The 55876-nt window shown below is 62.2% G+C and carries 56 protein-coding genes (1 of these 56 cut by a window edge); 27 read left to right on the plus strand and 29 right to left on the minus strand.

The genetic code is table 11. The features are described 5' to 3' along the window. Both VHO05_RS05535 and VHO05_RS05540 read right to left on the minus strand, forming a co-directional pair. Positions 1-1101: replication initiator protein A (locus tag VHO05_RS05535; RefSeq protein WP_329645605.1), on the minus strand; the 1101-nt coding region annotated here is incomplete at its 3' end. Beyond that, a complete protein-coding gene (locus tag VHO05_RS05540; protein ID WP_018426335.1) occupies positions 1102-1371 on the minus strand; it encodes a helix-turn-helix transcriptional regulator in 270 nt (89 codons plus the stop codon). It lies immediately after the preceding gene. 463 nt (positions 1372-1834) lie between these two features. Here VHO05_RS05540 and VHO05_RS05545 point away from each other — a divergent pair, with 463 nt between their 5' ends. The 3 genes from VHO05_RS05545 (at position 1835) to VHO05_RS05555 (ending at position 4269) form a co-directional block, all read left to right on the plus strand. Next, positions 1835-2122, plus strand: a complete 288-nt coding sequence (locus VHO05_RS05545; RefSeq protein ID WP_029074272.1) for a DNA -binding domain-containing protein — start codon at positions 1835-1837, stop codon at positions 2120-2122. Between the two features lie 105 nt (positions 2123-2227). Then, positions 2228-3040 carry an APH(3')-I family aminoglycoside O-phosphotransferase gene (locus tag VHO05_RS05550; RefSeq protein ID WP_033450617.1) on the plus strand — a complete coding sequence of 271 codons (813 nt, stop codon included), beginning with the start codon at positions 2228-2230 and terminating at the stop codon, positions 3038-3040. A 296-nt stretch (positions 3041-3336) separates the two neighbouring features. After that, positions 3337-4269 (plus strand): IS5 family transposase, encoded by a 933-nt coding sequence (locus VHO05_RS05555; RefSeq protein WP_329645606.1) that lies wholly within the window; start codon positions 3337-3339, stop codon positions 4267-4269. Between the two features lie 124 nt (positions 4270-4393). On the opposite strand, the gene VHO05_RS05560 is transcribed toward VHO05_RS05555, so the two are convergent. The 4 genes from VHO05_RS05560 to VHO05_RS05575 form a co-directional block, all read right to left on the minus strand. Further along, positions 4394-4915 (minus strand): DUF2285 domain-containing protein, encoded by a 522-nt coding sequence (locus VHO05_RS05560; protein ID WP_329645607.1) that lies wholly within the window; start codon positions 4913-4915, stop codon positions 4394-4396. 46 nt (positions 4916-4961) lie between these two features. Then, positions 4962-5177, minus strand: coding sequence for a transcriptional regulator domain-containing protein (locus VHO05_RS05565; RefSeq protein ID WP_080758809.1), 216 nt, complete (start codon positions 5175-5177; stop codon positions 4962-4964). Positions 5178-5377: 200 nt separating this feature from the next. Beyond that, positions 5378-5908, minus strand: coding sequence for an antirestriction protein ArdA (locus VHO05_RS05570; RefSeq protein ID WP_329645608.1), 531 nt, complete (start codon positions 5906-5908; stop codon positions 5378-5380). A 543-nt stretch (positions 5909-6451) separates the two neighbouring features. Continuing rightward, a complete protein-coding gene (locus VHO05_RS05575) occupies positions 6452-7171 on the minus strand; it encodes a GntR family transcriptional regulator (RefSeq protein ID WP_329645609.1) in 720 nt (239 codons plus the stop codon). Between the two features lie 614 nt (positions 7172-7785). Here VHO05_RS05575 and VHO05_RS05580 point away from each other — a divergent pair. The 3 genes from VHO05_RS05580 (at position 7786) to VHO05_RS05590 (ending at position 9542) form a co-directional block, all read left to right on the plus strand. Continuing rightward, positions 7786-8037 (plus strand): GlsB/YeaQ/YmgE family stress response membrane protein, encoded by a 252-nt coding sequence (locus VHO05_RS05580; protein ID WP_329645610.1) that lies wholly within the window; start codon positions 7786-7788, stop codon positions 8035-8037. A gap of 311 nt (positions 8038-8348) precedes the next feature. Continuing rightward, positions 8349-9011 carry a methyl-accepting chemotaxis protein gene (locus VHO05_RS05585; protein ID WP_329645611.1) on the plus strand — a complete coding sequence of 221 codons (663 nt, stop codon included), beginning with the start codon at positions 8349-8351 and terminating at the stop codon, positions 9009-9011. Positions 9012-9053: 42 nt separating this feature from the next. Continuing rightward, entirely contained in the window at positions 9054-9542 is a 489-nt protein-coding gene (locus VHO05_RS05590; protein WP_329645612.1) for a VOC family protein, read from the plus strand. Between the two features lie 93 nt (positions 9543-9635). Here the strand turns inward: VHO05_RS05590 and rpmB are convergent, their stop codons facing one another. Continuing rightward, a complete protein-coding gene (gene rpmB, locus VHO05_RS05595; RefSeq protein WP_329645613.1) occupies positions 9636-9929 on the minus strand; it encodes a 50S ribosomal protein L28 in 294 nt (97 codons plus the stop codon). Positions 9930-10306: 377 nt separating this feature from the next. Here rpmB and VHO05_RS05600 point away from each other — a divergent pair, with 377 nt between their 5' ends. From VHO05_RS05600 to VHO05_RS05620, 5 genes are all read left to right on the plus strand, one after another. Then, complete coding sequence (locus VHO05_RS05600; RefSeq protein WP_329645614.1) at positions 10307-11167, plus strand: DUF3108 domain-containing protein; 861 nt, start codon at positions 10307-10309, stop codon at positions 11165-11167. A 213-nt stretch (positions 11168-11380) separates the two neighbouring features. After that, positions 11381-14533 (plus strand): helicase-related protein, encoded by a 3153-nt coding sequence (locus VHO05_RS05605; protein WP_329645615.1) that lies wholly within the window; start codon positions 11381-11383, stop codon positions 14531-14533. Next, positions 14530-14937 (plus strand): RNA-binding S4 domain-containing protein, encoded by a 408-nt coding sequence (locus tag VHO05_RS05610; RefSeq protein WP_329645616.1) that lies wholly within the window; start codon positions 14530-14532, stop codon positions 14935-14937. The genes VHO05_RS05605 and VHO05_RS05610 overlap by 4 nt, the downstream gene beginning before the upstream one ends. A gap of 105 nt (positions 14938-15042) precedes the next feature. After that, positions 15043-15381, plus strand: coding sequence for a ferredoxin FdxA (fdxA, locus tag VHO05_RS05615; RefSeq protein ID WP_329645617.1), 339 nt, complete (start codon positions 15043-15045; stop codon positions 15379-15381). A 485-nt stretch (positions 15382-15866) separates the two neighbouring features. Further along, positions 15867-16952 carry a CarD family transcriptional regulator gene (locus tag VHO05_RS05620; protein WP_329645618.1) on the plus strand — a complete coding sequence of 362 codons (1086 nt, stop codon included), beginning with the start codon at positions 15867-15869 and terminating at the stop codon, positions 16950-16952. A 43-nt stretch (positions 16953-16995) separates the two neighbouring features. Here the strand turns inward: VHO05_RS05620 and VHO05_RS05625 are convergent, their stop codons facing one another. Both VHO05_RS05625 and VHO05_RS05630 read right to left on the minus strand, forming a co-directional pair. Next, positions 16996-17820: a thermonuclease family protein gene (locus VHO05_RS05625; RefSeq protein ID WP_329645619.1), complete on the minus strand. Its 825-nt coding sequence runs from the start codon at positions 17818-17820 to the stop codon at positions 16996-16998. A gap of 61 nt (positions 17821-17881) precedes the next feature. Then, entirely contained in the window at positions 17882-19414 is a 1533-nt protein-coding gene (locus VHO05_RS05630) for a hypothetical protein (protein ID WP_329645620.1), read from the minus strand. A 190-nt stretch (positions 19415-19604) separates the two neighbouring features. On the opposite strand from VHO05_RS05630, the gene VHO05_RS05635 reads away from it, so the two are divergent. After that, entirely contained in the window at positions 19605-20048 is a 444-nt protein-coding gene (locus VHO05_RS05635; RefSeq protein ID WP_329645621.1) for a hypothetical protein, read from the plus strand. A gap of 120 nt (positions 20049-20168) precedes the next feature. On the opposite strand, the gene ppk2 is transcribed toward VHO05_RS05635, so the two are convergent. After that, positions 20169-21068 (minus strand): polyphosphate kinase 2, encoded by a 900-nt coding sequence (gene ppk2 / locus VHO05_RS05640; protein ID WP_329645622.1) that lies wholly within the window; start codon positions 21066-21068, stop codon positions 20169-20171. A gap of 189 nt (positions 21069-21257) precedes the next feature. Here ppk2 and VHO05_RS05645 point away from each other — a divergent pair, with 189 nt between their 5' ends. Beyond that, entirely contained in the window at positions 21258-22616 is a 1359-nt protein-coding gene (locus VHO05_RS05645; RefSeq protein WP_329645623.1) for an ATP-binding protein, read from the plus strand. On the opposite strand, the gene VHO05_RS05650 is transcribed toward VHO05_RS05645, so the two are convergent. The 7 genes from VHO05_RS05650 to VHO05_RS05680 all read right to left on the minus strand — a co-directional run bounded on the left by VHO05_RS05650 (position 22613) and on the right by VHO05_RS05680 (position 29764). Beyond that, entirely contained in the window at positions 22613-23212 is a 600-nt protein-coding gene (locus tag VHO05_RS05650; RefSeq protein WP_329645624.1) for a hypothetical protein, read from the minus strand. The two genes, VHO05_RS05645 and VHO05_RS05650, sit on opposite strands and share 4 nt — an antisense overlap. A 175-nt stretch (positions 23213-23387) precedes the next feature. After that, positions 23388-25238 (minus strand): succinate dehydrogenase flavoprotein subunit, encoded by a 1851-nt coding sequence (sdhA, locus tag VHO05_RS05655; RefSeq protein WP_329645625.1) that lies wholly within the window; start codon positions 25236-25238, stop codon positions 23388-23390. An 8-nt stretch (positions 25239-25246) separates the two neighbouring features. Beyond that, entirely contained in the window at positions 25247-25627 is a 381-nt protein-coding gene (sdhD, locus tag VHO05_RS05660; protein WP_329645626.1) for a succinate dehydrogenase, hydrophobic membrane anchor protein, read from the minus strand. Further along, positions 25624-26049, minus strand: a complete 426-nt coding sequence (gene sdhC / locus VHO05_RS05665; protein ID WP_329645627.1) for a succinate dehydrogenase, cytochrome b556 subunit — start codon at positions 26047-26049, stop codon at positions 25624-25626. The genes sdhD and sdhC overlap by 4 nt, the downstream gene beginning before the upstream one ends. 142 nt (positions 26050-26191) lie before the next feature. Further along, positions 26192-27172, minus strand: a complete 981-nt coding sequence (locus VHO05_RS05670) for an NAD(P)/FAD-dependent oxidoreductase (protein WP_329645628.1) — start codon at positions 27170-27172, stop codon at positions 26192-26194. A gap of 194 nt (positions 27173-27366) precedes the next feature. Next, positions 27367-28419: a MaoC family dehydratase gene (locus tag VHO05_RS05675; protein WP_329645629.1), complete on the minus strand. Its 1053-nt coding sequence runs from the start codon at positions 28417-28419 to the stop codon at positions 27367-27369. After that, a complete protein-coding gene (locus VHO05_RS05680; RefSeq protein WP_329645630.1) occupies positions 28388-29764 on the minus strand; it encodes an MFS transporter in 1377 nt (458 codons plus the stop codon). Before VHO05_RS05680 ends, VHO05_RS05675 begins: the two co-directional genes overlap by 32 nt. 110 nt (positions 29765-29874) lie before the next feature. On the opposite strand from VHO05_RS05680, the gene VHO05_RS05685 reads away from it, so the two are divergent. Next, positions 29875-30342 (plus strand): helix-turn-helix domain-containing protein, encoded by a 468-nt coding sequence (locus tag VHO05_RS05685; protein ID WP_329645631.1) that lies wholly within the window; start codon positions 29875-29877, stop codon positions 30340-30342. Positions 30343-30387: 45 nt separating this feature from the next. On the opposite strand, the gene VHO05_RS05690 is transcribed toward VHO05_RS05685, so the two are convergent. Continuing rightward, positions 30388-31278 (minus strand): CoA ester lyase, encoded by an 891-nt coding sequence (locus tag VHO05_RS05690; protein ID WP_329645632.1) that lies wholly within the window; start codon positions 31276-31278, stop codon positions 30388-30390. A 128-nt stretch (positions 31279-31406) separates the two neighbouring features. Here VHO05_RS05690 and VHO05_RS05695 point away from each other — a divergent pair, with 128 nt between their 5' ends. Both VHO05_RS05695 and nhaA read left to right on the plus strand, forming a co-directional pair. After that, positions 31407-32237: a pyridoxal kinase gene (locus VHO05_RS05695; protein WP_329645633.1), complete on the plus strand. Its 831-nt coding sequence runs from the start codon at positions 31407-31409 to the stop codon at positions 32235-32237. A gap of 63 nt (positions 32238-32300) precedes the next feature. Beyond that, complete coding sequence (gene nhaA / locus VHO05_RS05700; protein WP_329645634.1) at positions 32301-33512, plus strand: Na+/H+ antiporter NhaA; 1212 nt, start codon at positions 32301-32303, stop codon at positions 33510-33512. A gap of 73 nt (positions 33513-33585) precedes the next feature. On the opposite strand, the gene VHO05_RS05705 is transcribed toward nhaA, so the two are convergent. Continuing rightward, on the minus strand, positions 33586-35118 hold the full coding sequence (locus VHO05_RS05705) for a SulP family inorganic anion transporter (RefSeq protein WP_329645635.1): 1533 nt from the start codon (positions 35116-35118) through the stop codon (positions 33586-33588). A 299-nt stretch (positions 35119-35417) separates the two neighbouring features. Between VHO05_RS05705 and VHO05_RS05710 the strand changes: the two genes are divergently transcribed. Both VHO05_RS05710 and VHO05_RS05715 read left to right on the plus strand, forming a co-directional pair. Then, positions 35418-36056: a carbonic anhydrase gene (locus VHO05_RS05710; protein WP_329645636.1), complete on the plus strand. Its 639-nt coding sequence runs from the start codon at positions 35418-35420 to the stop codon at positions 36054-36056. Between the two features lie 163 nt (positions 36057-36219). Further along, positions 36220-36432, plus strand: a complete 213-nt coding sequence (locus VHO05_RS05715) for a hypothetical protein (protein ID WP_329645637.1) — start codon at positions 36220-36222, stop codon at positions 36430-36432. A gap of 9 nt (positions 36433-36441) precedes the next feature. Here the strand turns inward: VHO05_RS05715 and VHO05_RS05720 are convergent, their stop codons facing one another. The 5 genes from VHO05_RS05720 to ccmA form a co-directional block, all read right to left on the minus strand. Continuing rightward, entirely contained in the window at positions 36442-37029 is a 588-nt protein-coding gene (locus VHO05_RS05720; RefSeq protein WP_329645638.1) for a DsbE family thiol:disulfide interchange protein, read from the minus strand. Between the two features lie 6 nt (positions 37030-37035). Then, positions 37036-37209 (minus strand): heme exporter protein CcmD, encoded by a 174-nt coding sequence (gene ccmD, locus VHO05_RS05725; protein WP_329645639.1) that lies wholly within the window; start codon positions 37207-37209, stop codon positions 37036-37038. 5 nt (positions 37210-37214) lie between these two features. Beyond that, positions 37215-37967 carry a heme ABC transporter permease gene (locus VHO05_RS05730; RefSeq protein ID WP_329645854.1) on the minus strand — a complete coding sequence of 251 codons (753 nt, stop codon included), beginning with the start codon at positions 37965-37967 and terminating at the stop codon, positions 37215-37217. A 114-nt stretch (positions 37968-38081) separates the two neighbouring features. Further along, a complete protein-coding gene (ccmB, locus tag VHO05_RS05735; RefSeq protein ID WP_329645640.1) occupies positions 38082-38750 on the minus strand; it encodes a heme exporter protein CcmB in 669 nt (222 codons plus the stop codon). Then, positions 38747-39418, minus strand: a complete 672-nt coding sequence (gene ccmA, locus VHO05_RS05740; RefSeq protein WP_329645855.1) for a heme ABC exporter ATP-binding protein CcmA — start codon at positions 39416-39418, stop codon at positions 38747-38749. Before ccmA ends, ccmB begins: the two co-directional genes overlap by 4 nt. A gap of 226 nt (positions 39419-39644) precedes the next feature. Between ccmA and acnA the strand changes: the two genes are divergently transcribed. Together acnA and VHO05_RS05750 are read left to right on the plus strand one after the other, a co-directional pair. Then, positions 39645-42374: an aconitate hydratase AcnA gene (gene acnA / locus VHO05_RS05745; RefSeq protein ID WP_329645641.1), complete on the plus strand. Its 2730-nt coding sequence runs from the start codon at positions 39645-39647 to the stop codon at positions 42372-42374. A gap of 190 nt (positions 42375-42564) precedes the next feature. Continuing rightward, entirely contained in the window at positions 42565-43371 is an 807-nt protein-coding gene (locus VHO05_RS05750; protein ID WP_329645642.1) for a DUF1223 domain-containing protein, read from the plus strand. 3 nt (positions 43372-43374) lie between these two features. On the opposite strand, the gene VHO05_RS05755 is transcribed toward VHO05_RS05750, so the two are convergent. Beyond that, entirely contained in the window at positions 43375-44049 is a 675-nt protein-coding gene (locus tag VHO05_RS05755) for an extensin family protein (protein WP_329645643.1), read from the minus strand. Positions 44050-44233: 184 nt separating this feature from the next. Next, positions 44234-44461 (minus strand): succinate dehydrogenase assembly factor 4, encoded by a 228-nt coding sequence (locus VHO05_RS05760; RefSeq protein ID WP_329645644.1) that lies wholly within the window; start codon positions 44459-44461, stop codon positions 44234-44236. 148 nt (positions 44462-44609) lie between these two features. Between VHO05_RS05760 and htpX the strand changes: the two genes are divergently transcribed. The 6 genes from htpX to VHO05_RS05790 all read left to right on the plus strand — a co-directional run bounded on the left by htpX (position 44610) and on the right by VHO05_RS05790 (position 52923). Next, on the plus strand, positions 44610-45566 hold the full coding sequence (gene htpX / locus VHO05_RS05765; protein WP_329645856.1) for a zinc metalloprotease HtpX: 957 nt from the start codon (positions 44610-44612) through the stop codon (positions 45564-45566). Positions 45567-45691: 125 nt separating this feature from the next. After that, on the plus strand, positions 45692-47035 hold the full coding sequence (locus VHO05_RS05770; protein WP_329645645.1) for an RsmB/NOP family class I SAM-dependent RNA methyltransferase: 1344 nt from the start codon (positions 45692-45694) through the stop codon (positions 47033-47035). 239 nt (positions 47036-47274) lie between these two features. Beyond that, entirely contained in the window at positions 47275-48975 is a 1701-nt protein-coding gene (locus VHO05_RS05775) for a heparinase II/III family protein (protein WP_329645646.1), read from the plus strand. 51 nt (positions 48976-49026) lie between these two features. Beyond that, positions 49027-50610: a bifunctional phosphoribosylaminoimidazolecarboxamide formyltransferase/IMP cyclohydrolase gene (gene purH / locus VHO05_RS05780; RefSeq protein ID WP_329645647.1), complete on the plus strand. Its 1584-nt coding sequence runs from the start codon at positions 49027-49029 to the stop codon at positions 50608-50610. A gap of 16 nt (positions 50611-50626) precedes the next feature. After that, complete coding sequence (locus tag VHO05_RS05785; RefSeq protein ID WP_329645648.1) at positions 50627-51124, plus strand: GNAT family N-acetyltransferase; 498 nt, start codon at positions 50627-50629, stop codon at positions 51122-51124. A gap of 134 nt (positions 51125-51258) precedes the next feature. Beyond that, positions 51259-52923: an FMN-binding glutamate synthase family protein gene (locus VHO05_RS05790; RefSeq protein WP_329645649.1), complete on the plus strand. Its 1665-nt coding sequence runs from the start codon at positions 51259-51261 to the stop codon at positions 52921-52923. Positions 52924-52926: 3 nt separating this feature from the next. Here the strand turns inward: VHO05_RS05790 and VHO05_RS05795 are convergent, their stop codons facing one another. The 3 genes from VHO05_RS05795 to VHO05_RS05805 are packed head-to-tail and all read right to left on the minus strand — an operon-like array spanning position 52927 to position 55658. Beyond that, positions 52927-54315: an MFS transporter gene (locus tag VHO05_RS05795; RefSeq protein WP_329645650.1), complete on the minus strand. Its 1389-nt coding sequence runs from the start codon at positions 54313-54315 to the stop codon at positions 52927-52929. A 59-nt stretch (positions 54316-54374) separates the two neighbouring features. After that, complete coding sequence (gene thpR, locus VHO05_RS05800) at positions 54375-54941, minus strand: RNA 2',3'-cyclic phosphodiesterase (RefSeq protein ID WP_329645651.1); 567 nt, start codon at positions 54939-54941, stop codon at positions 54375-54377. Positions 54942-54959: 18 nt separating this feature from the next. Further along, positions 54960-55658, minus strand: coding sequence for an arylesterase (locus tag VHO05_RS05805; protein WP_329645652.1), 699 nt, complete (start codon positions 55656-55658; stop codon positions 54960-54962). Between the two features lie 73 nt (positions 55659-55731). Here VHO05_RS05805 and VHO05_RS05810 point away from each other — a divergent pair, with 73 nt between their 5' ends. Next, positions 55732-55876, plus strand: the 5' portion of a protein-coding gene (locus VHO05_RS05810) for an ABC transporter ATP-binding protein (protein ID WP_329645653.1). 566 nt of this gene lie beyond the right edge of the window; 145 of the gene's 711 nt are visible here — the first part of the coding sequence; it begins with the start codon at positions 55732-55734; its stop codon lies off the right edge, out of view.

Genomic DNA, 55876 nt, shown 5'->3' on the forward strand with positions numbered 1-55876 from the left:
TTTCGCAGCTTGTTGCGAACGCGCACGATCATTGGCAAGATGATCGCGGGTGGCACTGGGCGCGTGCTCCGCACCCACAGAAACAGTTAAAGAAGATTCTCTGTTAGATAAGTTAGCGGTCGGATTCCGCTTTTCAGGCCAAAGCGTTAGCTGCGGTTCGTGCGCCTGATCTGCCGATAGTGGTGCGCCTGATCTGCCGATACCCCGTGCGCCTGATCTGCCGATGGCATTAACAGGGTTATCAACAGTGCCTGTTGATAGGTTTTCGGGGCGGATGCGCAGCAGCTCGCGGCCGTCTTCCCGCTCGATCTGGAGCAGGTAGCCGGGAAGTTGCTGGCGGGCCGCGATCCGGCGCAGGTCGAGCGCGAAGTCGGACGGCCGCGCGAGACTCCCGGATTTCTGGTGAAGGTGCGCGACCTCGAAAATCCAGCCGTGGCGCTGGTGCCCGGCGTGCTTTCTGGCGACGCGGTAAAGCCAACGCTCGATGCCGCCAGTCAGCCGGAAATAGGCCGGGTCGATTGTCAGGACCAGCGAGCGGTCGATGACGCTGTTGTAGAACCATTCGGGCAGGACGAACTCCATGCCCTCGACGCGGCCGGCGCGCGTCGTCATTTCCTCCCACTCGTTGATCCATGAGAATTGCCGGCGACGCCAATGCGGGCCGTTGCGGATGGTGGTGGCGATGACGGTCGATTGCAGCCGCGCCAGCGCGGCTTTCAGAAGCCGGTATTGGTGATTGCCGGTCGGGCGTCCGATGGCGCGCAACAGATGGTAAGGCGTAAACCGGACAAAGCGCGACGTGGTGAGGCCGTCATTCTCGGCCGCGACGATCTGCGAGGCCGCCCATATCAGCACATCGGCGTCCCATATGGTCGCCATGCCGTGCTCGGGCATCCCGAACACCTGCACCTCTATGTCGGCGGTCTTGTAGAGAATCGGCTTGGTGCGCGGGGTCTTCGCCAGCGAGAAGAACGGCCGTTCCATCAAATCGCGCTGGTCGCGCGGCGGCGCGTCGCCCGTTGCAACCACGAAGGGGTCTAGGCGGCTGCGCTCGCTGTCCTCGCCCGGCAACGCCGGCTCGTGATCGTCCTCGCGCAGCATCTAGCAGTCGCCCCGTTCTTCGGGGGTGAGCGGACGCGCGGGAAATACGGTGCCGGCGGTCTTGTCGCGGGTGGATTTGCGCTCGCCGGCCGCGCTCCAGTCTTCCAGATCGCGGACGGTGTAGAGGACGCGACCGCCGACCTTGCGATAGGTCGGGCCGGTGCCGTAGGTGCGATGTTTCTCAAGGGTGCGGATGGATATGCCGAGGAAGCGCGCGGCTTCCTTGGTGCGCAACAGGCGCGGCGGCAGGCCCGCAAGCGGGTTGGGCATGGATCACCTCCAGTCGGGATTGGGCTGCCGGGGGCGGCAGCGGACTGTGGCGAACCATGGCGAGGCATCGGCGGCGCGTAGCGTGCCGCATTTGCGCCTATGCGCTAACGGCACCCCCCTTCGGGGCGGCGCGCGTCCAATATGATGAGGGATTTCAGCGGCTCAACGCCTGCCATGCCGAATAGGCAAAGACATTTGCGCACGGTTCGGCTAGGAATGTAGGCGGAGCAGACGCGCTGCTCTGGGGCGTCGAAACCCCTCACGAATGGCTGGTGCTGGCCAGAACGGCACCAACTCCTTGACCTATGGTCGGGGAGCCTGTGGCGTATACAACAGGCTTTCCGAGCTAAAGGCCATGGGGCCGTTTCGTGACGGTTTCGAACTCCCCGATCACCAAGAGTCAGAGAGAATCGTTTGCGGGGGCGCACCGCAGACAAAAATCTCTCGGATACGGGGAATGACTATGCGGGTTCCCGTCGAACTCGATCCCGATGTGGACGACATCGCGCCGACAGGCGACAGCATAACCGTCTATGACGAACGGCATTTCGTGACGTATCTGCGCCTTCTCGATGCGAAGGCCGAAGATGCGGACTGGAAGGAGGTCGCGCGGATCGTGCTGCACCGCGATCCCGTCGCCGAGGAACTTCGGTCGCGCCGATGCTGGCAAAGTCATCTGGAGCGCGCGCAATGGCTGTCGCGTGAAGGCTATCGGAAGATTCTGGAGCAGGCGGTAGCCAACAAGGTATGAAGATCGGAGACAATTTCAGCTTGTTTCTTGTCGCAGATTTCGGGATTGTTGCGACAACTACCCGCAAGTAGATTTACGCAAGCTATGGATGAATATAGGCAAGCTATGGATGAATATAGGGAAGTAAACTGCGTGGCGATGCCAGTGCCGGCGGGTTTATCGGAAGAGGTGAAGGGATATTCGTGGGCGCGGAATAATGTCGGTGAGTCCGGGGGAGTGGTATATCGGCTCTACGGCAAGGCAGGTGCACCCGATCTCTTCCTGAAGCATGGTCGCGATACCGTTGCCAATGATCTCGTGGATGAGATGGTTAGACTGCGTTGGATGGCCAACCACATCGCGGTTCCCACCGTCACGCATTTCGTCAGCACTACCGACGAAGCCTGGCTCCTTATGACGGCCTTGGCAGGTGAAACCGCATATCAGGCTCTGGAAGCGCGTCCAGAGGAGAGAACGACCATTGTTGATGCGCTGGCGGACTTCCTTCGGACGCTACATGCAATTCCGATCAGCGAATGTCCATTTACCAGCGATCATAGCTATCGACTCGGACTGGCGCGCAAACGGATCGACGCCGGCTTGGTCGAAGAAGACGATTTCGATGAGGAACGCGAAGGCTGGACAGCAGAACAGGTTTGGCAGGAAATGCATCGACACCTGCCTTTCATGGCCGATCAGGTTGTCACACATGGGGACTTCTCGCTCGATAACCTTCTTATGGTGGATGGTGTGGTAATCGGCTGTATCGACGCAGGCCGTGTCGGTATTGCCGACCGCTACCAAGATTTGGCGATACTCTGGAACTGTCTCGGAGAGTTCGATGAGGCGTTACAGGACAGGTTTTTCGCCCGGTACGGCGTTCCTAAGCCAGATCCAAGCAAGCTGCTATTCCACCTGATGTTGGACGAGCTTTTTTGATATTAGACGACAGCTACCACGGCAAATGAAACACAGGCTGGCAGTGGCAGAACCACCAAACTCCTTCATTCTCGAAATTGCATCCCTTGCGAGATAGGGGGCGAGAAGCGTAAGTGCTATTTTTAACGGCCCCTATCGATCTGACCGGCAAATACCATCACCGTCACGCAATTTCTAAAATTCTCTAACAGATCGGCCGGTCTCGGAGAAGCAAGGGGTTTCCGTGTTGCATGGGCTCTGTTGCGCAAATCCCGTGAGGGATTCATCTCGTGAATCCAGCATGGTAGCTGGGGTGCATGAGCAGACCCACATCCCCGACCTACAGGACCAGGAACTGGCCAGCCTATAACGATGCGCTCAAGCGCCGGGGTTCGCTGACGATCTGGTTCGACCCCGAGATGAGCTGGGACGCTGCGCCGACAGGCAGGCGTGGCCGCCAGCAGACCTACAGCGATGCCGCCATCCAGATGTGCCTTTCGATGAAAGTGCTGTTCGGCATGGCGCTTCGGCAGACGACCGGTTTTGTCGAGAGCCTGCTGCGGCTGGTTGGCCTCGACTGGTCGGTCCCCGACTTCAGCACGCTGTCCCGCCGCCAGAAGACCCTGGCCGTCAACATCCCCTACCGTGGGTCGAAGGGCCCGCTGCACCTGCTCATCGACAGCACGGGCATCAAGGTCGAGGGCGAAGGCGAGTGGCACGCCCGCAAGCATGGTGGCCCGAAACGCCGCGTCTGGCGCAAGATCCACCTCGGGATCGATGAGGAAACATTGGAAATTCGAGCCGTCGAGGTCACCGCGAGCCACATCGGAGATGCACCGGTGCTGCCCGATCTTCTCAGTCAGATCCCCGCGCACCAACAGATCGGCAGCGTCACCGCGGATGGCGCCTACGATACTCGAAAGTGCCACGACGCGATCGCCGATCGCGGTGCCCACGCAGTCATCCCACCCCGCAAGAACGCCAAGCCGTGGAAGACGGTCACCGCCGGTGCGGTCGCACGAAACGAAGCACTGCGGACATCGAAATACCTCGGCCGCGCGATCTGGCGACGATGGAGCGGATATCACCGCCGAAGCCGCGTCGAGACGAAGATGCATTGCGTGAAGCTGCTGGGCCAGCGGCTCATGGCTCGGGACTTCGACCGTCAGGTCGCCGAGCTCCAGGTCCGCATCGCCGTCCTGAACGGCTACACCGCGCTCGGCATACCTGTCACGGAAGCCGTGGGATAAGTCTGTCCGGGGAAAGGGGAACCTCGGCCAACACGCGATTTGCGCAACAGAGCCTGTTGCATGTCATTGTCGTAAGTGGCACAAATTTGCGACACGATTTTCGACAGATAGGGCTCGCAGACGATTAACGCTTGCAGGGTTTGATCGGGTAATGAAGCAACAGGCGATAGCCGCCGCGCATCATCTTGATGCCATGCGCAACTAGGCGGCGGGCCTTGTTCTTGCGCGGGTCATTCTCGAAATCCTCCTTGGTGCCGCGAAAGCCGAGCAGGACTTCGGCGACGGTGCGATAGCTCTCGTCGCGTAGGCGGGCGTCGAGCGCGCGGAGGGAAAGGGTGTGCCATTGCCGGAGCTGGGCGGGAACGGCCCGGAAGTCGGGACCGGGTGCGCGGCCGTTGAGGGACCGCCAGAAACGGCGCGCAGCGTGTGCGCGAAGCTCCAGAAAGGAATCCATCGGCAGGGTGACGGCATAGAAGGCGGCGGCATCCGGCACCGGCTCGGGAAGCCAGAATTGATGTGCGACGCCATCCACCTGCCAGATGCCGTGCCAGCCATCGGCAGCGCGGCGCAGATCGAGGCCGGCGAGATGGGCAAGCGTCAATATCGGTTCGGTGTCGCCGTCCTTATGCTCGACCGGCGAGAGCATCACCGCTTGCGGTTGAAGGCTCGGACTCCAGATTGGTGGCGGCCGGTCATGCGGCGCGTCGGGATCGCACGGGAAATCGCAACCCCCAGCGATCTGCGAACGCTTCAAGGTCACGGCCGGACGGTCCTCCGGTTAGTGCGATGGTCTGGAACTCCTGACGATAATCGTCATTCCGGCGCAGATATTCCCAAGCGAAACCGGCGGCCGAAATGTGCTTCGCGTGCCTGTATGCCACCGGCGAACGCCAGTCGATGCTAAGCATGGCGTCACCTCCCAAAGCCGGGGCGCGCAAGGCAGCGCCCAGCCCTTAGAGGTTCAAAGATCGCTGGAAATATAGAAGCCGCTCAAAGCAGATACCTTGAGCGGCCAGCCCGATCATTCTTGGTTATTTTCTGCTTAACACTATTTCGATGATTCTGCGAGACGCCCGCCCGCAAAAGTGCGGGCAAGACGCTCCGGCTTTCATTGGCTGGAAAACACATGCACCTCGTCATGTGCGGTTTCGACTGTGAAAAACTCGCCGTTCATTTCAGCGTCGCGGGCCATTGCTTTCCAATCAATGTAGTAGCGTAGCGCCTCGGGGATCGCCATGCCGCTTTCAGCGGTCAAGTCCTCCATGAAGTCGGCAAGGCTGGCGAACTGGCCGTGATAGCAGTCCCGCAAGGCGGTTTCGGCTTGGTCCATGTCATCGTCGCACTGATCCAGCAGGCCAGCGCCTAGCGCGCCATGCTCGGCGATGAAAGCGTCCATGCGTGCCACGGTGTCGATGCCGGCATATTCGCTGATCGTGACGCCCTCGAAGCCCTCATAATCATGGATGGCATATTCCTCCGCGTGCTCGATGGGGGACCGTGCGAGCATGGCCGCAATCTCGTCCCTGATTTCGTCCGCGTCCTGATCCGCCTCGATCCAAGCCCCATGCAGATAGCCGTTATTGTAGGCGGCAAGGCAGGCGACATAGATGCGGGGATTGCTGTCGGAAAGGTTGGTCATGTCTCTGATCCTCGGGTTTGGGGTTCAGAGCAGCGCAGCGCCGCTCCTGAACCCTTGCCCGGCGGCGAGCCACGGGTAGCAAGGCGCAGGAGAAGTCTTTGGCACCGTGGAATAAATGGAGGGGACCCGCTTGCGGGGAGCGGGCCGTTTATGCCGCGAAAGGCCGGAGAGTTTTCTTGCGCCGCGCGAGGGCAACGCCCTTAGCAATTTTCTTCGTAACGATCAGATGAGACGCGGCGGCAGCCGCGCCGGCCCGGAGGCGAACGCGCTACCACATTGCGCTGTAGAGAGCCGGAGAGCCGCCAGTGACAAAGCCCCGGCGCTTTAGCGCCGGGTCCGCAGAAACACATGGTGAAAACGTATCGACCGGAAACCCATTGTAATACCATTGGTTTCCGGTCGATTCTCGGTCCCTGATTTATAGGGCTATGGAGTAAACGTAGTTGTCATCTTCACCCGGTGGGGCGCGCCAGTCAGCGGCAATTGTAGCAGAGTGGCGGCGACGTACAGCGTCAGCGCCCTAGTCCCTCTGGCATCCGATCCCTAAACGAACCTCACGACATACCGCTCATGTCGCAGGGCGCAACGCGCCACACGCCATTCGAGCCTGTCCCCTTGATCCGAGAAGATCGTCCGATCAAGGCGCAGCAAGGGTGTGCCGTCGGCAACATCCAAATCCTTCGCATCCTCGGCGGTGGCCAGCGCAACGTCGACACGCTCGTCGGCAGGCCCCACCAGAATGCCGTTGAGCTGAGCCAAAGCCGAGAGCCGGTAGGGTCCGAGGTCATCCGGCAACCGGTTGAAGTACCGCGCCGGAAGAAGGCAGGTTTCTGTCATGAAGATGCGGCCTTGATGCTCCCGCAGTCTTTCGACTTTGATCAGCTCCTCACCGCGCTGTAGCCCAAGGCGCGAGGCTTCCTCGGCGTCCGCTTGCACACGGCTGATCGATTTGGCGCGCTTGGTCCCAGAGATCCTCTGTCCTTCGAAGTTATGGAAGGTCGAGAACGGGAACAGCGTCTCGGAGGCATAGTCATTGACGAACGTGCCGCGGCCCTGGCGGCGCGTGACGATGCGCTCGCTTTCCATCAGATCGAGTGCCTTGCGCACGGTTCCGATGCTGATTCCGAGCTGTTGAGCCAGAAGCGTTTCGTTTGGGAGCGTTCCGCCCGGCTTCCACTGGCCGACGACGATCCTTTGAACAAGGACGTCTCGAACCTGCAAATACAGCGGGCGCGCCATGAGGCGATTATCAAGATATGGCATTGCAAGCTCCAAAAATGAAAGCTGACAAAGCAAAACTTGCCTGGCACCGATACCATCGACTCACAAGGATAGAATAAACGATAGCGACGTAAAGTGCAGTCGACTGACTGTAGAAAACTGTGGGTTATAATGTGGATTTCGAGGCACGGAGAAATGTCCGTCAAGAGTCTAACCCTGTACTCTATAGGACATGTTGAACGCCGTGCGCTCAGCAAATAAAATAAGAGATAAAATATTAAATATATCAACTAGATAGACGATGGCGTTGAGAAAAATAAATCAGAAAATATGCTTTAGCAGAATGCGGACGATCTCAGCGCGGTCGCCTTTCGAATAATATTCGGCACTATGTATTGCACACAAACGTTCTTACATTTGCGTAAGAAATAGGCCATTGGGAGAATAGCCGGATGGACCGTATTTGAATGGCAGGAAATAGATCGGAACGTGTCTCCTGCCGTCATGACACTGAGCACCTGCACACCGGCTATGTTTCGCAGTGTTCCGAACACAAGTAACGTCTCATGAGCTTCGTGGGCGTGATGCCGACGGCAGGAACCGCTCGGCGCGCCTGGAAGCGCGGGTCTGCGTTAGTCCAAACCGGAGGACGACACATGGCTTTGGAAGGCATCATTATTTGGCTGATTATTGGTGCGATTGCGGGCTGGCTCGCGGGCCAGATTGTCAAAGGCGGAGGCTTTGGCCTTCTCGGAAATATCGTTCTCGGCATCGTCGGTGCAGTGGTGGCTGGATGGCTTTTGCCGCGGCTCGGCCTTTACATCGGTGGCGGCCTGCTGGGTGACATCATCAATGCCACGATCGGCGCGCTTCTGGTCATATTTATCGTCAGTCTCGTTTCCCGCTGACGTTGATCCTCAAGGGGCATGGCGAAACCGGGGGGGGTCGCCATGCCCTCCAGACTTCTTCGGGATGATCGCGACGCATATCTGCCGAGCCATTCGGGCTTTGGCTGGGCTGATCGGCACGCCGTTCCGACCGGCTGTCGCCCTCACAGAGTGGCGTTGGTGAGGGCACGACATCCGGCCCATCCTGCCCGACGCCCTGCTTAAAGCGCAGGCATGGAAATCGCCGAGATGCGCAAACTTGTGCGTGCCATTTGATCCGCGAATCGGCTCAAATCCCGCGAACTTCCGCAAGGGCAAACGGAGCCACCGCAGTGACCACCCTAGAGGCGTCTGCCTTCTCCGCCGAAGATTTCTTGAGGAGCATCGGTGTCCGCATCGATGGCTTCATGTACCGCGGCTACAACAGCAACGACTATGCGATGGTCTGGCTGTCGGACGGTTTCGCGCGGCTGACCGGTCATGATGGCAGCGCCTTCATTCGCAACCGCACGGGTTTCGCGACGCTCATCGTGCAGGAGGATCTTGCCAAGGTTGATGCTGCTGTGGCCGACGCCTTGGCGCGAGGTGGCAATTGGCAGGTCAGCTACCGGATCCGCCACAGCTCAGGCAAAATTCTCTACGTGCATGAGACCGGAGGCGGGTCGGCGACCATCAACCCCGAGACCGGGCAACCCGCCTTTCTCGACGGAATCATCCTAGAGGCCGGCGCACTGTCCCGGCTAGCCGAGCGGCTGACGCAGGGCTCTGCCGCCCTCGACAAGGTGGACAGTGCTGCAGCAGACATACGCACCACCCTCAAGACTCTCCGGCTGCTCGCCCTGAATGCCCGGATCGAGGCGGCGCGTGCCCTGGAGCACGGGTCCGGCTTCGGTGTCGTCGCCCAGGAAATGACGAGCCTTGCCGATCAGGGTGAAGCGGTAACCAATCGCATGTCGAATGAGCTCACCCATTTGCGCGGAGCCATCGCAATCTAGCTCACCGATACCTATTTGCGGCGTGTCAGGTAGGAGCCGCAGATGACCGCAGCAAATCCACCCGTTGATCCCGGAACACGCATCGGACACGTGCATCTCAAGGTCGCCGATATCGACCGCGCCCTGGCCTTCTATCGCGACGTGCTGGGTTTCGAGATCACGCAGCGCTACGGCGCACAGGCCGCGTTCCTGTCGGCCGGGGGCTATCATCACCACATTGCGCTCAACACCTGGGAGAGCAAAGGCGGATCGCCGCCGGCGCGCGGAACGACGGGTTTATATCACGTTGCTATCCTGTACCCGACCCGCGCGGCTCTGGCGGATGCGCTGCGTCGTGTCGTGCGTGCAGGCATCGAGATCGATGGCGCGAGCGACCACGGCGTAAGCGAAGCCGTCTATCTGCGCGATCCTGATGGCAATGGCGTCGAGCTTTACCGTGACCGCCCGCAGGAGGAATGGCCACGCACGGCGGACGGAGCGCTTGCCATGACAACGGCGCCCCTTGATCTCGAAGCCCTCGTGGCGGCCTGAAACCACCGGACAATAAAGAAACCCGCCAGACAAAAAATATTCGCCCGTCGGGAACCGGCGGGCGAATAAAACAGCAAACCGCTGAGTAAAGCCTTAGGCGGCCTTTTCGGCCTTTGCCTTCGCGATCTCGCGCTTCAGCTTCAGGCAATCGGGCGAGAGTTCCTCGTTCGAAGCCTTGGCCAGGAACGCATCGAGGCCGCCGCGATGCTCAACGGACTTGAGCGCATGCGCGGTGATCCGGAGCTTCACCTGACGGTCGAGCGTCTCGCTGATCAGCGAGACGTTCACGAGGTTCGGACGGAACTTGCGCTTCGTCTTGTTTTCGGCGTGGCTCCTGAGCTGGCCCGAAAGGGGCAGCTTGCCCGTCAACTCACAGCGCCTGGTCATCTGGCAAATCCTTGCTCGGTCGCCCCACGACCGGCCGACCGCCTAGAGGCGGACCCGAAATCACGGGGAAAATCAATGAGAATGGCCCCGCAGACCGGGATCGGCGGGACCGTTGGCGCTTTCTATACGCGAGCCGCCTTGGAGGCGTCAAGACAGGCTGTAAATGCACGATGCGCCGCAGACGTCACACCGCCAAATTAATGCTCTTCGGAACGGAATAGAAGTTTTGGGGATTAACAGGCTTGGAGGCCCGTGTCAGTCCGGCGCATCCGAGAGGGAATTGTTAAGCCTTAGGCGGCAGAATGCAGCCCTGGATGTAAATCGTAAACCGCTTTTGCCCGGTCTCGCGAGAGTTACGCGAGGTGTGGGTGGTGAGTATGATCATGTGCCAAGTACAGTCCCGTCGCGTTGTTGCGTGCGTAATTGGTCTGGGTACCGCTACCCTCGCCGCGTTGACCCCACTATCCCCATTCGCCACGGCCGCCCCAGTTGCGCCTGGTGTGTCGCCGGTCAAAGTGGACGCCAGCTATAAGATCACTCTCAATGGGTTCGATCTTGGGTCCTTCCGTTTCAAATCCAACGTCAGCCGCAGTGAGTACAGCCTGGAGACGGATGTCCAGATTTCGGCTCTGCTCGGTGTGTTTCAGTGGAAGGGCGTCACGCATTCGTCCGGCGTTGTGAAGGCCAAGAGCCCCAAGCCCTCCGACTTCCGTTTCGACTATGAAAGCTCCGTGCGGAGCGGGTCCGTGTCCATGGGCTTCGGCCAAGAGGGTGTCGAGTCCCTCAAAGTTCTACCGGCAATGATGGACGCGCCGGACACGGTGCCGCTCACCCGTACGCATATCCAAGGTGTGCTCGATCCATTGACCGCGATCTTGGCCATCACGCATACCGATGCACCCACGCCCTGCGGCCGAAAGGTTGCGATCTTCGATGGCAAGCAGCGCTTCGATGTCGAGCTGAGATATGCCCGTCAGGAAGCGGTTCCTGGTGTATCGGGTGAGACGGCCGTAGTTTGCCGCGTCAAATATACGCCGATCGCTGGCTATCGTCCGACCGAGGAAACCCGCCAGTTGGCGGCGTCCAACGGGATTGAAATTTCCTTCCGGATGATCCCGTCGGCCAAGTTGATGCTTCCGCAGTCCGTTGGTGTTCCGACCGCTGCCGGGGAGGCACGCATCAATCTCGAGCGCGTGAATATCGAACTTCCCCAGGGGCAGCTAGCTTCCGTCGACTGATCGGCGAACATACACCGTCTTTCCGAGAGCACTGCGGCCGCGAGCCGTGGTGCTCTTTTTCGATTGGAGGGTGGGGGCCTTGTGGGCAGGTGTGACTTTTCCTCGCCTGCCATGCATTTTCCGCAATGAGTGGCGCGCATCGCGCCGCACGAAAAGCTTGATCTCGATCCCCTCCAATGCAATGCCAGGGGCTCTTCAAAGGAGATCTCGCGTATGGCCAGCGATCTGGAAGCGCGCATTCGCAATGTAACCGCGGTCCTCGGCCCCACCAACACCGGCAAGACGCATCTCGCTATTGAGCGCATGCTAGGCCACGAGAGTGGTATGATCGGCCTGCCGCTGCGGCTCTTGGCGCGTGAGGTCTATGACAAGATCTCGGCACGCATCGGGGCTGACAAGGTCGCGCTCATCACGGGCGAGGAAAAGATCAAGCCCGAACGCGCTCGGTACTGGGTCGCGACCGTCGAAGCGATGCCGCGCGACGTCGACGTGGATTTTCTCGCCATTGACGAGATCCAGCTTGCGGCGGATCCCGAGCGCGGACACGTCTTCACCGATCGCCTTCTCCATGCGCGCGGTCGCGCCGAGACGCTGCTGCTCGGCGCGCAGACGATGCGCGAGGCGATCCAGGATCTGATCCCGGGTGCGAACTTCATTTCTCGCCCGCGGCTCTCGCGCCTCACCTATGCCGGGGAAAAGAAGATCACGCGGCTCCCGGGCCGTTCGGCGGTTGTCGCCTTCTCCGCGAACGAGGTCTACGCCATCGCCGAGTTGATCCGCCGCCAGCGCGGTGGCACGGCCGTTGTCCTGGGCGCTCTCTCGCCGCGCACGCGGAATGCGCAGGTTGCGCTCTATCAGTCGGGCGACGTCGACTTCCTTGTCGCGACCGACGCCATCGGCATGGGCCTCAATCTCGATGTCGACCACGTGGCGTTCTCGGCCAATCGCAAATTCGACGGCCAGAACTTCCGCAATTTGACGCCTGGCGAGATCGGTCAGATCGCCGGTCGCGCCGGCCGCCACATGAACGATGGCACGTTCGGTGTGACAGGAAATTGCGAGCCCTTCGATGCCGATCTGATCGAGCGGCTTGAAACGCACACGTTCGACAATGTGCGCGTCCTGCAATGGCGCAATCGTCGCCTCGATTTCGCGACCCTCGATCGCCTGCGCGACAGTCTGCGTGAGATGCCGAACGAGCCGCGCCTTGCGCGCGCCCGCATGGCTGACGACGTGCTCGCGCTCGAAACGCTCGCGAACGATCGCGAGATCGCGCGCTTCGCGACCAACACGGCCACGGTGTCCCGCCTTTGGGAAGTCTGCCAGATCCCGGACTATCGCAAGATCTCGTCGCAGAACCACGCCGAGTTGGTGGGAACGCTCTACAGCTACCTGATGAGTCCCGAAGGCCGCGTGCCGGAAGACTGGTTTGCCAAGCAGGTCGCTTTTGCGGATCGCACGGACGGCGACATCGACACGCTCGCCAACCGGATCGCACATATTCGAACGTGGACCTTTGTCTCCAACCGCGCGGACTGGCTAAAAGACCCCGCGCACTGGCAGGGTCGGACCCGCGCCATCGAGGATGCTTTGTCGGATGCGCTCCATGAACAACTCACGCAGCGCTTCGTCGACCGTCGGACGAGCGCGCTCATGAAGGGACTGCGCGATAAGGAAGAACTCAACGCGGAAATTGCCGAAGACGGCGCCATTCACGTCGAGAACCATTTTGTCGGTCGCCTGCGCGGCTTCCGTTTCTCGTCCGAGACGCAGGGCGAAGGCATACACGGCAAAGCGGCCCGCAGCGCAGCGGCGCAAGTCCTGTCTCGCGAACTCGGCATGCGCGCTCGCCGTGTCGCGGCGGCGAAGATCGATGCGTTCAAGCTGAGCCGGTCTGCGCGGATCCTGTGGCGCGACGAAGAGATCGCGGTGTTGGAAGCCGCTGAAGATCCGCTGAAGCCGCAGGTGACGCTGCTTGCCGACGAGCACCTGTCCGGCCCGGATCGCGAGAAAGTCCAGGCACGTCTTGAAGCGTGGCGCGACGAGGTCATCGCCGATCGCCTGAAGCCGTTGGTTGAGATCGCGAAGGCGGAGGACGTCACTGGCCTTGCGCGCGGCATCGCTTTCCGCCTCACGGAAAGCTTCGGCGCGCTGAAGCGCGAACTCATCACCGATATGATGAAGTCTCTCGACCAGGAGGCGCGTGCGCAGCTTCGCAAGTACGGCGTTCGTTTTGGGGCCTTCAACATCTACTTCCCGGCCCTGCTGAAACCCGCCCCCGCAGAGCTTGCCGCCACGCTCTGGTCCCTGAAGCACGCCACGACGCATGGTCTTTCTCTCGACACGCTGCCGGAGCTTCCGCGGGCGGGCCTGACATCCGCAGCTGTCAATGCGGCCATCCCGGAGGCCCTCTATCGGGCGCACGGGTTCCACGTCTGTGGACCTCGTGCCGTGCGTCTCGACATCTTGGAGCGCCTTGCTGATCTGATCCGTCCGCTTCTCGCTTGGCGTCAGAACCCCGAGGCTGCGACGGCGCCGCCCAAGGGCTCAACAGGCGACGGCGGTTTCATCGTCACCCCGGAGATGATGTCGATCCTCGGGTGCTCGCCCGATGAGCTTGGCAATGTGCTCAAGGCGCTGGGCTTCAGGCTCGACCGGAAGACGGTGACACGTCCGGCGGAGCCTGCCAATCAAGCGGCGACCGAACGCGTAGAGGCCGAACCGGCGATCGACGCCGCAAATGCGGACGGTGAGCTGGTGACGGCGGAAGCCGCGAACGCGCCGACCGCCGTTGCGGAGGAAGTGGTCGCGTCGGAGCCGTCAGAGCAGGTTGCGGCCGAAACGGTAGCAGATGTGCCTGCCGTCGAAACCATCGTTATCGATGTCTGGCGTCCGCGGCGCCACCGCAGTGAAGATCGCCCAGCTCGGCGCGAAGGGGATCGGCCGGAAAATCGCCGGGAACGTCATCAGAACCGCCGTCGTCGCGGCGACGAGCGGCGTGGCGGAACTGAAGCCCCGGCCGCAGCGGCCGCAGGAGAGAACTCTGTGCCGGCCGCCGAAGGAGCCGCGCCCAGAGCCGACGCAGGCAGCCCGCCGCCGCGGCGCGAGCGCGACCGTGATCGGCCACCGCGCGAGCATGACCGCAACCGACAGCGGCCGCAGCGCCGGGACGCTGGGCCTGGCACTGAGCGCCGCCGCGATGAGCGGCGTGACGACAGGCGCCGCCATGAGGAACGGCAGGCCCCGGTGATGCGCTCGGCCGCTCCGCCGAAAAAGGGCACCATCGATCCGGATTCGCCGTTCGCGTCGCTGGGCGCGCTGCGTGATGCCTTGGCCAAACAGGCGCGAGAAAAGAACTCGCCATGACGAAAGAGCCGGCCGGCCAACCGAGCCCGGAGACGTCGCAGCGTCTGGACAAGTGGCTTTGGTTTGCTCGCGTCGCCAAGTCCCGCACGCTTGCGGCAACGGCCGTTACGGAAGGCAAGATCAAGGTCAACCGTGTGAAGGCGGAAAAGGCCAGCCAGACGGTCAAGGTCGGCGATGTGATCACCTCCCGCCTATACAAGAATGTGCGCGTCTTGCGCGTCGCTGCTCTGGGAGAGCGTCGCGGACCGGCCGCTGAGGCTCGCCAGCTCTACGAGGACCTGACCCCGCCTCAGAATCCCGAGCAAAGCCCGCCTTCGCTTGCTTGGGCTGAGCGGACCGCCGGCGCTGGCCGTCCGACCAAGCGCGACCGGCGCTTGATCGACGAACTCAAGGGCAAAACTTAAGGAAAGCCGCTCTCCAAAGCGATGTGACGTTGCGGGGCTTGCTATGGTGTCTGGCATTTGGCACAGACCAGAGCAACCCGCACGAGGAAGATCCGGACCCGCCCAATGACCTACGTCGTCAACGAGAAGTGCATCAAGTGCAAGTACACCGATTGCGTCGAGGTGTGCCCTGTCGATTGCTTCTACGAGGGCGAGAATATGTTGGTCATCCACCCGGACGAGTGCATTGATTGCGGTGTGTGTGAACCGGAATGCCCGGTCGAAGCCATCAAACCCGACACGGAACCCGGTTTGGAGCGCTGGTTGGAGGTCAACCGCGAATACGCAGATAAGTGGCCCAATATTACTTCGAAGAAGCCAGCTTTGGCTGAAGCGGAGCAATACAAGGATGAAGAGGGCAAGTTCGATAAATATTTTTCTTCAGAGCCGGGCAAAGGCGACTGAGATTCAACTGCAACTCTGGAAGCTTTATGGCCAGAGTGTGCAACGCACCAATATGAAGACTTAATCAGTTTCTTTAAGGCCTGGAACACCTACATTCCGGTCGCCGCTTCAATTTTCATGAAATTTGTGTTACAAGTAATCCACGGACAAATTAGAACCGAGCAGGAACATACGACGGACTAACGCAGCACAGCGGCCCTGGCGACATCCTAGGTACGTGTGACTGAAGGTGTGTCCTCCGTGGAGGTATCCGTCTGAATACTGTGACTTATCGTCCGGGAATAGGTAAGCGGGTAGCTATTTCGGATTGGCAGCCCGACATGTGGGGAGCTCCTGGAGCGGCGGCAAAGGTGACGTGCCGACGAGCCGGGTTTACGCGTGACTGCACTGCCTGCGGGTTGACGTAAGGCCCGTGTGCAGAATGACGGATGAGGTCGGCCCAAGCCGGGGTTGGCCTATGTGTAATACGAGAGAGTGAGAAGCCGATGGCTCAGAAGAATAAAGCGCAAGCGAAGGCTCGGACGCCGAAGCCCGCCGCGTCTAAAACTACTTCCCGGCCCACTAGTAAGATCAAGTCCGCTGCCACCAAGGCTGGCGCGAAAAAGACCGTCACCCCCGCAACTCATGCCAAGAAGCCGGCCGCTGTCAAGCCTGCCGTTAACAAGGCTGTCGTTGAGAAGTCACCTGTTGCAAAATCTGTCGTGAAAGGACCCGAGATGAAGAAAGCGGTTGCCGCAACTAGCGCAGGTAAGAAGCCCGCCTTGAAGCCGGTCGCCGCTCCGTCTCAGTCTGCTCCGGCCAAGGCCGCTGCAGCGCCCAAGGCGACCGTCGCGCCTGCTGCCGCCGCGCGTCCTGCGCACACGCCGGTCAGCCCGGCTCGCGCTGCTGCTGCGCTCGCCAAGACCGGCGGTCAGAAGTTGACCGCGCCGGTTCAGCCTGCACAGCCGACGACGACCCCCAAGGATATCGCTCAGAAGACGGCTGCTGCTCAGCAGATCCTCGCCGCGCAGAAGAAGTCTGTGAGCCAGCGCCACGGCTTTAAGACCAACGAGTTTATCGTTTATCCCGCGCATGGCGTCGGCCGTATCGTCGGCATCGAGGAGCAGGAAATCGCGGGCATGTCGCTTGAGCTCTTTGTCATCACTTTCGACAAGGAGAAGCTGACGCTCCGCGTGCCTACCGGCAAGCTCGATAGCGTCGGCATGCGTAAGCTGGCCGACGACGCCGTCGTCAAGAAGGCCATGGAAACGCTGAAGGGCCGCGCCCGCGTCAAGCGCACCATGTGGAGCCGTCGCGCTCAGGAGTACGTCGCGAAGATCAACTCGGGCGACCTGATCTCGATCGCTGAAGTCGTACGCGATCTCTATCGCTCCGAAGCGCAGCCCGAGCAGTCCTATTCCGAGCGTCAGCTCTACGAGGACGCGCTCGATCGCATGGCCCGTGAGATCGCTGCCGTCGAGAAGCTTGACGAGCGCGGCGCAGTTCAGCGCATCACCGATGTGCTCTCGAAGAGCGCGCGTGGCCGCCGTCTTGCCGAAGGTGGCGACGACGCCGACATGAAGGCCGCGTAAACAGCTAGCTCATACGTTCATGGGCAACGGGCCTCCGCTGAACTCAGCGGGGGCCCGTTTGCTTTTCCGTCCCGAGGCTGTCGTCAGCAGAGGGTCGATTTTCTTCGAGCACCTCGATCTCGTCGAGCGAGTTGAGAACCACCATCGGACCGTTACGCCGCTCGATCCATCCGCGTACGCGGATCCGATGTCCTGCGAATGCTGAGACACGTGCCGTGCCGTCTTTGGCGGCCTCGACGAGGCCGCGAGAGAGGCTTGCGGTGAAGTCGCGTTTCCAGTCTGCCCCGAAATTTAAATAGGTCGTTCGCTGCGTATTGGAGACGCTGGACACATGGCCTTCAACGATCGCGAATTGTCCGGAGAGCGTAAGCAGACTCTCGGTATCGTCCGCTTTCAGGACGTGGAAGAACCCTGTCTTCCAAAAGCCGCGGCGATGTGATCTCGCCGCGTCCTCTGCAGCAAGGAGCGTCGCAAGACACGAGGTGTTGCCGGGCAGGGCATAGGCGCGCGCAAAGCCGCCGCTGACCAGCCGTTCCTGGATCCAGACCGGATCACCGGCTTCACGAGCGGCGAAAACCTGTGCCAGGACGCGCCCATAGCGATCCTCACGCCTGCCTTCATAGCGCAGGGTAACAGAACGACTGGCGGTGATATCCTCGAGCGCTTGCGCAGCCTCGCGTGCGTTCGCAGGCGCCAGAGCGCCGATCAAGCGGACTTCCCGGCCGTCTTCGAGAAGAAGTGTTTCGCCGTCCAGAACACGCGCCATCGCGTGGGGCGATCCGCCTTCGGGGGCGCAGGACGCAGGTGCATCCGCAGCGAGAGCACAGCACAACACCCAGAAACCGCAAACAGACGTTGTACGGACCATGGAAAGCCCCCGGTAGCAGCGCGACCATGACACGAGGCCGCCATGTCGACCAGCTCATGAACTACTCGAAGCCTGGAAGGACCACCGCTCCAAGATCGGCTACGCTCGGCATGAAGAAGCCCCCCATAGGATTTCCGAAGCCCAACGCGTCGACAGCCAGCGCATCGCCGAACGCCCATGGACCATCGCCGGCGACCGGCGACGCCCAAGAAACCAGCACCGAGTCGTGCTCTCCGTCCGGCTCGAGCCTGAACGGTTGCGAGAGATCGAGCGCGAGATCGCCAGGCTCAAAACGGCGGATGCTGATTTCTGCAGGCGGCGTTTCCGCTTCGTCAGCATACAGCCGCAACACCGCTTCTCGGGTAGCGGTGTCGTAGCTCGTGACGATGCGCGATGGTGTCCATGGAACGATGATGCGGTCGTCCTTTGACGCGTCCTCGACGGTGAGAGAGGAACCAGCCTCTACGAGGATGAAGCGATCCGCGTGAGGCGACGCGACCACGCGCGGGAGGCCCGAGACCGCGAGCTCAGCGTGGCCGCCATCCCGGCGCCCCACAAGGCGAAGATCGCCGCTCGCTGAACTCCAAACATCGAAGCCAACTTCGGCTTGGGAAAGATCGAGAACATTCCCATCGCCACCGGTCGTCTCGTTCGCGGGAGAAAATTTGAACTTGGGCGGCGTGGACGTGAGGCCAACCCCTCGGCCAATGACGACACGGTCGCCTGTCCCGTTCCACGTGATCTCTTCGATCGAGTACAGGTGGTCCAGCCCTCCTTTGAAACCGGCGATGAAGTCCGGGGTACGGTGGGGAACGCTCTGCGGTGGCGCTTCGATCGTCACCGGGCCCGCTCCCGTATAGTCGACGGCGTCGGTTCCATCCTGGTCGTAGGCCAGGCCGGGTTGGCCGCCGTGGAGAATGTTGAAACCGAGGGACCAGCGCAGCGTGTCGTTTCCGCGACCGCCATAGAGCTTCTCGATCTGGCTGGGCTCGTTGCCGCCAGCGAGAATGTCGTCCCCGTCTCCCGCCACGAGCGTCGTGAACCTCGCGTCCGCTTCGAGGGTGTCGCCGCGCGACGTTCCGAGCAGCGTGGTCGTTCCCGGGGAGAAGCGCAGCCCCGATGGGAGGGCCGCGTCCACGTCGACACCCGCATGATGCAGCAGCGACGCAACCAGGGATGAGGAGTTGATAGTTGGAAGCGCAGATCCCGGAAGCGTCCACGGAATGTAGGGAAACTGTTGCGCGTGGACGTCTGCCGCAAACGACGTCAGTGTGGCCCAGAGGTCGAGAGCCGAAGCATGCTCGGCCACGACGCGCGCTCCACGGCTTCCGCTCGTGCCAATCCGCTCAGCGAGCGCCTCGTTGGCCAAACCGCTGTTGGCATCCGACAGCGTCGTTGCGCCGTCCCAGCCTTCGACCCCGAGCCGGACGTGAGGTCCTTCCACATCGCGAACCCCCTCGATCACGAACCACTCGTCTTGGCGCGGCTTGAGCCGGGAGAACTCGTGCTGAAACACGATCTGGAGATGGTCGAACCCGAGCACGCCGAGGCTCCACATTCGAACCGGCACCCGTTCGACGCTCACAACCGGCATGATGCATCCTCCAAAGTTGATAGGATGAAGTGTAACAATCAAAGGTTGAATGTTTGTTCGGCGCAATTCTGGAGGGAAAAGCGTGCGCACGGGGTTCGAGAAGGCCTACTCGCCCCTTTGCAACATCGGGGAAGCAGTCAATACTGACCAAAAAGGAGCGCGGGGGCGCATCAACGAAGGGGAGAGGACGATGGAGGGAGCTTCACTGAAGAGCCTCGTACTTGGCTTCATTGCCGGAGTACTGGCTCTGCTTACAGCGCACGAGGCCATTAGCTTGTGGCTGTACAATTCGGGGTACGCCACGCGCGTGCCCTGGTCGATGGAACCATCGGCCTTGACCGGCTATCCGCAGCTTCTTACCGACGCGCTTTGGGGCGGGGTCTGGGGCGCGGTTTTCGCTCTCATTCTCGGCAACCCGCCTAAGGGCTCTATGACGGTGCGGGGGACGATTCTCGGTTTGATCGGCCCGGCATTGATCGGCGTTTTGATTGTTCTGCCGCTGATCCGGAACGAGCCGCTGTTCTTCGGCAACGATGTCAATTTGATCTGGCCGGTGCTGCTGGCGGCTGCGGGCTTTGGTGCGGCGACGGCCTGGCTCTACGGATTTCTCACGTCGGGCTGCCGGCTGCCCTGATTTCACGTGAATCCGGACCATGATCGCTTCGGGCCCTATCAGCCCGAAGCGTGAATCATCGGTCCCACTGTGATGATCACGATCGCTTCGGGCCATCAGGCCCGAAGCGACGAATAGCCCTCAGGGCTGGCCGTTGAGTTTGGCGAGGTACGCCGCGCCGCTCATCGTGATCTTGGGATCGATCTCACCGATGGCATTCTTGTCCTTACCCGCGTAGTCGATCCCGGACAGGATCACCCGCATGGCTTCGAGCCGTGCGCGCCGCTGATCGTTGGCGTTGATGACCGTCCAAGGGCTGGTCGCTGTGTGCGTGTAACGGAGCATTTCGACCTCCGCCCGGGTGTAGTCGTCGTACTTCCCGATCGCCGCGAGATCGATTTCCGTCACCTTCCACTTCTTGAACGGATCATGTCTGCGCTCGTGAAAGCGCTTGAGTTGCATCTCCCGGCCGACCGTCAAATAGATCTTGAAGAAGCGGATATTGTCGCGAATGAGCAGCGCCTCGAACTCGGGGGCGTCGCGCAGGAAACGGGCAACTTCGTCTTCGGTGCAAAATCCCATGACGCGTTCGACACCCGCGCGGTTGTACCAGCTCCGATCGAACAGAACCATATCGCCCTTTGTCGGCAAGTGACTGATATAGCGCTGGAAGTACCACTGTCCCCGCTCGGCTTCAGTCGGCTTCGACAGGGCGACCGAACGCGAGTGTCGCGGATTGATCCGCTCGAGAATGCGGGTAATGCACCCGCCCTTGCCTGAGGTGTCGCGCCCCTCGAAGACGACGACGATGCGCTCGCCCTGGGCCTCGGCGTGATCCTGCAACTTAATCAGCTCGAGTTGCAGCTCCTGAAGCTGGTCTTCGTAGATCTTGCGCTTGATCTTGTCGTCATACGGAAACCCTCCGGATTGGAGGGCGCGCTCCTCGAGGTCCGGCGGAAATGTCGGATCGTCGATGTCGAAGGGCGGACTCGGCTTGGCCTTTCCGCCGCTTGCGGCCTTCTCGTCTTTCCCTTTGCCCATGCTGGCCTCGGTCCTCGTCCTGAATTCCCGGCGCACCCTCGATGAACTGTCACACAAGTGTTGTTTATCTGGCTGCCAAACAGAGAGCCGTGAGGGTCCGAGCTTTGGATACCATGAAATGCAAACCGACCGGAACGGTGCGCCGTGAGGGTTGAGACACCGGCTAAGATCGAGGCAATATGGGGTCCCATGACGGATCCCCGGCTGCCGACCCAACCCCTGGCAGCGATCAAATCGCTCGCGACTTCTCTCGTGTCGAAGCTGCAGCCCGTGCGGCTCCGGCTCCGTCGGCATGCGCGCGCGCTTTTCTTTGCTGCAGCCGTCGTTGCGATCCTGGCACTTGCGGGTGGTCTGCCCGGATGGCTGACTGCGGCCGGGTTCATCGCTATGGCAATGATCATCGCCGGTGGGGGCGCTGACGACGAGGACGGAATAGCGGATTTCCGTGATCCGCCCCCGCCCCGCCGCGGGCACTCCTCCGGCGACCGGGACGGCGACAGTTGGCGCCTGCTGCTCGATGCCGTTCCTGATGCGGCCGTCGCGCTGGATCAGAACTTCAGCATTCTGCATTTCAACGCCAGGCTCGAAGAGCTGTTTCCCAAGGTGCGCGTCGGCCAGCAGCTAAGTCAGCTTTCGCGCAACCCCGAGCTCAACGACGCCGTCGAAAAGGCGGTGACATCGAACGAAGCCGTGGTCGTCGATCTGTTCGAGCGCGTGCCCGTTGAGCGGCGCATCTCGGCGACTGTATCCCGGATTGGTGGCCGAGAAGTCCGCCGCGGTATTCCGCTCCTCATCGTGTCGTTTCGCGATCTGACCGAGCAGGACAAGCTTGCGCAGATGCGCGCCGACTTCATCGCCAACGCAAGCCACGAGCTTCGCACGCCGCTCGCGTCTCTGCGCGGGTTCGTCGAAACGCTTCAGGGCCCGGCACGGGACGATCCCGAGGCGCGTGCGCGCTTCCTTACCATCATGTCGAGCCAAGCGACGCGCATGACGCGGCTGATCGACGATCTGCTGTCGCTGAGCCGTGTCGAGATGCGTGTTCATCTTCCGCCGCGCGGCATGCTCGATCTGAACGAAGTGGCGTCCTACGTGGCCCAGGCGCTCGATCCGCTCGCCGCCGGAAACAAGATGAAGATCGTCGTTACGAAAAGCGACACGCCGCTCCGCATCCGCGGTGATCGCGACGAGATTGTGCAGGTCATCCAGAATCTCGTGCACAACGCCATCAAGTATGGACGCGAGGGCGGCCGTGTGGAGATTGCGATCTCGCGGGTGATGGATGGATCGCCCCCTCAACCGCGCGCGCTCGTAGCCGTCGCCGACGATGGACCGGGCATCGCGCCGGAGCACATTCCCCGCCTGACGGAGCGCTTCTATCGCGCCAATGCCGCCGCCAGCCGCGAGAAGGGCGGCACTGGTCTTGGATTGGCGATCGCGAAGCACATCGTCATCCGCCACCGCGGCGAACTCAGGATCTCGAGCGCTGTCGGCAAAGGCTCGACGTTCTCGATCCTGTTCGACGAGCTCGGCGGAGCGCGCAGCTAGTCCGTCCGGTACTTTTTGAGCTCCCGCACGAGCGATGCCAGTCGCTCGGCAACCTCCACTCCGGTGTCCACGGACGCTTTGAGCGTTGCCCGGTTCTGGATCAGCTTGTTGAGCCGGTCCTGGCATTCGCCGAAGCCGAAGAAGATTTCCTCGGGAGCTTCAACCGTGCCGTCTTCCACGGCGCACATCACCTCGAATGCGCTCTGCGAGGCAAGCACCAGCATCGAGGCGACATCGTTGATGGCCTGTTGGTAGATCTTGGCCGCGTCGGGTCCCACGCGCGGTCCGTGCACGCCGAATTTGAGAGGCGTTCCCCCCTGCGCGCCCTCACCTGCGAATAGCTTTGGGTTGCGCTGAAACCGCCGGAAGATCTCGCAGAGGTGCAGGCAGCAGGTCTCCAGTTCCCGCAGTGCCGTCACGGCCTTCCGCTTTGGCCGCATCCGATCGGTGGCGCGCTCGCGCGCGGCCCAATTGATGGTGGCGATGGAAGATATGGTTCCGAGCGCCGCAATGGCCGGCAGAACGGCAGCGAAGGGATCGGGAGCGATCCTTGAATCGCCATCGTCGGGCGCCGAAGGTCCGGAATCTTTAGCCAAAGGTTGACTGCTCACTGTTGTGCAGACCGGCGCCGCAGCCGAAAAAGGCGACAACATTTACGCTGAGGTCGCCCATGACACGTGGAGACTTGCGGCCCCGGCTCGCTTTCATCACACCACTCTGTCGAGAAGGCGGCAGCCGTCCCGGGATAGGTGAAAAAACGGCCAAAAAAGCCTAATACACGCGCGCCTTCGGCTCGATGTACTTGATTTCGTTGGTCAACGTATGCGTGTGCACAGGCCGGAAATCGATCTTCACCGATTGCGTCGCATAGTCGGCAAATGCCAACGTGTGCTTCATCCAGTTGGCATCGTCGCGGTTCGGATAGTCCTCACGGGCGTGCGCGCCGCGGCTCTCCTTACGGTTCTCGGCACCGACGACCGTCACCGCTGCCTGCGCGATCAGGTTGTCGTATTCGAGCGTCTCGATCAGATCCGAATTCCAGATCAGGGAGCGGTCGGTCACGCCAATGTCGCGCGTCTGCTTCCAGATCTCGGTGATCTTCTCGACGCCCTCCTTGAGCACTGGCCCGTCACGGAACACGGCGCAGTTGGCTTGCATGACCTTCTGCATCTTGAGGCGCAGCGCCGCCGTCGGCTCTTTGCCCTTCGCATAGCGATAGCGGTCGAGGCGCGCGAGCGCAGCGTCCGTTGCTCCCTTGTGGAAGTCGGGTTGCGACGCGCCGGTCTCGATCGTCGACTCGCACCGCAAGGCCGCTGCCCGTCCGAACACGACGAGATCGATGAGCGAATTCGAGCCGAGACGGTTCGCGCCATGCACCGAGACGCAGGCCGCTTCGCCGATGGCCATGAGGCCCGGAACGATGTGATCCGGATTACCGCCCTTCAGCGTCAGCACCTCGCCGTGATAGTTCGTCGGGATGCCGCCCATGTTGTAGTGCACCGTCGGCAGAACGGGGATCGGCTGGCGTGTGAGATCCACGCCCGCGAATACCTTCGCGCTCTCCGTGATGCCGGGCAGGCGCTCGTGAAGGATTTTCGGATCTAGATGGTCGAGGTGCAGATAGATGTGATCGTTGTCGCCGCCGACGCCGCGGCCTTCGCGGATCTCGATCGTCATCGAGCGCGAAACGACGTCGCGTGAGGCAAGATCCTTGGCGTGGGGGGCATAGCGCTCCATGAAGCGCTCGCCCTGCGCGTTCGTGAGATAGCCGCCTTCGCCGCGCGCGCCCTCTGTAATGAGAACGCCCGCGCCGTAGATGCCGGTTGGATGGAACTGCACGAATTCCATGTCCTGCAGCGGCAGGCCCGCGCGCAGCACCATCGCGTTGCCGTCGCCGGTGCAGGTGTGTGCCGATGTGCACGAGAAATACGCGCGCCCATAGCCGCCCGTCGCGAGAATGGTGCGCTTGGCGCGGAAGCGGTGGATCGTACCGTCTTCCATTGAGAGCGCGATCACGCCGCGACAGACGCCCTCGTCGTCCATCAGGAGATCGAGCGCGAAGTACTCGATGAAGAACTCGGCCGAGTGACGAAGCGACTGGCCGTAGAGTGTATGCAGCATGGCGTGGCCGGTGCGGTCGGCCGCCGCGCACGTGCGCTGGGCGGGCGGTCCCGAGCCGAACTCGGTCGTCATGCCGCCGAACGGACGCTGATAGATCTTGCCGTCTTCCGTGCGCGAGAACGGAACGCCGTAGTGCTCGAGCTCGTAAACGGCATCCGGCGCGTGGCGGCAGAGATACTCGATGGCATCCTGGTCGCCGAGCCAATCCGACCCTTTGACGGTGTCGTACATGTGCCAGCGCCAGTTGTCCGGACCCATGTTGCCGAGCGAAGCGGCAACGCCACCTTGTGCGGCGACCGTATGCGAGCGGGTCGGGAAAACCTTCGTGATGCAGGCCGTCTTGAGGCCGGCTTCCGCGGCGCCGAGCGTCGCGCGCAATCCGGCGCCGCCAGCACCGACAACGATCACGTCATAGGTGTGGTCTTGTGTGGGATAGGCCTTCCCGTTGATGGCGGGAGCGCTCACCGAAGCGGGATCTTTGCCGTTGGTCTTGGCGGCCATGGGTACGCTTAGCCTCCGAAGGAGAGCTTGAGGATGGAAAGGGTGCTCGCTCCAGCGACCGCGATCGCAAAGAACGTATTGAGCAGCAGCAGCGCGATCTTGGCGGCTTCGCCGTGCACATAGTCCTCGATGATGACCTGCATCCCGAGGCGCATATGAATGGCCGCCGACACGACGAACAGCAACAGCGGCAGTGCATAGAGCGGGTTCGCCAACGTTGCCTTGACTTGCCCGTGGTCGGCACCGACCAGACTGAGGACCAAACAGATCGCGAAGATCGAGAGTAGGAGATTGGCCGCTGCGGTCACGCGCTGGAGCCAGAAATGGTCCGCGCCTTCTTTGGCCGATCCGAGATAGCGGACGTTCTTGAGAGGGGTACGCATGCTCATGGCGCGGCGCCTCCAGTGCAGAGGAGCACATAGCCCCAAATCAAGACCGTCGCGGTGGCGGAAAAGGCCAGCGTCCCCCAGGACAGGAGATCGACCGTTTCGAGCGCATAGCCGTGTCCGGTATCCCAGATGAAATGGCGGACACCGCCTGCCAGGTGATGTAGCAATGCCCAGGTGTAACCGATCAGGACGATCTGACCCGGCCACCAGGCAAGCCAGCTCGTCACGGTATTGTAGGCATCCGCGCCGCTCGCCGCGGCAACCAGAACGCAAGCGACCAGGATCGTGCCGACGTAGAGCGCCCCTCCGGTGATGCGATGCACAATCGACATCAGCATGTTGATCGGCATTTTGTAGATCTGCAGGTGCGGCGAGAGCGGACGTGCCGCTTGCGAGCCTCGCTTCGCGTTGGCATCAGCCATTGGTATTCGTCCCTTTGGATGCACGGGCTGCGGCGGCCTTGAGACCGTGTCGGCCTTTTAGCTCGCACCGGCAAACCGGGCAATTCGCCAAATTGTTACGTTGCTGCCGCGGACGGCAGCGGTAAAAATACGATTCACCAACTCAGGTTAGAGAGCCGACGATTGCCTTCCCGAGGCCCTGCCCGCTTTCGTAGGCATGCTCGGCCAAACGCCCGAGACACCAGTCCCCGGCGGTGCCGAGCCTGTGGTGGGTCGAGTAAATGAAGCTTTCGCCGAGCGACTGCTCGACGAGGCCATGCCGCCAGAGGTGCGCGGTCATGAGCTGCGGCGTGACGGGTGGCAAGCCGAGCTGCCGGGTCACCTCGCCCCAGATCTCTTCGGCTACGGCTTCGGGTTCGGCATCCTCGGTTTCGCGACTCCAGTTGGGAGACGCATGGATGACGATGGTCTCGCCGCCGCCCGTGGCGCTGCGGCCAGGCTTCGAGCTGTTGCGCGCGATCCAGCGCAGCACCTCGGACATATCGGAATAAACGTCCTGATCCGGCAGCGTGCGCTCGGCGAGCCGCACCATCACGGCCCAGGTCGGCAGCATCCGAACGCGCGACAGGGCTTCCACCATGCCTTCCACCCGGCCAAGGAGCAGGCGCGCCGCTGGCGCCGGGATGGCCACTGCCACGGCCGCGAAGGGTCCCACGCTCGTCTGGTCCTCGAACCACACCATCCACCCCTTGTCGGTCCGTGACAACGTGTGAACCTTCTTTCCGGTGTGAACGCGAATGCTCTCGGCGAGGGGGCGCACGATGGACGACATGCCCGGCGTGCCCACATACCATGTGTGAAGCTGGACGCCTTTGGTGTCGCCCGATGTCGTCTTGGGATCCCAGCGGGCCGCATAGCCGGCCGACACGAGCTCGTTGATGTAGGCGCGAAACTTGTCCGAACGGGCCGTGAGGTACTGCGCGCCGGAATCGAACGCCACGAGCCCGTTACGAGCTGTCGCCACGCGACCGCCAATCACGCGCTCTTGCTCGAACACTTCCACGAAGCAGCCCGCACGTCTGAGGTAGGACGAGCAAGACAACCCGGCCAAACCGGCGCCGATGACGGCCACCTTATGCGTCAAGAGTTAGCTGGCGAGACAGTCGCCCCTCCCGGAAAACAGCAGGTCTCATTCTTGTGGGTCAGGCGCGTGCGCAGTCCGCTGGAAAGTCTCGCGTGAAAACGATCTCGAAGACAAGCGATGAATCGCGAATGATTGGCAACTACCGAAAACGATAGTTGCCTCAAGCACGAAGAACATTGCGCGAGAACGTCCGCTTAGCGCGGCAGCACAACCCAGATGTCGAGATCGAGGATCACGCCCTCCGCGTATTCGCCGCTGTCCTTCTTGAAGGGGAAGCTGCTCGCATCCTGGTTCTTGACCGCGACCAGGCGGGTCCGCAGCGCGCCGACGTCGGTCCGGCCGGGAAGCTCCGCCTTTTCCAGCACTTCCGACCAGGAATAGACGGTATCACCCGCAAACAGCGGAGCCACGTGGCGGCCACCGTTGATCGCCGCGATGTGGAAGGCGTTGTTCATGCCGTTGAACGAGAGCGCGCGCGCCAGCGAGATCGTCACACCGCCGTAGACGATGCGCTTGCCAAAGCGGCCCTTGGCTTCCGTGTGCTGGTTGAAGTGCACCTTGGCCGTATTCTGGTAGAGGCGCGTCGCCATCTGGTGCTCGGCTTCTTCGAGCGTCATGCCGTCGACGTGGTCGATGCGCTCGCCGACTTCGTAGTCGCCCCAGCGATAGGGAGCCCCAGCCTCGGCGAAGTTATAGGCGGCGATGTCGAGCGGCGGCACTGCGCCGCCGATGTCCTTGGGATCGACGCGGTCGGGAAGCTGAGGCACCACGGCGTCCGGCGCCGGAGAAGCCTTGTCGCGTTTCCGCACCATCACCCAGCGGGTGTACTCGAGCACCACCTCGCCCTTCTGATTGCGCCCCGTCGAGCGGACGTAGACGGTGCCCGTCTCCCGGTTGGAATTTTCTTTGAGTCCAATGACTTCCGAGACGGTTGAGAGCGTATCGCCCGGATAGGCCGGCTTCAGAAAGCGGCCGCCAGCGTAGCCGAGGTTGGCGATGGCGTTCAGCGAGACATCGGGAACGGTCTTTCCGAACACCACGTGGAATAGCAGGAGATCGTCCACCGGTGACCGGGGATAGCCGATGGCGCGGGCAAACTGGTCCGAGGACTGAACGGCGAAACGGGGACCATAAAGGCTGGTGTAGAGCGCCACGTCACCTTCCGTCAGCGTGCGCGGCGTAGCGTGGTTCAGAATCTGCCCAACGCTGTAATCTTCAAAGAAGTTGCCCGGATTGGTCTTGGTCATCGCGCTCGCTCGGTCGAAATGGGTCGTAGGGGGGTCGTATGCCACTTTTGGCGGCTCTGTGCGAGTGCGCCATATTGCTCGCTTGCCGCACCCTTTGCGCCATTCGCAGCAGCGATACTGCGGACGATTGGGAGGGGGAGGACAAGCTTCTGCGGCGCGTGCCAACCCAGACGAGCAATGCAGCGCTGCTAAATGCCACCCCGAGCATCGAGACGCCAATCCAGCCGGCATGGGCATAGGCCATCGTGGATGCAGTTGCACCCATGGCACTGCCGATCGAATAGAACACCATGTAGCCGCCGACGAGACGGCTGCGCGCCTCGGGGTGGCGCGCGAAGATGATGCTTTGATTGGTGACGTGGATCGCCTGCACCGCAAGGTCGAGCAGCACGACGCCGATGACGAGTGCGGCGATCGACACCGGCAACAGCGCGATCAGCCCCCACGATGCAATGAGGAGCACGAGCGAGAGGCCGGTTGTCCATTGGCCAAGGCCGCGATCCGCCAGTCTGCCCGCGCGGCTTGCCGCCGCCGCACCTGCAAGGCCGACGAGGCCGAAAAGGCCGATCTCGCTATGGGAGAAAGAGAACGGAGGAGCGCTCAGCGGTAGCACCAGCGCAGTCCAGAACGTGCTGAATGCCGCGAACAGAAACAACGCCAGGACGCCACGGATGAGGAGCAAGGGCTCCCGTAGGAACAAAACTGGAATAGAGCGGAGCGTGGCGAAGTAGCCGTCGGTTTGTTCCGGCGACCGGCTCCTTGGCAGGATACGGATGAGGAGACAGGTCATGGCGAGCGTGAGGCCAGCCGAAACGAGATAGACGGCACGCCAGCCCCCGAGATCGGCCAGAACTCCGGCAACGAAACGGGCTGCGAGGATGCCGATCACGATCCCGCTGGTCACCAGTCCGACAGCCCTGCCGCGCTCGGATGATGCGGCCAGCGTCGCGGCAAAGGCGACGAGCACCTGTGCCACGACCGCCAGGAGGCCGATCGCGGCCATGCCGGCAAACAGGACACCCTCCGTCCTGGCTGTCGCGACTGCAACGAGAGCGAACGCCGATAAGAGGCCTTGGGCAACAACGAGTCGGCGCCGGTCGAGAAGATCGCCGAGCGGCACGATGAAGAAGAGTCCGAGCGCGTATCCGATCTGCGTGAGGGTTACGACAAGCCCGATCGCTGCCGGGGCAATCCCGAAATCACCTGCGATCGCGTCGAGTAGCGGCTGGGCGTAGTAGACGTTCGCAACGCTGAGACCAGCCGCGGCTGCGAAAATCAATGCCGTGGACCTCGACAACCCGTTGGCCGATATGTGCTTTTCTTCGTTCGCCCCGCCACGGTGCATGGACCGTCCCTCGCCTGAGTGTTCCAGTCCTATGACGAGACCACTTGTGGGGCGGCAAATCTAGTTCTATTTTAGAACCGGATCTGGATGCGAGCAAAGGTTCGGGACACATGGTCAAGCGGGTCAGCCTGGCGGGAGCGGGATGTCCTGTGGCACGGGCGCTTGATGTGATTGGCGACTGGTGGTCACTGCTGATTATCCGGGATGCCTTCGACGGCATACGGCGTTTCAACGAATTCCAGACCGGGCTCGGCATTGCCAAGGGCATGCTGGCGAACCGTCTGCGTGACCTCACGGAGCGCGGAATTCTGGAGACCGTGCCGGCTTCCGACGGCAGCGCCTATCGGGAGTACATCCTGACCGAAAAAGGGCGCGGCCTTTTCCTCGTCCTCGTCGCCTTACGCCAATGGGGCGAAGACCAGCTGTGCGGACCCGACGAAGAGCATTCCGTGCTGGTCGATACTACGAACGGTGATCCGGTGGGGCGTCTCGAATTGCGTGCATCCGATGGACGAGCGCTCACCTGGAGTGAGACTTATGTGCGAAAGTTGGGAGAAGGGCCGGGGCTGAAGAGATAGACCTTCGCCACCGGAACGCAGCCGCACGCTGATCCCGACCAAGCCCTAGAACCACTCCTCGATTTCCTTAACCGAGTTGGCGATCGCAACCGTCCGTTTGGCCTGCACCAGGTGCAGCCGCTCAACCATCTTGCCCTCGACTGTAATGACGCCCTTGGAGGCGTTCTCCGGCTCCTCGAACGCGCGGATGATCTTTTTCGACCACAGGATTTCTTCGTCCGTGGGCGCGAAGATCTCGTTGCACGGCGTCACTTGCGAGGGATGGATCAACGTCTTCCCGTCCATGCCGAGTGTACGCCCATGCTCGCACTCTGTGCGGAAACCCGTCTCGTCCTTGAAGTCGTTGTAGACGCCGTCGATGATGTCGAGGCCGTACCCGCGAGCTGCCACCACGGTCAGCGCCAGCCACGGCACCACCGCGAACCGGTCGTGCAAGGCGCGCGCCCGGCTTTCTTTCAAGAGATCGTTCGTGCCCATGACGAGGCAAACGAGCCGGTTTTCGGGGTCGGCACCCACGGCCGCGATCTGCGCCGCGTGCAGGATTGAGAGCGGCGTCTCCATCATCGCCCAGAGCTTCGTCTTCTCGGGCGCGTTGACAGACTTCAGGATTTTTGCCGCGCTGATGATGTCGCCCGGATGCTGCACCTTCGGAATGAGAATGGCATCCGGCGCGGCGGAGGCCGCAGCCAGGATGTCGGCCGTACCCCAGGCCGTTTCGAGCGCATTGGGGCGGATGACGATCTCGCGCCGCCCGTAGCCGCCCTCCTTCACCGCCGCGACAACCTTTTTGCGCGCTTCAACCTTTGCGTCGGGTGCGACCGAGTCCTCGAGGTCCAGGATCAGCGCATCAGCGGGCAAGGATCGCGATTTTTCGAGCGCGCGGTCGTTCGCGCCGGGCATATAGAGGACGCTGCGTCGGGGACGAATGAGAGTCATCGGGTTCGTCTCGTTTTTTTTGGGAGGCGCGTACGGTGCAGTGCAAAAATACTGCAAAGCGCAGCGTGGACCAACGCGACTATATGCTCAGCCCACCGGATTTATGGCGCTGAGAGCGAAGGATCAAAATGGCGACCATTCTTGCAGTCTCCTCGTTTGTGGCCCGCGGCACCGTAGGACTGCGTGCCATCATGCCCGCGTTGGATCGCATGGGCCACGAGGTCATCGCGTTCCCAACCACGCTCCTTTCAAACCACCTCGGGCATCCCCGCGCGGACGGGGCGGCAGTTCCTCCGGAAACGCTCGTCGCCATGTTTGAGGCGTTCGATGCGAACGGGTGGCTGGCGAAGGTCGACGGCATTCAGACGGGATACCTGCCGAGCCCTGATCACGTCCGCCTTGTCGAGACGATGATCGAGCGCGTACGCGCCGTCAGGCCCGATGCGTTGATCGTCTGCGATCCTGTGCTCGGCGATCATCCCGGCGGACTCTACGTGCCGAAAAGCGTCGCACACGCCGTCCACGACCGTTTGCTCCCGCGTGCGACCCACGTGAAACCCAATCCCTTTGAGCTCGCGTTTCTTTCGGATCGCACGATTGAAACGCTGGCTGATGTCATCGAGGCGGCGCGTGCGCTGCCGCCTGCGATCGTACTCGCAAGCTCCGTTCATGATGGACCCGAGCGGCTCGCGAACGTGATCGTCACCGAAACACGCGCCGGGCTTTGCAGCGTGCCGCGAGTACGTGATGTTCCGCTTGGCACCGGAGATCTTCTGACGGCACTCTTCACGGCACGTGCGCTCGAAGGAAAGGATCCGCTTGCAAGTGCGGCTTTTGCTGCCGCTGGCGTTGCTGCAGCGATTGCAGCCAGCAGCGGTCACGATGAGCTGCAGTTGGCGAGCCCGATCGAGTGGCACCGTGCTGCCCCATTGAGCATGGTCGACCTCGCGGCCGAATAGAGTTGACCCGCGATAGGGCATCCCGCAAAAGATGGAAAATCAACGCATTAGGAAAGAGTTGTGATGGTTGGCAAGCTGCGCGGCGCGCTCAAGTTCGTTCATCATGAAGCGTCCGGCGGCGTCATGCTGCTCATGGCAGCAATGCTGGCTCTCCTGTTAGCCAACTCGCCGCTCGCGGCCCTCTATGGCGCACTCCTCGATACGCACCTCTCGGTCAAGATCGGCGAATGGGGCATTGACAAGAACCTGCTCCATTGGATCAACGACGGCCTGATGGCCATTTTCTTTTTTCACGTGGGTCTCGAGATCAAACGTGAGTTGGTCGAAGGCGAGCTTTCGACCGTGAAGCAGGCCGCGCTGCCTGCGCTCGGCGCCCTGGGTGGCATGATTGTCCCGGCGCTCATCTACATAGGGATCAACCGCAATGACCCGCACGCTATTGCCGGTTGGGCGATTCCGACCGCAACCGACATTGCATTCGCGGTCGGCGTTCTGGCGCTCGTCGGCTCGCGCATTCCGCCAGCGTTGAAGATCTATCTTCTCGCGCTCGCCATTATCGACGATCTCGGCGCGATTTTGATCATTGCGTTCTTCTACACCTACAATTTGTCGATGATGGCGTTGCTGCTCGCCGGTCTCGGCGTTGTCGGCTTGGTCGTCCTCAATCGCCGTGGTGTGACCAGCACGGCCGCCTATGTGCTGATGGGCTTTTTTGTCTGGCTTTGCGTGCTGAAGTCCGGTGTGCACGCCACGCTGGCTGGTGTCATTACTGCGTTCGCCATTCCCCTGACCCCAATCGTAAACGGCGACAGGCACAAAACCTCGGAATCGCTCGCCTCGCGGCTCCAGGAGAACCTGCATCCATGGGTGAACTTCGGCGTGCTGCCGGCGTTCGCGTTTGCCAACGCGGGCGTCTCTCTGGCGGGTTTGACACTGGCGAAGTTGGTAAGCCCCATCCCGCTCGGAATCGCGCTCGGCCTATTGGTTGGCAAGGCCATCGGTGTCTTCGGCTTCTCGTCTCTGGCGATCGCATTTGGGGCAGGATCACGGCCCGAAGGTGCGTCGTGGACTCAGCTCTTCGGGGTGTCCGTATTGGCGGGCATCGGTTTCACCATGAGCTTGTTCATCGGCATGCTCGCGTTCCCGGAGCCGCAATACGCCGCCGACATTCGGATCGGTGTCCTCTCCGGCTCGATTTGCGCGGCCCTGATCGGATATCTGATCCTCACACGCGCCAAGCCAGCTCTCGCGCCACCGTCCTCAGCCAAGCGTTGAACGGTGCCAAAAAATATGGCCGGGACGAGCCCGGCCATAACCGCATCATGGTTGTGCGCTGGAGCTGATGTCGTCAGCGGCCGGTCGCTTCGGCACGCGCGCGCAGGCTGCTCCGCGCCTTGTACTTCTCGGTAAGCCCATCCCACTCGATGTCGAGCGAGCCGCCGGTCGTCTTGTGTTGGCGGTCCCAGTTCGTCAGCAGGTCGATGCAGGCATGATCGATGTAGTCGAGATCGCCGATATGGACGTGCACATGCGTGTTGGGCTTGAGCCGTTCCAGCTCGCTTGCGAGTATCGGCAAACGGATCAGCGTCGCCGCGCCTTTAAGATGGAGATCAACGCGGTCGCCTGACTCCTCCTTGCGGATCTCGAGGTGCGAGAACGCATAGAGCAGCTTGATGAGCGATAGCACAAGGCCGACGACCACGCCTGCGAGCAGGTTGGTGGCGACGATTGTCGCGATGGTAATGAAATAGATCGCAACCTCGCTCGTGCCGTACTTCCGCAAGGTCGGCACGATCTTCGGATACGCAAGCTTGTAGCCGGTATAGACGAGCACCGCCGCGAGTGCGGAGACTGGAATATAAGTCAGTGTGAACGGCAGTACGCTCGCGAATAGGAGCAGCCAGATGCCGTGCAAGATCGCAGAGGCACGCGTCACAGCTCCGGCATCGACGTTGGCGCCCGAGCGCACGATGACGCCGGTCATCGGCAGCACGCCGAGCAGGCCGCAAAGCGTATTGCCGACGCCCTGCGCCGTGAGTTCCTTGTCGTACTTCGTGCGTGGGCCGCTGTGCATCTGATCGACAGCCGTTGCACAGAGCAGTGTTTCCGCGCTGGCGATGAAGGCGATTGAGATGGCGCCGATGAGGATCGGTGTTTCGAAGATGCGCATCAGATTTTCTGGCGTCGGGAATACGACCGTCGACCAGATGTTGTCCGGCACTTGGACGTAGTGAATGTCCGTGAGGCGGAGAACGCTTGCGGCAATCATAGCCACGATCACACCGACCAGCGGCGCGGGCATCATGCGCCAAGACTTGGGGGCGAACGACCAGCCCGCAATGGCGAGGATCGTGAGAAGGCCGATGGCGCCCGCCTTGAGCGTGTGGTCACCCGCTTGGAAGGCGGCCAGCAGCGCACCGGGAATGCCGATGAGGTTCTGGATGCCGGTGCCGATCGGCTTGCCGTCGAGCATGACGTGGAACTGTGCGACGAGGATCAAGACGCCGATACCCGCAAGCATGCCGTGAATGACGGCCGGTGAAACGGCGCGGAACCATTGGCCGAGCTTGAACGTGCCGGCGGCGAACTGGAGAAGGCCGGCGAACAGGACGACCACGCCGAGCATCTCGGCACCGTTGGACTGAACGAACTGAAGAACGAGAACGCTGAGGCCCGCCGCGGGGCCGCTTACCTGAAGGGGGGAACCGGCAAGCGAACCGACGATGATGCCGCCGATGATGCCGGTAATGATGCCGGCCGTCGGCGGCATGCCCGAGGCGATCGAGATGCCCATGCAGAGGGGCAGCGCGACGAGGAAGACGACGACTGAGGCAAGGAGGTCCTTGCTGAGGGTCGAGGTCGACGAAGACTGTGACGTCATGAATAATCGCGCCGGGCCTTCTTTGTTGTTGTCCAGCGCGCCCCTTATTTGCTGCGAAGCAGCGTTCCCCAAACGCCGCGGACGATAGCGGCTGGATGTCACACCCGCAACCGGAAGTGAGACGCCTTACGGCGAAGGGTCACAAGCTAGGGGTGCTGGGGCTGTGCACAGCTTGCAGGTGGGGTGCGACGATTGCAGGCTCGCACTCGGCGGTGCTTGAGGTAAAAACCTTAGTAACACGCCACGGATCCCGCCGCGTGTACCTGGAAATTCCTGACTTTTCCTTTGGGCCATAGAGCATGTCGAGCTTCCCCGAAACCCTGACCGACCGCTTCCGCCGCTTCAAGCATCGCCACTTCGTTCCCAATGCCGATCAGTACGAAGAGCTGGCACGATACGGCCAAAGCCCGGAAGTGATGGTTATCTCGTGCTGTGACAGCCGCGTAGACCCGGAAACCATCTTCACCGCCATGCCCGGTGAGATGTTTGTGGTCCGCAACGTCGCGAACCTCGTTCCACCCTATGAGACGGGCGGCAAATACCACGGCGTTTCGACCGCGATTGAATTCGCGGTCATGAATCTCCGGGTTAAGCACTTGATCATCATGGGCCATTCCGGCTGCGGCGGCGTCAAGGCGGCACTCGACCAAAGCGCTGCAATCCAGACCGAGGCCATGTTCATCTCGCGCTGGATGTCGATGCTCGACGAAGCGCGTCTTCGCGTCCTGGCATCGCACCAGATGTCCCCGACCGCCGAAAAGCTGAAGGCGCTCGAACTGGAAGGCATCAAGAACTCGATCGCCAATCTGCGAACATTCCCGTTCGTGAAGAAGGAAGAGGATAAGGGTCGTCTTTCCCTTCACGGCGCCTACTTCGATATCGCGACTGGCGAGCTGAGTGTCCTCAACCACTCGCGCGGTGAGTTCTTCGCGCTGTAGCAAATTTTGGGCAGCGGCCGGAATGTATGCTTCGTTACCGACAGCATCCGGCCGTCGCCCCTAACGTGCTCGCATCGGCGAAGTAGATGTCAGGCAATGCCGACTGAGAGACGCCTTCAATTGGGCTCCCGCCTGTCTCGCGACATGGAAGAGGCAGAGACCCATGGTGTACGCTCCCCGTTCCTTCTTCGAAAACGAAGACTTGATTCAACTCCGGCAGGTATTCGTCGAGTCCTGCGATCGGCTTGAGATCGGTTGGACTGTCGACCGGGCTCCGGTCAGGGAGCGCATTGCAAACCTGATCATGCTGATGGCACGCGGGGAAAGCGATCCGGAAATAATTCAGCGCCGCGTGATGCTGTACCTGCAGAATTGATAAGCGATATCACGGCCTTGCGGTGCGCGCCTTTTCGATCTCGGGCAGCAGCTTGCTCTCCAGGCTGCTTTGGGAGATGGGCCCCACGTGCTTATAGGCGATCTCGCCACGGCCGTTGATGACGAACGTCTCGGGCATTCCATAGACACCCCATTCGATGGCGCTGCGCCCGGTTTGATCAGTGCCGATGGCCGTGAAGGGGTTGCCGAAGCGGCCGATGAAGCGTCGGCCGGCCTCCGCCTGGTCCTTGTAGTTGACGCCGTAGATATCGACGCCCGAGCGCTCCCGGAGCGTGATGAGGAGAGGATGCTCCTCGATGCACGGCCCGCACCAGGAGGCCCAGAAGTTCACAACCGAAACCTTGCCCTTCGCGAGGTCGGCGGCATGGAAGCCGGGAACCGGCTGCCCATTGTCTGTGAGGCCTTCGAGCGGCGGGAAGTTGGTCTGCGGGACCGGGCGGCCGATGAGCGCCGAGGGTAGCTTGCTGGGATCGCCGGTCAGTCCGAATGCGAACAATCCCGCGAGTGCGATGAAGATCAGCAGCGGAGCCATCACCCAGCCGCGGCCACGGCGGCGGACGTTTGCGTCAGTGGTCATGGCAGTTCAAGCTCCGCCTTCTTTCGCGGATCGGCGCCTGAGGCCGCGCCGGTCGGCCTCGGCAAGGGCGCTGGCCTGTCGCCATCCGTCGAAGAGGATCCATCCGATCAGGAGCCCGACGATGACGACGAATGCGCCGTAGGATCCCCAGATGAAGGCTGCGTGTGGTCCGAGATCCATGGCGTCTACTCCGCGCGGACTGAGAACAACTGATCGCCGTGCTCGACCTGCGCGAGCCGCATCGCCTTGACGCGTCGCCTCAGGATCTCGTTCTGCATGCCCTTGAGATGTAGCGCGATGAACAGCAGCGTGAAGCCGACAGCAGAGAGAAGGAGCGGCGTGCGCATACTCGGGTCCACGGTAGAAGTGAAGCCGGTGGAGGGCTGATGCAACGTGTTCCACCAATCGACCGAGAACTTGATCACCGGAAGGATCGCAACGCCAACGAGAGCAAGAACGGCCGTAAGCTTGCCGGCCAGTGCCTCGTCCTCGAGCGAAGATCGAAGCGCGATCAGGCCGAGGTAGAGGAAGAACAGGATCAACACCGAGGTCAGCCGGGCGTCCCACACCCAATAGGTGCCCCACATGGGCTTACCCCACAGCGAGCCCGTGATCAGCGCGCAGAGCGTAAAGGCGGCACCGATTGGCGCTGCCGCCTTGGCCGATACGTCGGCGAGGGGATGACGGAACACGAGAAGGCCGAAGCTCGAAACCGCGACGATCGAATAGCCCATCATGGCCAACCAGGCCGACGGCACGTGGATGTACATGATCTTCACCGTTTCGCCCTGCTGATAGTCGGGCGGTGAGACGAAGAACACGAGGTACATGGCGTACCCGATGAAAAGAACGGCCCCTCCGGCGACCCAAGGCAGGATCGTGCGAGAGATCTCCATAAAGCGGGTCGGGTTGGCGAGGCGCTGGGTCAGAGTTTGCATGGGCTTCATGTAAAGCGCTTCCGGAAGACAGGGAACCGGTTTTCCCGGAGAAGGCAGGTTAAACAACGTTAAGGCGGCCGGTCTAAGGCCGCAATTTGCGGCTCCGCCGCACTCCTACGACATTTGAAGGCGCAACGCCGCAGCCGAGGCAATCGGTGCTGCCGCGAGCGACGCAACCGATATGGCGAGCAGGATGAGGAGTGAGGCGCCGAACCCGTCCTGGCCGACACTCGCGAAGCCTATGGCCGAAATACCGAAAATCAGGGTCGGAATGTAGAGCGGCAGCACCAGCAAGGCGAGCAGCAGCCCCCCGCGACGAGCCTTGAGCGTCAAGGCCGCGCCGATACTGCCGAGAAAGCTGATCGCCGGCGTGCCCGCCAGCATGGTTGCCACCAGTGCGGGCGTCAGCGCGATATCAAGATTGAGCATGAGCCCGAGCACGGGGGCCATCAGGGCAAGGGGGATGCCGGTCGAAATCCAATGTGCCAGCGCTTTGGCCGTCACGGCGAGTTCCAGAGGAAGAGGTGCGGTCGCCATCACTTCGAGTGATCCGTCCTCGTGATCGGCTTCGAACAACCGCGGGAGAGACAGCAACGCCGCGAGCAGCAGCGCAATCCACAGCACGCCCGGCGCAATGCGCGACAAAAGTTTGAGATCGGGGCCGAGCCCAAGCGGCAGCAGTGCGACGACGACCACATAGAAGCCAAGCGCCGTCCCGAGCGCCGAGCCCTCACGCACGGCGAGGAGGAGATCGCGTTTGAGAAGGGCTAGAAAGGCACTCATGGCTGCTGTCCCTCGACCGGAGGAAGGCCCGCTGATTGGGTTGTCGAGGTTCCGGGAGATGGCCCGAGCCGGAGATAGACGGGCCGCTCGAGGCCGAGGGGCAGATGTGTCGCGGCGATCACGAGACCGTCGCGCGCAAGGTGCTGTTGGATAAGGCGAGCAAGCAGCTCGGTGGAAGCAGCGTCCAGCGAAACGGTCGGCTCGTCGAGGAGCCAGATCGGGCGTGTCGCGATGCTGAGGCGCGCGAGTCCAAGCCGCCGTTTCTGCCCCGCTGACAGAAGGCCGGCCGGAAAATCGGCGAGGGCGGCGAGGCCAAAGTCACCGAGCGCCGCATCGACGCGATCCGCGAGTGTCGCCCTGTCTCCTCCGAGATATTCGCCCCAGAAGGCAAGGTTCTGCTCGGCGGTCAGGTTGGCTTTGATGCCCGTCAGGTGGCCGACATAGTGGCACACCTCCGCGACATCCCGATTTGCCGAGTCGCCTTTGAGCGAAATGGTCCCGGAAACGGGCGCAATGAAACCGGCGAGCGTACGGATCAGCGTCGTCTTCCCCGCTCCGTTTGGCCCGACGAGCAGCAACGCTTCACCGGCCTGCGCCGTGAAGGACAGGTTCGAGATGACGGTGCGCGTTCCGCGCTCGACAGTCAGATTATCGGCTTGAAGATGGATCACGCGACAGACCGGAGTTCCGCTCGAAGCGCGTTCGTCTGCGAGGGGTTTGCAAAATTTACGAGCACAACTGTGCTGGTTCTCGACTTTTGGTGCCTATATAATTTGCTTGCTTCATAGTATGCCACTGCAAAAATACCGTTGGCGCACCCGTGCCCTACGAGGTGGTCATGCCGACGGGCTGTATAGCGTCAGCCCAATAAATCCTGTTCTGAGGAGAAGAAACGTGAGCGCTTCTACGACCACCACATCTGCGCCAACCTCCCTCGACAGCTTCAACTGCCGCAAGACGCTTTCCGTAGGCGGTAAAACCTACGTCTACTACTCGCTCATCGATGCGGAGAAGAACGGTCTCGCAGGCATCTCAAAGCTGCCCTACGCGATGAAGGTTCTCCTCGAGAACCTGTTGCGCCATGAGGATGGGCGCACCGTCACCAAAGCCGACGTCGTGGCAATGTCGGAATGGCTTCAGAACAAGGGCAAGGCTGAAAAGGAGATTGGCTTCCGCCCCGCGCGCGTGTTGATGCAGGACTTCACCGGCGTTCCGGCTGTCGTCGACCTCGCCGCGATGCGTGACGGCATGCTGACCCTCGGCGGCGACGCGAAGAAGATTAATCCGCTCGTCCCGGTGGATCTCGTCATCGATCATTCCGTCATCGTCGATGCCTTCGGCAATGCCGACGCGTTCAGCAAGAACGTCGAGCTCGAATATGACCGCAACGGCGAGCGCTATCTGTTTCTCAAATGGGGACAGGATGCCTTCGCGAACTTCCGCGTCGTGCCGCCGGGCACCGGCATTTGCCACCAGGTCAACCTCGAGTACCTCGCACAAACGGTCTGGACTGCGACGACCCCGAATGGCGAAACGCTCGCCTACCCCGATACGCTCGTCGGAACCGACAGCCACACCACGATGGTGAATGGTTTGGCGGTGCTCGGCTGGGGCGTGGGCGGCATCGAAGCCGAAGCAGCCATGCTGGGTCAGCCGCAATCGATGCTTATTCCCGAGGTGATCGGGTTCAAGCTCGACGGTGCGTTGAAGGAAGGCGTCACCGCGACAGACCTCGTGCTGACCGTGACGCAGATGCTGCGCAAGAAGGGCGTGGTCAACAAGTTCGTCGAGTTCTACGGTCCGGGCCTCGACAACCTTACGCTCGCCGACCGCGCGACCATCGCCAACATGGCGCCCGAGTACGGCGCCACCTGCGGGTTCTTTCCGGTCGACAACGAGACGCTGAACTATCTTACGATCTCCGGGCGTGACCCGTCGCGTATTGCGCTGGTCGAGGAGTACTGCAAGGCACAGGGGCTGTTCCGCACGAAGGACGCCGGCGATCCCGTTTTCACCGACACGCTATCTCTCGACCTCAAAACCGTCGGCCCCTCGCTCGCAGGACCGAAGCGGCCCGAAGGTCGCATCGCGCTGTCCGACGTCAAATCTGGCTTCGCTACGGCCCTTGAGGGTGAGTACAAAAAGCCGGGCGAAGAGGCGAAGCGCGTAAAGGTCGAAGGCCATGGATATGAGCTTGGCCACGGCGACGTCGTCATTGCCGCCATTACGAGCTGCACGAACACGTCGAACCCGTCGGTACTCATCGCCGCCGGTCTCTTGGCGCGCAACGCCGCCGAAAAGGGGCTCAAGGCTAAGCCGTGGGTGAAGACTTCACTTGCGCCGGGAAGTCAGGTTGTCGCCGCCTATCTCGAGAAGGCAGGCCTGCAGAAGTATCTCGACAAGGTCGGATTCAATCTCGTTGGTTTCGGCTGCACGACCTGCATCGGAAACTCCGGTCCTCTTCCGCCCGAGATTTCCAAAGCGATTAATGACAACGGTCTTGTCGCTGCGGCCGTGTTGTCTGGAAACCGCAACTTCGAAGGCCGCGTCAGTCCCGACGTTCAGGCCAACTACCTCGCCTCGCCGCCGCTCGTCGTGGCGTATGCTCTCGCAGGCTCGGTGAGCACGGATCTCGCCAGCGAGCCGCTGGGCACCGGCAAGGACGGCAATCCGGTCTATCTCAAGGACATCTGGCCGTCGAACCAGGAGGTCCAGAGGTTCATTGCCGAAAACATCTCGCGCGATCTCTTCAAGTCGAAATACGAGGACGTGTTCCGCGGCGATGACCGCTGGCGCACGATCAAGGCGGGCACCGGTTTGACCTACGGGTGGGACAACAAATCCACGTACGTGCAGAACCCGCCCTACTTCAAAGGCATCACCAAGTCCGCCCGTCCCGTCACGGATATCGAAGGCGCGCGCGTCCTTGCTCTGTTCGGCGACAAGATCACCACCGACCACATCTCGCCCGCCGGCTCCATCAAGGCGGCATCTCCGGCAGGCAAGTATCTTCTCGATGAAGGCGTGCAGCCGGCAGACTTCAACCAGTACGGCACGCGGCGCGGCAATCACGAGGTGATGATGCGCGGCACCTTCGCCAATATCCGCATCAAGAACCACATGGTGAAGGATGCCACCGGCAACGTCGTCGAGGGCGGATACACCGTTCATCATCCCTCGGGCGAGAGGCTTGCGATATACGATGCCGCGCAGCGCTACGCGGCCGAAGGCGTGCCGCTCGTCGTGTTCGCGGGTGTCGAATATGGCAACGGCTCATCGCGCGATTGGGCCGCCAAGGGAACGAACCTCCTCGGCGTGAAGGCGGTCATCGCGCAGTCCTTCGAGCGCATCCACCGTTCGAATCTGGTCGGCATGGGCATCGTCCCGTTCGTCTTCGAAAGCGGAACCAGTTGGCAAAGCCTCGGTCTCGACGGCAGCGAAACCGTGACTCTCAGAGGTCTTGCGAGCCTCAAGCCGCGGCAGACGGTCGATGCGCTCATCACCAAGGCGGACGGATCCAAGCAGGTCGTGCCTCTCGTCTGCCGGATCGATACCCTCGACGAGATCGAGTACTTCAAGAACGGCGGCATTCTGCAGTACGTGCTCCGCAATCTCGCAGCGTAAGGAATTCGGGGTGCGGGTTGCCGCTCTGGCCCGATCCGGAAACTACGTAGGGCATCCGGCCTGGCAAAATCAGGCGGGATGCCCTGGACCATCGGCGCTTGAGATCCTATCAATCAGGGCGACACGCGGCTGACGATCGGGGGCGCGCAGGATTGGCCGGCGCGAGGCCGCCCGTCGATAAAGCGCAAGCATGCAAGATAGATCCAGGTCGAGAGTTCTCCGTGCCCTGAGCCGCTCCGCTGCTGCCGCAGCTTGCGTCGTTCTCGCGGCGACCCTCGCTCTGGCCCAGGCGCCCGCAGAGCCGGTCGAGCCTCCGGCGCAAACGCCGAGCGCCCGAGAGCCGCGTCCTGTCATCGAGATGTTCACGAGCCAAGGCTGCTCGGACTGTCCCGCCGCCGATGCGCTTTTGAAGCTGTTCATCGACAAGAAGGACGTAATCGGACTGACTTTGCCGGTCGACTATTGGGACTATCTCGGATGGAAGGACACGCTCGCCGGTCCTCGCAACGCCGAGCGCCAGCGCGAATATGCGCAACGGTTCGGAATCGGCACGGTTTATACGCCGCAGGCTGTCGTCAACGGGGCAGCGGAAGTTCTGGGTTCGAGCGAGTCGGAGATCGAACGGGCTCTCAATGCCACGGAAACCGCGCTCGGAAGCAGCCGCATTCCCGTGCATTTCTGGCACTACGGCAACAACATCATCATCGAGACCGGCAGCCTGCCTCAGGGCTCCGAGCCAAAAGAGACCACTATCTGGCTGGCGGTGGTTCAGAAGGTCGTCGAGGTCGAAGTGAAGGGCGGCGAAAATCGCGGCAAGACTCTGACCTACTACAATGTCGTGCGCGAGTTGACGCCGGTTGGCATTTGGAACGGCCGTCCGACAACGATCCGTCTTTCCCGTGCTGCGATCATGCGGCCCGAAACGGAAGATCTGGTTGTCCTCATTCAGGAAGCCAACGCGGGCCCGATCATCGGCGCCGCGAGCTTGAACGAATAGCCGCTACTTGCAGCTCCACATCAGACCGCGATCGAAATGGAAGTGGTTGGCGTGCGCCGCATTGAAATCGGGACCGAGCGCGACCCGGAAATATCGGCACGCGCGCCGATGCGCCTCACGCAGGAATTCGCTTTCGGGGCCTTTGCGTTTCCAGTCCTTGAGAACGGAGATCGAGCGCCCGTCTGCGAGCGTGAAGCCAGAGATATCGATGGCATTGGCACTCGCATGTTGGCTGCGCACGCCTTTCCAGAACGGATTGCCGACGATGTTGCGACAATCGTAGGTCCCCATATCGCCGAGCCGCACGACCTCTTGGCCGAACATCTCCTTGGCGAGTGGTTGAACCTCGTGCTCCACCCACAGCGTGAGCGCCGCAGCCATCTCGCAGGTGAGCGGCTCGACGCCGATTTTCGCCCCGCCGGTCTGTGTGAACTTCACCGCGTTGGTCCAGCCGCAATTGTTGTCCGAGACGCGATCCGGGATCGGCGTCGCGTCGATGTGCGGTTCCTTGAGAACTGCGAGGCAAAGGTCGGGATCGAAGCGCAGCGACGACAGTTTGGGATCGACGAAAAAGGGTCGTCCTTTTTCGAGCGAAATCGGGCTGAACGGGCTGAATCGCTGCGGAACGAGGCCGAACCAGAAAGCGCCTGCCGCGGCTAGGAAAAAAACCAAAAGCAAAAGAAGCTTCGAAAAAAGACGCCGTGGCCTTTGCCGCATAGCTCCCCCTGCACCTCGGGCGCCGATCCGCCGATCCCCAGATCCGCGAACGATGGCGCACACGAGCAATCAACTCGAGCGTGTCCCCGCCGTTTACCCTAGTGGGTTTCTCGCCGCCTCGAAACCCCGAGGGTTACGGAGAGGCTCAGAAGTCGCTGATGATCCCGCCCTTTTCCCAATCGCCGTAGCGGGTCGGTTCGGGGCCTGCAGGTCCGCCGAGCTCCGGCTGCCGGTCCTCTGCGGTGCGGTCGGCCGCAGCACGGCGCTCTGCTGCCTCGGCGAGCGCCCGCCGCGCCGCCGGAGAGAGGGCGCTGGTCGGTGCCGCATTGTCGGAAGACGGAGCTGCGGTGGGTTCGTCTTGGCTCTGGGTCATCGGATACCCGAACTCTCTCCCTAAGGATCCTGGTCGTCGGCTCACGTCTTTCCTATATAGCAGGACCGAATGTGCGCGCGATGCGGCGTAGCGGGCATCTGGGCCCGAGCGTCGAATGGCGGTACAGGGTTGGAGTGACGGAATGCCGATGAACTACGCCAAGACTGCTGCCCTTCTCGCGGCTTTGACCGCGATTTTCGTCGCTTTGGGCGCGGCGATCGGCGGCCAGCAGGGAATGATCATCGCTTTTTTTGTGGCGCTCGCCATGAACGTGTTCAGCTTCTGGAATTCGGACACCATGGTCCTCAAGATGTTCGGGGCCCATGAGGTCGACGAGCGGTCCGCGCCCGAATACTACGGCCTCGTTCGCGATCTGGCGCAGCGGGCCGGCCTGCCGATGCCGCGCGTCTATGTCATGGAGAACCCGCAGCCGAATGCGTTTGCGACCGGCCGCAGCCCGTCCCGCGCGGCCGTCGCCGCGTCCACCGGCTTGCTCGACATGCTCTCCCGCGAGGAGATCGCCGGCGTCATCGCGCACGAACTTGCGCACATCAAGAACCGCGACACGCTGACCATGACGGTGGCGGCGACGATCGGCGGCGCAATCTCCATGCTCGCCCAGTATCTGCAATTCGGCATGATGTTCGGCGGCCATCGCGATGAGCGCGGAGGCGGCATCGGCATGATCGGCGCGCTCCTCGCCATGCTCGTGGCGCCGTTCGCCGCCATGCTGGTGCAAATGGCGATCAGCCGGTCGCGCGAGTACAGCGCCGACCGCATGGGCGCGCTCATCTGCGGCAACCCTCTTTGGCTCTCGTCGGCGCTGATGAAGATCGATACCGCTGCGCGCCGCATTCCGAATGAGGAAGCCGAACAGGTTCCCGCCGCTGCGCATATGTTCATCATCAATCCGCTGACCGGGCAGGGCATGGACAACCTGTTCTCGACCCACCCGAATACGGAGAACCGTATCGCTGCTCTTGAGGCGCTGGCGCAGGAGATGCGCCGCTCGGGCATCGACCTTGGCGGCCGGCTCCCGTCTGGCCAAACCGGCTCCTCCGGTCCATGGTCGGGACCGTCGCAATCCGGCGGTCCTTGGGGCTAAAGAGCACGGTGAAATCATCCGCTTGACGGACCTGCGCTCTCCCGCCAAGGAAGCGCAGGCAGGCCGCCGCGATCGTGCCGCGGGCTGCACTTGATCCTTCAGCGCAACTTCGGTCCAACGCCTCGATGCCCTCTCCGCCACACCATGCGCAGCGTCCGAAGCCCTCCGGCTATTCGGCGCGCGCGCTTGCCGTTGGCGCTCTCGCTGCCATCCTGGACAAGGGCCGTCCCCTCGAGGACGCCTTCGAAGCCGGTGTTGAGCGCTCCGGCGTCCGCGAGCCGCGTGACAGGGCGCTGGCCCGTCTGATCGTCATGACCGTGCTCCGCCACAAGGGGGAGCTGCAATCAGTCATCAATTCCTTCTTGGAAAAACCCCTGCCCGCGGACTGCGGACGCCTCCATCCCATCCTGCTATCCGCCGCAGCGCAGCTCCTGCTTCTCGATACGCCGCCCCATGCAGCGATCAGTATTGCGGTCGACCAGTGCCGGGAAGATCGCAAGACGCAACGCTTCGACAAGCTCACCAATGCGGTTCTGCGGCGTGTGTCCACGGCCGGCAAGGAGATCATGGCGCGCGCGGATCCCGTCGCCGCCAACGTGCCGACCTGGCTGATGTCGCGCTGGAGCGAGGCGTACGGCGACGTGTTGGCGCGTGAGATCGCGGCCGCCTCGTTGCGCGAGGCGCCGCTCGATCTCTCCGTCAAGTCGGAGGCCGAAGCCTGGGCCTCGCGCTTGGGCGGGGAGGTGCTTTCAACGGGATCCGTGCGCCTCGCGCGCGCCGGACGCGTTGAGGATCTGGAAGGCTATGTCGATGGGGCCTGGTGGGTTCAGGATGCAGCGGCGGCCCTGCCTGCACGCCTGCTTGGCCCGGTCTCGGGTCTGCGTGTTGCCGATCTCTGCGCCGCTCCCGGCGGAAAGACGGCGCAGCTCGCAGCATGGGGCGCGAAGGTCACGGCGGTGGATCACTCGGCGACCCGGATCCGGCGGCTGAAGGAGAACCTCGCGCGGCTTGCGCTCGAAGCGGAAATTGTCGAGGCGGACGTTACGACCTGGAAGCCCGCTGACAGCGTTGATGCCGTGTTGCTCGACGCGCCCTGCAGCGCCACCGGAACCATTCGGCGCCATCCGGATATTCTCCACCTCAAGCGCAAGGACGACGTTTCGGAGCGTGTCGCGCTCCAGCGGCGTCTGCTCGATCAGGCGGCCTCGATCGTGCGGCCGGGGGGACGGCTGGTCTACTGCACGTGCTCGCTCGAACCCGAAGAGGGCCCGGCCCAGGTGGCGCGCTTCCTGGCCGATCAAGCGGATTTTGTCCGCGTCCCGGTCGCGGCCGGAGAGGCCGGCATCCCTGCGGATTGGCTCACGCCCGACGGTGATCTGCGCACCTTGCCGAACCATCTTTCACGAGCCGAACCGGGGCTTTCCGGGCTCGACGGGTTTTATGCCGCACGCCTGCAAAAGCAGGCTTGAGCCTAAGATTTACCCACCGTTCTTGCGCATGAAATCACGCCGCAGATTGAGGAGGGAAACCGGCATGCTACCATCGGCCGGAAGCCAGTCGGCATCTGCGGCTAGAGTGCTTCCGGAAAAGTGGGAACCGGTTTTCCGATAAGAAGCACGACAAAACAAAGAACTAGGGTCGGTCCGCGTTTCAACTAAAGCCGGAACGACCCTAGATCTATCGCTGTTGGCGCGGCCTGAGGGGTGGAATGGCGCGGCTCAAGCTTTCGGAGCGGATCAGAATTACGCATCTCGCTGCAGATCGCCTGCGGCGCGGCGCGATTTCGTCCGTCCTCTACTCGCCGCCCTTCCGCTGGCAGTTCGGTGCAACCGCCTCCGAGCAGCTTCTGATCGTCCCGCAGGATTTGCGCACCGCCGACCCGAGTTTCTGGGCGGAAGTCGAAGTTGGACAGTTTGGCCTTGCCGGTGCCGTGGCGATGGCCGACGAGATCTCGCCGTTCGATCTCGTGCCGCCGGGTGAAGGCTGGGCGCAGGAGCTGCACGGCTTTGGCTGGTTGCGTCACCTCGCAGCCGCGGCCCGGCCCGAGGCCCGTGAGACGGCACGCCTTCTCGCCGCCGAATGGGCACTGCGCCATCGGGGGGGCGGCGGGGGGCTGGCGTGGGAGCCGGACGTCACTGGACGCCGCCTCATCTCCTGGATCTCTCATTCGGCACTGCTGCTCGAAGATGCCGACGCAGAGACGTACGATATCCTGACCGAGAGCCTTGGTATCCAGCTCGTCCACTTGGCCGCGAGCTGGCGCAACAGTCCGAGCGGCTATCCACGGCTTCTTTCGCTTCTGGCGTTGCTGCTCGCACAGCTCTGCATCTCCGGGCACGAAGGACAGGTCCCCGAAACCGAGAAGATGTTCGTGCAGGAGCTGGATCGTCAGATCCTCTCCGATGGCGGTCACATCAGCCGCAATCCCGGCATCCTCGTGGAGCTGATCCTCGACCTCTTGCCGCTCCGCCAGTGCTTTGTCGCACGCAGCCGCACGGCACCGCCGGAGCTCGGCACGGTCCTGAGGTCGATGCTGGCCATGCTGAAATACATGCGCCTTGGCGATGGGATGCTCGCCCGTTTCAACGGGATGGGTGTCGCTTCACCCGCGGGCCTCGCGACCGTGCTCGTCTATGACGACAACCCCGGCACCATCCCGACCGCGGCACCCGCCTCGCGCTATTTGAGGATCGAACGCGGCGTCTCCACGCTCATCATGGATGCCGGCTCTCCCCCACCGCTCGAAGCGGCAGCAGAAGCGCATGCCGGCTGTTTGTCATTCGAATTCAGCGTCGGCACCGAGCTCATGCTCGTCAATGGCGGCGCGCCGTCGGCGTCGAATAGCGAATGGCGCGCGGCCTCCCGCGCGACGGCAAGCCACAACACGCTCTGTCTGCGCGAAAAGTCGTCCTCGAAACTGATCCGGCATAAGACGCTCGAAGAGCTGGTGGGCGGTCCCCCGATCCGCTACCCCGACGAGGTTGAAGCGAGGATCCGAGCCCACGACGACACGCTTGAGATCGAAGCGCAGCACAACGGCTACATCCGCCGTTTCGAGCTGTTGCACCGGCGCACACTCGCGCTCAACGGCTCCGGACGCCGCTTGTTGGGTATCGACCGCCTGTCCGGCAGGCAAGGTACGCTGCGCCTACGCCAGGACATTCCTTTCGCCGTCCACTTCCACCTTCACCCGGCGGTGCGCTGCCGGCGCAGTGACAACCCGAACGTCGCCATCATCCAGCTCCCGAGTGGCGATACCTGGTGGTTCAGCCTCGAAGGCGCGCACCTCGCCATCGAGGAAAGCACGTACTTCGCCGATTCCGCTGGCCCACGGCGCTCCCTGCAAATCGTTGCGCGGGGCGCCACCTTCGGAGAGACAGAGGTGCGCTGGGTGGTGGAAGGCCAGTAGATTTGGTGCTCAAACTCTAAAACACGCAACGTCAAGGATACGTCACGACCGATGCAGGACCCAAACCCGAAGATTCGCCGCGCGCTCATCTCGCTTTCCGACAAGACGGGGCTCGAGCACCTCGCCCAGGCGCTCGCCGAGCGCAATGTCGAGCTGATCTCGACGGGCGGCACGGCGGCGAAACTCAAAGGCGCGGGTTTCGCGGTCACCGACGTGGCGGAAGTGACCGGGTTTCCGGAGATCATGGATGGGCGCGTAAAGACGCTGCATCCGAAGATTCATGGCGGCCTGCTTGGTGTGCGCGGAAATGCCGAGCACGTGAGCCAGGCAGAGAAGCACAAGATCGATCCGATCGATCTCCTGATCGTGAACCTGTACCCGTTCGAGCAGACGGTTGCGAGCGGCGCTTCGTTCGACGATTGCGTCGAGAACATCGACATCGGCGGTCCGGCCATGATCCGCGCGGCCGCCAAGAACCACGCGTCGGTGACGGTCATCGTCGATGGCGCCGACTTCGAGCCCTTGTTGAAGGAAATGTCGGCCCACGGCGGCCGTACGACGCCGGAATTCCGGAAGCGGCTCGCGGCGAAGGCTTACGCGCGTACGGCGGCCTACGATGGAGCGATCGGCAATTGGCTCGGCGCGGTGGCTGAAAGCTCCGAGGGCTCTGCGGCTGGCTTTCCGCCGACCTACACCACGCAATACCGCAAAGCGATCGACATGCGGTATGGCGAGAATCCGCATCAGCGCGGCGCATTCTACGTATCCCCCAATGCGCCTGTTGGAACGGTCGCAAGTGCCAAGCAAATCCTCGGGAAAGAGCTGTCGTACAACAACGTGGCGGACAGCGACGCCGCGCTCGAGTGCGTGAAGGCGTTTTCTGACAAACCGGCTTGCGTCATCGTCAAGCACGCCAATCCATGCGGCGTGGCGGAAGGCGATACGTTGCTTGCCGCATACGATCGCGCCTATCGCACCGATCCCGAGTCCGCATTCGGCGGCATCATCGCGTTCAATCGTGAGCTGGACGCCGAGACCGCCGCGCAGATCGTCGATCGTCAGTTCGTCGAGGTCATCCTCGCGCCCTCCGTCACGGACCAAGCAAAAGAGGCGGTTGCGGCGAAGAAGAACGTCCGGCTGCTGGTCACCGGAGCTTGGCCGCTTGTTCCTGCGCAGCGTTTTGACACCAAGACGGTGACAGGCGGTCTGCTGGTGCAGGACGCCGATCTTGCCCTCTACGACAGCTTGCGGATCGTGACCAAACGTCAGCCGACTTCGGAAGAAATGGCCGATCTCCTGTTTGCCTGGAAGGTGGCCAAGTTCGTGAAGTCGAACGCCATCGTCTATGCCAAGGGCGGCGCGACGGTTGGCATCGGCGCCGGCCAAATGAGTCGGGTGAACTCCTCGCGCATCGCGGCCATCAAGGCGGAGATGGCCGGTCTCGACGTCAAGGACTCGGCGGTTGCATCCGATGCCTTCTTCCCATTCGCGGATGGATTGCTTGCTGCAGCGGAAGCCGGCGCCACGGCCGTCATTCAGCCTGGTGGCTCCATGCGCGACGAGGAGGTCATCCGTGCTGCCGATGAGCAAGGTCTCGCGATGGTGCTGACCGGCATGCGTCATTTCCGGCACTAGACCATAAAGATATGTGATGGCGGCCCGCATAACCCTGAAGCCAGCGACGCGGGCCGACTTCGCCCTCATTCGACGCTGGCTGGCCATGCCGGACATTCAGGACTGGTGGGGGCCGGTCTCCGCGACCGAAGCCGAAGTCAACATGGCTCTCGCTTCGGAGCACGCCCTCTGCCGCTTGATCGAAGCAGATGGCGGGCCCGTCGGCTATGCTCACGCCGTCGACGCGACACTGTGGGGCGACAACCTTCCCGACGAACTCGAGCCCGGAACCTGGGATCTCGATCTCTTCGTCGCTGCCGAAGAGCATCGCGGCAAGGGCGTAGGCCAAGTCGCGCTTGCGCTGCTGCGCGACGAGGTCTTCGCAACGACGCTTGCCGTTGCGGTATGCGTCTTCCCATCGGTCAAGAACGAGCGGGCTGTGCGCGCTTACGAGAAGGCTGGCTTTCGCTGGCAGCGGGTCTGGCACGATCCGCAAACCGGACCGGCTTGGTTCATGGTCGCGCGGCGGCCGTAGGCGTCCGCAGTTCGTTGAATCTGCACCGGGAGCGCATTCGTACTTCCGACGTCAAACGTTCGTATAATTATTTCGATTAAATTGGAGGCAAATCGCGCCTTCGGCGGCGCTCGGGATACCCCAAGGGTACGATCATGCGCCTTCTGCTCCTGACCCTCACACCGCGCTACCTTTTGTTAACGGTTGCCGTAACGGGCGCCCTCGTGGTCGCCCTCGCCGCTCTCGCGGCCCCGTCCGACACCCTCTACGTCACGCTTCCGCTGCTCGCGTTCTTCTCGTTCTTCGCCGCCCTTGGCGTGCGCGACGTGATGCAGACGAAGCATGCCATTCTGCGCAACTATCCGATTGCAGCGCACCTGCGCTTCATTCTCGAGAATATTCGCCCCGAGATGCGCCAGTACTTCTTCGAAGCGGACAAGGACGGCTCTCCGTTCCCACGCGACAAGCGCGCTATCGTCTATCAGCGCGCCAAGAAGGAACTCGACAAGCGCCCGTTTGGCACGATGTACGATGTCTATGAGAACCGTTACGAGTGGCTGCATCATTCCATGGCGCCGAAGGAGCCGGCGCACGTTCCGTTCCGCATTCTGATCGGCGGACCTCAGTGCGCGCAGCCTTATTCGGCGTCCGTCTTCAATATCTCCGCGATGAGCTACGGCTCGCTTTCGGCCAATGCCATCCGCGCGCTCAACAAGGGTGCGGCGATGGGCGGTTTCGCGCACGACACGGGAGAGGGCGGCTTCACGCCTTATCATCGCGAGAATGGCGGTGACATCATCCTTCAGATTGGGTCTGGCTACTTCGCCTGCCGCAATCCAGACGGCTCGTTCTCACCGGAAAAATTCGCACAGATCTCCGCCAATCCGCAGGTCAAGATGGTGGAGATCAAGCTCTCTCAAGGCGCTAAGCCGGGGCATGGCGGTGTGCTGCCGGCCGCGAAAGTCACGGAAGAAGTCGCCCGCATCCGCGGCGTCGAGCCGGGACGCGATTGCATTTCTCCGGCACGCCATCCCGCCTTTTCGAATCCCATCGAGCTGATGAGCTTCGTCGCCGAGCTGCGTAGATTGTCGGCAGGCAAGCCGATCGGCACCAAGCTCTGCATCGGCCATCCGTGGGAATTCCTCGCCGTGGTCAAGGCGATGCTCGAGACGGGCATCACGCCGGATTTCATCGTCGTCGATGGCAAGGAGGGCGGCACCGGAGCTGCGCCTCTCGAGTTCATGGACCACATGGGAATGCCGCTGCGGGACGGATTGGCGTTCGTCCACTCGGCGCTCGTCGGAGCCAACCTCCGGGACCGCATCAAGATCGGCGCGTCGGGCAAGATCACGAGCGCATTCGACTTGGCGCGCGTGATGGCCCTCGGTGCGGACTGGTGCAATGCCGCGCGCGGGTTCATGTTCGCGGTCGGATGCATCCAGGCTCAGCAGTGCCACACGGACCGTTGCCCCACAGGTGTCGCCACGCAGGATCCCGCGCGCCAGCGCGGCATCGATGTCCCGAGCAAGGCCGAACGTGTTGCCCAGTTCCACAAGCAAACGGTGAAGGCGCTGGCTGAACTCATCGCGGCGGCCGGACTGAACCACCCGCATGATCTGAAGCCCCATCACTTCATGCATCGTGCCGCGCCCGACCGCGTCGTGACATTTGCCGAGCTCTACCGCCCGTTGAAACCGGGCGAGCTGCTCTCGGGCACGAACGATCTCCGCTATGCGCACGCATGGTCTGTCGCCAATGCGGATAGTTTTGACCCGTACGAAAGCGTCGTGACGCTTCCGCACGTTATCGCAGCCGAGTAGCGCTTACGTCGCGGCCTTATGCGGCGCGCGGACCGCGAGCATCAGAACAAACCCGGCGATCAGGAAGATCGCAATCGAAGCCATGCCGAGACGCTGGCTGTCCGTCGCCTGCGTGACGGCCGCGACCATCAGGGGCGCCATGAACGCCGTGACCTTTCCCGAGAAGGCGAACAGGCCGAAGTACTGCGTGATCTTGTCCGGCGGAGCCAATCGTGCGAGGAGCGCACGGCTCGCGGCCTGGACCGGCGCCGCGACAAGGCCGACGATCACCGCGAACGCCAGAAACACCTTCTCGCCCGTCGAGGAGAAGGGCTCTGAGCCCGCCGCCTTGGGAACCACCTCGCTGAAGTAGAGGACGTGGTTTGTGTCGACGGAGAGAATTCCGAGCGACCCGGCGAGCAGCAGCAGCAATGAGACGATGATGACGGTCTTCGATCCGACTCTGTCGTCGAGCACGCCGCCGATCACCGCGCCGAAAACACCGGCCAGCGTCAGCACGATGCCGAATAGACCCAGCTCCATCGCGCCCCATCCGAACACAGACGCGCCGTAGATCCCGCCGAAGGCGAAGATCGCCGCCAGGCCGTCCGTATAGATCATGCGCGCGATCAGGAAGAACAGCATGTCGCGATGCGACGGCAATTCGCGCAGCGTCTGCCAGAGGACTTCGGTGGCCGGGCGCGTGCCCGCCGCATCCGTACCGCGTCGCGTGTCCGGCACGAACAGGAAGAACGGGATCATGAACAACGCATACCAGATCGCGGAGAACGGACCGACCAGCCGGTCGCCCTCGCGCGTCGCAGCGTCGAGCGAGATCAGCGGTTCGAGTCCGAGCAGCGTGCGACCGGTGGTCGGGTCCCCAACAATAAGCCCGGCCATGATCGCGAGGCTCAACAGCCCGCCCGCGTAGCCGACAGCCCATCCGATGCCGGAGAGGCGCCCGAGTTCACCCCGTGGCACCAGGCTCGGCATCATCGAATTGGTGAATACGGTCGTGAACTCGGCCATGGCCGTGGCCACCACGAAAGCGGCCAGGACAAGGGCGATCGTTGCCGTGTCGGCCCCCGGCGCCGCCAGCCAAAGCGTCGCGAGCCCGCCGATGAAGAGGATCGAGAATAACGCCATCCAGGGCTTGCGACGCCCGCCGCCGTCCGCGACCGCGCCAAGAAACGGGCTGCCGAGCGCGATGATGATGCCGGCGGCCGCCGCTGCGTACCCCCAGAGCGCCTGCCCTTGGGTCGGATTGGAGGCCACCGCGTTGGCGAAGTACGGCGCGAAAAGAAAAGTCAAAACCAGGGTGTAGTAAGGCTGGGCCGCCCAATCGAAGAGCACCCATGAAACGAGCGCCCGGCGTGGTGCGCGCACGTTTGCGGCGGTAGCGGTGTTGAGCATGGTGTCCCCCGGTCTGTTGGCGCGATCTTAGAACAGCCGGTGGAATTGGGGCATCTTCTTTAGCGGTCGGCCCAGTGCTGGGCATACTCGGCGCCGCGAAGTTCGAATGCGTCCTCGATAACGTAGGGCCCACCTCCGACTTTCGGCCGCGAGGAGAACAGGAAGAAGCGCTCCACCTGAAACGGCTTGCTGCGGAATGCGCCGAGCTCCTCGAGCACGCGTGCGACAGCCTCCGGCCGCGTGCCTTTGAGCCGCGCCATCGTCACATGAGGTTTGAAGCCATGCTTGTCGGGCGGTAGACCGGCACTCCGTGCCGCCCGCTCGTTGGCGCGTGCCAAGGCATCGAGCCAGGGATTGCTCTCGACGCCGGCCCACAAGGTGCGCGGCTGCTGCCCACCGAATGCGCCGAACCCTGAGATCGTGAGTTCGAACGCTGCTTCGTCGATGGTCGACAGCGCGGCGTGGAATTCATTGGCTGTCGGGTTGTCGATATCGCCCGCGAAGCGCAGCGTCAGGTGCATGTCCTGCGGCTCGATCCATTTCGCGCCCGCGAGCGGCCTCGCGAGATCGGCGAGATGCTCGGTCAGTGCATCGGGCAGTTCGAGGCCGGTGAAGAGACGAGGCATAGGCAACGATCCGGGCTTTTACGACTTCGAAAGCGCCGAACGGCGCTCGCGCACACGCGTGATCAACTCTTCGACTTTGGGCAGAATGCGCGCGACGATGACGCCAATGCCTTCCTCGGTCGGATGCATTCCGTCCGGCAGATTGAGTTTGGCATCGAGCGCTACGCCGTCGAGAAAGAAGGGATAAAGCAACGCGCCGTGTTTTTCGGCGAGGTCGCTGAAAATGGCTGCGAAGCGTGTTTCGTACTCTTTGCCCCAGTTCTTAGGCGCCTCCATGCCCGCAATGAGCACGACGATGTTCCGGCCCCGGAGCTTCGCGAGGATGGTGTCGAGGTTGCCGCGCGTTTCGTCAGGATCGATTCCGCGCAGCGCGTCGTTCGCGCCGAGCTCGACGATGACGGCCTCTGTTCCCTCAGGGATGGCCCAGTCGAACCGTTCGAGCCCGGCAGCGGTCGTGTCGCCGGACACGCCCGCGTTCGAGACGTCGACGGAATAGCCCTTGGCCTTGAGCGCCGCGGCGAGTTGCACTGGAAATGCGCCGTCTGGCTTCAGCATGTATCCGGCTGTCAGGCTGTCGCCCAAGGCCACGATCCGGATCGGCGCCGCATCGTCTGCCGCGTGCGCGGCGCCGAAGCCGACCAGGAGCCAGAGGTTGACGATCGCGATCAGTCTCACCATCTGACCCACGAAGGTCGAAGCACTTTGCTTTGCCTTCATTTTTTTGCCTCACCTCACCGCGACAGTTACCGGTCCGTTGAATCTCTCTAGCATTCGAGAGACACCGAGCCTGATGGAGCCTCCCCAAGTGCCCGAGCCGATCATTCGCCTGACCGATGTCCGCCTCAACCTGGAGAGCAGGGCCGGTGTCGTCGAGATCCTGAAGGGCATTTCTCTGGAAGTCCCACGCGGGCAGTCAGTGGCCATTGTCGGACCGT

The organism is Hyphomicrobium sp., from assembly GCF_036262015.1.
GTDB lineage: Bacteria > Pseudomonadota > Alphaproteobacteria > Rhizobiales > Hyphomicrobiaceae > Hyphomicrobium_C.

Excerpts from the sequence above, each read along its gene's own strand:
- VHO05_RS05715 (WP_329645637.1), top strand. The coding sequence starts at position 36,220 with ATGGTGTACGCTCCCCGTTCCTTCTTCGAAAACGAAGACTTGATTCAA.
- VHO05_RS05635 (WP_329645621.1), top strand. The coding sequence starts at position 19,605 with ATGGAGGGAGCTTCACTGAAGAGCCTCGTACTTGGCTTCATTGCCGGA.
- VHO05_RS05560 (WP_329645607.1), bottom strand. The coding sequence starts at position 4,915 with ATGCTCTCGCCGGTCGAGCATAAGGACGGCGACACCGAACCGATATTG.
- VHO05_RS05775 (WP_329645646.1), top strand. The coding sequence starts at position 47,275 with ATGGCGCGGCTCAAGCTTTCGGAGCGGATCAGAATTACGCATCTCGCT.
- sdhA (WP_329645625.1), bottom strand. The coding sequence starts at position 25,238 with ATGGCCGCCAAGACCAACGGCAAAGATCCCGCTTCGGTGAGCGCTCCC.
- sdhC (WP_329645627.1), bottom strand. The coding sequence starts at position 26,049 with ATGGCTGATGCCAACGCGAAGCGAGGCTCGCAAGCGGCACGTCCGCTC.
- ppk2 (WP_329645622.1), bottom strand. The coding sequence starts at position 21,068 with ATGGGCAAAGGGAAAGACGAGAAGGCCGCAAGCGGCGGAAAGGCCAAG.
- VHO05_RS05605 (WP_329645615.1), top strand. The coding sequence starts at position 11,381 with ATGGCCAGCGATCTGGAAGCGCGCATTCGCAATGTAACCGCGGTCCTC.
- VHO05_RS05550 (WP_033450617.1), top strand. The coding sequence starts at position 2,228 with ATGGATGAATATAGGGAAGTAAACTGCGTGGCGATGCCAGTGCCGGCG.
- VHO05_RS05685 (WP_329645631.1), top strand. The coding sequence starts at position 29,875 with ATGGTCAAGCGGGTCAGCCTGGCGGGAGCGGGATGTCCTGTGGCACGG.
- VHO05_RS05540 (WP_018426335.1), bottom strand. The coding sequence starts at position 1,371 with ATGCCCAACCCGCTTGCGGGCCTGCCGCCGCGCCTGTTGCGCACCAAG.
- VHO05_RS05790 (WP_329645649.1), top strand. The coding sequence starts at position 51,259 with ATGCGCCTTCTGCTCCTGACCCTCACACCGCGCTACCTTTTGTTAACG.
- VHO05_RS05805 (WP_329645652.1), bottom strand. The coding sequence starts at position 55,658 with ATGAAGGCAAAGCAAAGTGCTTCGACCTTCGTGGGTCAGATGGTGAGA.
- ccmD (WP_329645639.1), bottom strand. The coding sequence starts at position 37,209 with ATGGATCTCGGACCACACGCAGCCTTCATCTGGGGATCCTACGGCGCA.
- sdhD (WP_329645626.1), bottom strand. The coding sequence starts at position 25,627 with ATGAGCATGCGTACCCCTCTCAAGAACGTCCGCTATCTCGGATCGGCC.
- VHO05_RS05710 (WP_329645636.1), top strand. The coding sequence starts at position 35,418 with ATGTCGAGCTTCCCCGAAACCCTGACCGACCGCTTCCGCCGCTTCAAG.
- VHO05_RS05575 (WP_329645609.1), bottom strand. The coding sequence starts at position 7,171 with ATGCCATATCTTGATAATCGCCTCATGGCGCGCCCGCTGTATTTGCAG.
- VHO05_RS05770 (WP_329645645.1), top strand. The coding sequence starts at position 45,692 with ATGCCCTCTCCGCCACACCATGCGCAGCGTCCGAAGCCCTCCGGCTAT.
- nhaA (WP_329645634.1), top strand. The coding sequence starts at position 32,301 with ATGGTTGGCAAGCTGCGCGGCGCGCTCAAGTTCGTTCATCATGAAGCG.
- VHO05_RS05600 (WP_329645614.1), top strand. The coding sequence starts at position 10,307 with ATGATCATGTGCCAAGTACAGTCCCGTCGCGTTGTTGCGTGCGTAATT.
- VHO05_RS05680 (WP_329645630.1), bottom strand. The coding sequence starts at position 29,764 with ATGCACCGTGGCGGGGCGAACGAAGAAAAGCACATATCGGCCAACGGG.
- VHO05_RS05730 (WP_329645854.1), bottom strand. The coding sequence starts at position 37,967 with ATGCAAACTCTGACCCAGCGCCTCGCCAACCCGACCCGCTTTATGGAG.
- fdxA (WP_329645617.1), top strand. The coding sequence starts at position 15,043 with ATGACCTACGTCGTCAACGAGAAGTGCATCAAGTGCAAGTACACCGAT.
- VHO05_RS05610 (WP_329645616.1), top strand. The coding sequence starts at position 14,530 with ATGACGAAAGAGCCGGCCGGCCAACCGAGCCCGGAGACGTCGCAGCGT.
- VHO05_RS05555 (WP_329645606.1), top strand. The coding sequence starts at position 3,337 with ATGAGCAGACCCACATCCCCGACCTACAGGACCAGGAACTGGCCAGCC.
- VHO05_RS05675 (WP_329645629.1), bottom strand. The coding sequence starts at position 28,419 with ATGACCAAGACCAATCCGGGCAACTTCTTTGAAGATTACAGCGTTGGG.
- htpX (WP_329645856.1), top strand. The coding sequence starts at position 44,610 with ATGAACTACGCCAAGACTGCTGCCCTTCTCGCGGCTTTGACCGCGATT.
- VHO05_RS05705 (WP_329645635.1), bottom strand. The coding sequence starts at position 35,118 with ATGACGTCACAGTCTTCGTCGACCTCGACCCTCAGCAAGGACCTCCTT.
- VHO05_RS05760 (WP_329645644.1), bottom strand. The coding sequence starts at position 44,461 with ATGACCCAGAGCCAAGACGAACCCACCGCAGCTCCGTCTTCCGACAAT.
- thpR (WP_329645651.1), bottom strand. The coding sequence starts at position 54,941 with ATGCCTCGTCTCTTCACCGGCCTCGAACTGCCCGATGCACTGACCGAG.
- VHO05_RS05570 (WP_329645608.1), bottom strand. The coding sequence starts at position 5,908 with ATGACCAACCTTTCCGACAGCAATCCCCGCATCTATGTCGCCTGCCTT.
- VHO05_RS05545 (WP_029074272.1), top strand. The coding sequence starts at position 1,835 with ATGCGGGTTCCCGTCGAACTCGATCCCGATGTGGACGACATCGCGCCG.
- rpmB (WP_329645613.1), bottom strand. The coding sequence starts at position 9,929 with ATGACCAGGCGCTGTGAGTTGACGGGCAAGCTGCCCCTTTCGGGCCAG.
- VHO05_RS05630 (WP_329645620.1), bottom strand. The coding sequence starts at position 19,414 with ATGCCGGTTGTGAGCGTCGAACGGGTGCCGGTTCGAATGTGGAGCCTC.
- VHO05_RS05750 (WP_329645642.1), top strand. The coding sequence starts at position 42,565 with ATGCAAGATAGATCCAGGTCGAGAGTTCTCCGTGCCCTGAGCCGCTCC.
- VHO05_RS05620 (WP_329645618.1), top strand. The coding sequence starts at position 15,867 with ATGGCTCAGAAGAATAAAGCGCAAGCGAAGGCTCGGACGCCGAAGCCC.
- VHO05_RS05625 (WP_329645619.1), bottom strand. The coding sequence starts at position 17,820 with ATGGTCCGTACAACGTCTGTTTGCGGTTTCTGGGTGTTGTGCTGTGCT.
- VHO05_RS05695 (WP_329645633.1), top strand. The coding sequence starts at position 31,407 with ATGGCGACCATTCTTGCAGTCTCCTCGTTTGTGGCCCGCGGCACCGTA.
- ccmB (WP_329645640.1), bottom strand. The coding sequence starts at position 38,750 with ATGAGTGCCTTTCTAGCCCTTCTCAAACGCGATCTCCTCCTCGCCGTG.
- VHO05_RS05565 (WP_080758809.1), bottom strand. The coding sequence starts at position 5,177 with ATGCTTAGCATCGACTGGCGTTCGCCGGTGGCATACAGGCACGCGAAG.
- VHO05_RS05590 (WP_329645612.1), top strand. The coding sequence starts at position 9,054 with ATGACCGCAGCAAATCCACCCGTTGATCCCGGAACACGCATCGGACAC.
- VHO05_RS05720 (WP_329645638.1), bottom strand. The coding sequence starts at position 37,029 with ATGACCACTGACGCAAACGTCCGCCGCCGTGGCCGCGGCTGGGTGATG.
- VHO05_RS05785 (WP_329645648.1), top strand. The coding sequence starts at position 50,627 with ATGGCGGCCCGCATAACCCTGAAGCCAGCGACGCGGGCCGACTTCGCC.
- purH (WP_329645647.1), top strand. The coding sequence starts at position 49,027 with ATGCAGGACCCAAACCCGAAGATTCGCCGCGCGCTCATCTCGCTTTCC.
- VHO05_RS05580 (WP_329645610.1), top strand. The coding sequence starts at position 7,786 with ATGGCTTTGGAAGGCATCATTATTTGGCTGATTATTGGTGCGATTGCG.
- VHO05_RS05645 (WP_329645623.1), top strand. The coding sequence starts at position 21,258 with ATGACGGATCCCCGGCTGCCGACCCAACCCCTGGCAGCGATCAAATCG.
- VHO05_RS05795 (WP_329645650.1), bottom strand. The coding sequence starts at position 54,315 with ATGCTCAACACCGCTACCGCCGCAAACGTGCGCGCACCACGCCGGGCG.
- VHO05_RS05690 (WP_329645632.1), bottom strand. The coding sequence starts at position 31,278 with ATGACTCTCATTCGTCCCCGACGCAGCGTCCTCTATATGCCCGGCGCG.